This window comes from Fimbriimonadia bacterium (assembly GCA_039961735.1).
Lineage (GTDB): Bacteria > Armatimonadota > Fimbriimonadia > Fimbriimonadales > JABRVX01 > JABRVX01.
Map to the genome: position 1 here is coordinate 1 of JABRVX010000009.1, position 57671 is coordinate 57671.

Genomic DNA, 57671 nt, shown 5'->3' on the forward strand with positions numbered 1-57671 from the left:
GGGCGACGCCCAAACCGTCACGCTGAGCCCGTCGAAGCGTGACGTAGATCTGCTGCGGCGAAACCACGGTGGCTGCATCGCCGGGACGGCGATGCCACGGAGACAGCCCGCAATGTAGGTTGACAAAGTGGGCGAGTCGTGATAGGATGGTTACAGGCCCGTGCAGCGAGCGGGTCGTGCGGTGCGATCCTCCCCCGACTGCGCGGGCGAAAGGAGTGCCTCGGAGGTGTTACGTGTGACTGCTCAGGTCCTCCCCCGGCTGCGCGGGCGAAAGAGGAGGGCACACAGCATGTGCAGGTACATCGTGTCGGCCTTAGGCCTCCTCACCCTTTGCGGGGGGGCAGGGCCAAGTAGACCATGAGCACTACATTCTGAAGTCGCAGTGGCCGATGGCAGGTTTCGGCTATCTTCGAAGCGCAAACCGGGACAGATACTCGTCACCCGAAGATGCGGGGCCAATCGGCACCACGGTGTGGCAGGTGCAATTGCCCGGCAACCCGGCCATCAACACGGGCATCGTGTGTGCTCCGACGACCAACTACCTACCTCAGGGCGGTCCCGGATCGTCTCCACCCGGCAAGGTTGCCACCGTGTACTTCGGCTCCGACGACGGCTACCTGAACGCTGTCGCCATCAACGAGTACCGCTCAGCCCAACTCGAGTGGCGCTTTCCCGCCGAAGTAGAGGGAGTGCGCTCTCCGGTTCGGTCTTCGCCTACCCTCGTCAAGTTCTCCTCTGGTTCGGACGACTGGGGCATCTGTTTCGGGGCGGACAACGGACGCGTGTATTGCATCAGAGACATGGGTGACGAGCCGGCTCTCGTCTGGCGTTCTGCGCCACTCGGAGAGGAAGGCTCGAAGGTTCGGGCCGGTCCGTTGTTCCGCGGTGGGAAGGCAAAGGCAGATCCGGAGCCTGGCCAGACCGCATCCATCGTGCTCGTGGGTGCAATCTCGATCTAGAGCAGTGTTGCTCGCGGGCGGCTTGTGAGGCTACCTGTACATCGTGGAGCGCAGCGGAGCCATTGCCCAGTGTTTCCCGGTAGATGTCGGCGGCACGGTCGGACATCCCACCGACCCGTACGGCGCCCGGCCGCACGTAGCAGTTGATGCCGAAGGAATCATCTACATCGGCAACAACAATGGTGTGATGCGTGGGATTTAGGCGCCGCGCCCCGGCGGTGACTGCGAGTTCGAGCCGTAGGCTCCCCGACCTACCCCGAGCCCCAGAGAGGGGCTCGGGGTGCATGGATGGAGGATCAGCATGAGACGTTTTGTGTTAGTTCTTCTTTGTGCCACCGGATCGTTGGGTGTCGTCGGTATGTCGCGCGCTCAGGGATTGTGGTGGCAGCACGAGCGACTGCAAACCGGGATGTATGCAGTCTCCGCAGACCCCTCGGAGGTGTATATCAACTCGCGCGGCGACGTGTGTTACTACGCTGCCGCAACGGCGTACGACTACTTCGATGCATACCGCAACCGCGAGAACCTCTCTGAGTGGTTGGGTCCAGATCGTGCTGCCCGCACTCGGGGCATCAATGAGAGAGGGCAGGTGCTCTATGAAGCCATCCATCGGGCTCCCTGGGGAGGTCAGATGCTCAGCTTGTTCGTGGACCAGAAGAACTGGACCGAGAGCCTAGTTGGTCCGGGCATGTCCTACGACATCCACACGTGGCCACAGGCTGGTCAACGGCGCTTGGACGATCAAGGCGTGCCCGTGTTCAGCTTCACCGCGGAGTACCCTGGGGGGCGCCAGGTGCTGTACCACGGTGACCGCGCGATCAGTGAGGAGGTGCTCTCGGGACATACTATCATTCACGCCGCAGGTATGAACGGTGCGGGTACACTAGTGTGGTCGGGGGAGGGCGCGGAGTTCGGCGGTTACGCTCAGACATTCGTTGACACCCGCCCGATCTCCTTCGAAGTGCTGGGCCAGGGTTACGGCACGTCTGGACGCCGGATCAACGAACGAGGGGACGTGCTGTGGGGTGGTGTGAACATAGACGGATACTCCGACTTCTTCATCAACGAGGTGAACTACAGCCGCTCGCACTTCGGCAACGTGGGCTACAACATGCTCGGCCAGAAGTGAGATGCGTGTGAGGCCGTGAGCCCGTCGCACAGGTCAGGGGAAGCGCGGGCACGAACCAACGCCCACCCCCGGCGATTACTGCAGTTTGCTCTCTAGGAAGGCGGGCTCTATAGTTCCGGTGAACACGGCTTCCGCCGGGCCGGTCATGCGCATGTGGAAATCGCCGACCACCTCGACGTGCAGGTCCCCGCCGGGCAGGTGCACGGTCACATCCCGCTCCACCAACCCCAGCTTGTGTCCCACTGCCACGCACGCGCATGCTCCAGACCCACAAGCCAGAGTCGCCCCGGCGCCACGCTCCCAGGTGCGCTGAACGATCTCCCAGCGGCTGACCGTCTGCAGAAAGTGAACGTTGATGCGCTGCGGGAAGATGGGCGCGGTCTCCAGAGCCGGTCCCCACTCGTGTAGCGGCACGTGCCCAGCGTCAATTACAGGCACGACGGCGTGGGGGTTGCCCATTGACACCGCCGTCACGATGAACGTCCGACCGAGCAGATCCACGGGTTGAGCGATGAAGCTGTCCTCCGGCGGTCCCGTTACGGGGATGTCCCGCCGCCGCCACCGTGCCTGACCCATTTCCACGGTGACCGATTCCACTCGGTTGTCGGTGATGCCCAGCTCCAGTTCGAGGGTCCCAGATGCGGTCTCCACTTTTGGGCTCAGCGACCCGCACACGCCCCCCTCGAAGGCGAATTTCGCGAGGCAGCGGATGCCGTTCCCGCACATTTCCGCTTCGGAACCGTCCGGGTTCAGCATCCGCATCGCATAGTCGTTCCCCGCTTCCTTGGCTGGGCGCAGCAAGATGAGGCCGTCTCCCCCCACACCGAAGCGCCGGTCGTTCAGGAGGCGGGAGAGCGCAGGCAGCAGATCCTCAGACAGCCGTGAGTCGCGGTCGTCCACGATGACGAAATCGTTACCGATCCCGTGCATCTTGGTGAACTGCAAGGGTGTCGAGATCTGCGAGGTCACTCCTCTTCGCTGCCGATGGGCCCCTCTTCTCTGCCTTCGGACACTTCGTGTACAGGCCGATAGCCGCTGATTGGCCGAGCAGGCACGATGGAAGTCACGGCGTGCTTATACACGAGCTGAGTGGGCTTGCCAGGGCTGTCGAGCAATACGGTGAAGGCGTCGAAGCCGCGGACGAGGCCGCGCAACTGAACACCGCCGATCAGATAAACGGTAACACCAATGCCTTCCTTTCGGCATTGGTTCAAGAACATATCCTGTAGGTTTATGGCCTTTGCCATCGAACCAGTCCTCCTAGCTGTGCAACAAGGGGAGCACACGCTCCCAAACATCTGGACCGTTCCTCTCGGCACTGATCCAATTCACGTCCGGTTCCTTACGGAACCAAGTCATCTGTCTCTTTGCATATCGGCGTGTATCGCGCCGAATCATCTCCAGGGCCTCGTCCAGCGTCATCTCGCCATTCAGGTGCGAGATCAGCCAGCGATAGCCGAGCGCCCGCTTTGCGACTGCGGTTTCTGCATAACTCTTTGACAGCAGGTCGCGTGTCTCCTGCAGCCACCCTGCTTCCAGCATCGCAGCCGCACGTTCGTCAATTCGTCGGTACAGCTCGGACCGGCTCCAGCACAGGCCGACCTTCAGGCTCCTCAGTGGGATCGGCGCCTTGGTCTGCAGGCTGCTGAACGGTCTGCCACCGGCCTCGCACACTTCGAGCGCCCGTACGATTCGGAACCGGTCGTTCCGGCCGATGCGAGCCGCGGCCTCGGGGTCCACTTCGGCGAGGCGAGCGTACAACGCTTCCACACCGGACTCCAGAGCCTCCCGGTTCAGTCTCTCCCGCAGAGCCGCGTCGGAAGGGAGCCGATCCATCGCGTAGCCCTCGAGGAACGCGCGGATGTAGAACCCGGTTCCGCCGCACAGGATGGGAACTCGCCCCCGCGACCGGATGTCTTCGACGCTCTCCGCTGCGAGCCGCTGGAAGTCGACGACCGTGAAGTCCTCGTCCACGTCCACCACGTCGAGCAGATGAAACGGAACCCGCATCCGCTCCTCCCGCGTAGGCTTGGCGGTGCCGATGTCGAGACCACGGTACACCTGCATGGAATCGGCGGACACGATCTCGCCTCCGATCGCTTCGGCTAGGCGGAGGGCAGTCGCAGTCTTGCCCGATGCCGTCGGGCCGAGGATCACCACCAGGTCTGCGCGCATAATCCTATTGTAAACGAACGTACTCTAGCGAGCAACGGCAAGTATAGCACACGGGTATCAGCCGGCACTCGGCTAAGTTCGAGCGCGCTTGGGGCACAGGTACGCGAGCATGAACCACCCGAGCAGGCCGGCAACGACGCTGGCCGAGAGGATGCCTGCCTTTGCGCCCTCGATCTCTGAGCCGTTCGTGAACGCGAGGTTGGCGATAAAGAGCGCCATAGTGAATCCGATTCCCGCAAGGCAGCCTGCTCCCAAGATGTGGTACCACCGCGTGCCCTCCGGAAGAACCGCGAGCTTACAGCGCACCCCGAACCACGAGAAGAGAACGATGCCGAGCGGCTTCCCAACGACTAGGCCGAGGACGATACCCATGCTAACCGGCCCGAAGTACGCTTCCGCTAGCTTCGCCGTCAGCAGCACACCTGCATTGGCCAAAGCGAAAAGCGGCACTACGCCGAATGTGACCCAACTATGGAGCGCTCTCTCGAAGCGCTGCAAGGGCGGTTCGAACATGTAAGCGGCCTGCTGCAAGGCGTCAATGGAAGCCTGGCGGTCGGCCAGCTCGCCCTCAGACTCCGCACCAGCCGATTGCGAGCGCTGATGTTCTCGCAGCATGGAGCGAAGGCGCTCCAGTAAGCTCTCCGCTTCCATGCCGCAGCGAAGTGGAATCGTCGCGGCCACCACGATGCCGGCAACCGTTGCGTGCACTCCGGAGCTGAGGAATGCTGCCCAAACGCAGAAACCGAGTATCCAGTACGCGATGGCGTTGCGGACGCGGAAAATGTTGCACACGAGCAATCCGCAGAAGAATACTCCCGCTATACCCAGGGCGCCCCAGTTGATATCCGAGGTGTAAAACAGCGCGATGACGAGCACCGCACCGATGTCGTCTATGATTGCAAGTGCCGCGAGAAACACCTTCACAACGTCTGGGACGCGGCTTCCCAGCAGCGCCAACACCCCGAGCGCGAAAGCGATGTCCGTGGCCATCGGCACTCCCCACCCGTGTACCTCGGGCGTGCCGTAGTTGAGCGAGGCATAGATCAGGGCCGGTACCACCATGCCACCCAACGCGGCAAGTGCAGGGAGCGCAGCCTTGCGGAAAGAGGCCAACTCGCCGACCAGAAGCTCGCGCTTGATCTCCAGGCCGACCACGAAGAAGAACAGTGCCATTAGGCCGTCGTTGATCAAGTGGTGGAGGTTCGTCCGGGTGACCCAGTCGCCTATGCCGACCACGATAGGCGTGTGCCAGAGGGCTTCGTACACATGGTGTCCGCCAAGGTTGACCCATAGCATAGCTATAACCATCGAGGCCATGAGTGCGATGCCGCCGGATGCCTCGATGTGGAAGAACTCCTGGAAGCGAAGGATCAGCGCCTCCACCGGCACGCGCACGCGGGGTAGCTTGGGGCGGGCCGGTCTTCTGCTCGCCTGTCGGCCGGAATTGCCGCTACCTTTCATCGGTTTCCTTCTCCATGCGCTCGGGGGCGGAGACCCCCATAAGCTCGAGGGAGTTCCTCAACGTCACGCGAACCGCCTGGCATAGCGTAAGTCGTGCACGGCTCCGTTCGGGGTTCGCCGGGTCCACCACTCTGCAGCGATCGTAGAACAGGTGGAAGAGCCGCGCCAGATCTTGGCTGTAAGTGGTGAGGCGATGGGGCGCTGTCTCGACGACCACGCGCTCCACCTCGTCCGGGAGCTCCAGAAGCTTCAGCTCCAGCACCACTTCCGCCGGGTCAGTCAATAGTCCCGGTGTGCACTCGCCTGCCTGGAGATCCTCCAGCTCCGCCTTCCGCAAAATACTGCAGATGCGTGCATGCGCGTATTGCACGTAGTACACGGGGTTCTCGTCCGACCGCTTCTTGGCGAGTTCCAAGTCGAAGTCCAGCGCCGTGTCATGCGAGCGCATCAGAAAGAAGAAGCGTGCTACGTCTACCCCCACTTCGTCCAGGACCTCTCGCAGGGTGATCATCTCGCCTGCACGCGTGGACATTCTCACCTGATCTTTGCCTCGCCATAAGCGGACGAGCTGGTAGATGAGAAGCTGTAGCTTGTCGGGGTCGTAGCCCATTGCGGCTACGACCGCCTTCATCCGTGGCACGTACCCGTGGTGGTCCGCGCCCCACACATCAATCATCAGGTCGTAGCCACGGTCGTACTTGTTCTTGTGGTAAGCGGCATCCGCCGCGATGTAAGTTGGCTCCCCCGTGCTCCGAACGAGCGGTCGGTCCTTGTCGTCCCCGAAGTCGGTGGAGCGAAACCACACCGCGCCCTCACGGTCGTAGGCGTAGCCGTGTTCGCGAAGCTGTGCGACCGCGGCCTCGACCAAACCATCGTCGTGCAGCTTCTGCTCACTAACGAAGTGGTCGAAGTGGAGCCGAAAGGCTTCGATGTCCTTCGCCTGGTCGTCTCGCATCTCTTGCTCGGCGAGGCGCTTGAAGAGCAACTTGTCCTGGGCGTGGTCGCCCTCCGCCAGACTATCCCCGTACTTCTCGCGGATTGCCTTGGCCAGCTCGACAAGGTACTCACCCTTGTAGCCGTCGTCCGGTAGGGACACGTCGTAGCCGAGCAACTGCAGGTAGCGCGCACGGACGCTCTCGCCGAAGAGTTGCATCTGCAATGAGGCGGCGGAGTCGTTCAGATAAAACTCTGTCTCCACTTCCCAGCCGGCTTTGCGCAAGCAGCGTGCGAGAACATCGCCAATCACACCATTCCTTCCGTGCCCCAGCGTGAGGGGCCCGTTCGGGTTGGCACTCACGTACTCGACCAGTGCCCGCTTGCCTCGTCCGATGTCGGTCTCGCCGAATCGCTCGTCCATCGCCAAGACCCGAGGCAGATGGCCGGCGATCCAATCCGGGTCTAGACGCAAGTTGATGAAGCCGGGGGCAGCAACCTTGGCAAGAGACACGCCAGGATGAGAGATGTGGGAGGCGATGGTTTGCGCAACCTCGATAGGAGGCTTGTGCAGGCCGCGAGCGAGCAACATCCCAATATTCGAGCTGTAGTCTCCATGCTCGGGGTTCTTCGGTCTCTCGATGCTGATCGGAGGGGTGTCGCACTCAGGCAGGGCACCTTCACGTACGGCGTGTTCGAGTGCCGCTTGGATTGTCTGTGCTAACTCGCCTCGGATCACGTTGTGCCCCGCCTTCCTTAGCCGTCGAGCTTCGCCAGCTCCGCCTTCAGCGTGTTGATGGCCGCGATCTCCTCCGGGTCCGTTTCACCGAGAGCTGCAAGGTACAGGCTCACGAAGTCACCGAGGTAACAGAGGGAGAGCATCCGGGTCACCAGGTCTCTGGCGTCCACCATAATCCCGTGCACAGGCATCGGCTCGATCAGGTTTCGTGTGACCTCCCAGCGCTTGTGCATCCTTTCCGACTCAGTGCCGTCGAAGAGCAGTACCACGGAGAACCTGTCGGACTGCGACTGCGCCCGGGTCCAGCCCACGATCTCGTTGTGATTCATCTCGGGGAGCACGTGGGCGAACGCGTGCATCTTCGAGTTCTCGTTGATCTGGCACTTCCAGCGAGAGGCCACCACCCCTCGATAGCCGCCGAGCCCGTACAGGATGGGGATTCGCCCATCCAACTCGGAAGCGAGCCACTTCGCGCCGTTGTCCGAAAGAGGGGTTGCGGGTCCGTAGGCGTCACGGATACGCTCGAGGTCGGACACCAGGTACTCCACGTTTACCGCCGAGACGATGCCAACTTCCGCTGCTGCGAGAAGCAGCGGAAGAAACAGGTAGCCCAGAGCCGTGCGCGGCGGCTGTCCGCCGGGGATGGCAATCGCCTGGACCTGCTCGCGCTCGGCCAGTTCACCGAGCTTGCCGCCGCTCGTGATGCACAGCTGCTGGCATCCCCTCTGCCTAGCCTGCTCGAAGCAGCTCAAGGTCTCCTCGGTGTTGCCGGAGTAGCTGCAGAACACGGCCCACGTCTCCTCGCCTGCGAATGCAGGTAGCTCGTATTCTCGGCAAACCACCACAGGCACCGATCCCTGCTCTTCCGCCACAGAGCGCAGCAGGTCGCCACCCGCAGCCGACCCTCCCATACCACATACGACTACGTTTCGGATAGGATTCTGGGGCGCTCGAAATCCGGACGAACGGTAGATGCTGATCGCCTCCTCACATTGTTGCGGGAAGGCTAGGGCGAGTCCCATCATGCCCTTCGGGTCATGCTCGGCGAGCCGAAGTGGATTGTCGAGAATTGCGACAGGTTCCATTCTCTGAAGTTCCTCCGTGGTGTCAGACAAAACGGCGTGGTCAGCGCCACGCCGTAGGGTCGCGTTGGGCGGCCCGGCTTGGGACCGCCCGATATCTACTGGGCGACGTACGGCAGCAGCGCGCACTCCCGGGCGCGGCGAATGGCGGTTGCGAGCATTCTCTGATGTCTGGCGCACGTCCCAGTCTGGCGCCTTGGCATGATCTTCCCACGCTCCGTAAGGAAGCGACGAAGCTTGGGCACTTCCTTGTGGTCAATCACCCGGGCCTTCTCAATGCAGAAGGCACAGATCTTCCGCCGTCGCTTGAATCGGCGTTGGCGATCGCGGGGCCCCGCCCCAAGACTTTCCGCATCGCGCGGCTTCGGACCGCTGCGGTATGTGCCCGGTTGACGAGGGGCCTCTTCTTTTCCAGTCCCCTCGCCCGGAGTTACAGTCTCAGCAGGAACGGGGGTCGACTCCTCCACGGTTTCGGTAATCGGTTCTTCACTCATATCCGTATCTCTACTCCGTTTCGAATGGGTCGCCGTTCCCGCTGTCCACAGGCTCCGGCATGTCGGCGCTAACCGCATCTAAATAGTCGCGGGACTCGCTGTCGCGTGGGCGGTCTAGCCCCTTCACGCGCTCCGCAACGACTTCGAAATCGTATCGCTTATGGCCCTCTTGGTCCTCCCAGGTCCGAGTCTGCAGCCTGCCGTCCACGCCGACCAGCCGACCCTTCGTCAGGTAGTTCGAGACGAACTCTGCGGTCTGGCCCCAGCACACGATGTTGATGAAATCGGCCTGCTGCTCCTGGCTGAAGGCTCGATCCACGGCGATTCGGAACGATGCCACCTGCTTACCCGTGTTGGTGGTCCTCAACTCGGGATCCTTGGTGAGCCTGCCGACGAGCACTATCCTATTGATCACCGTTGACCTCCACCTTCGCCTTCTTTACTCGGGGAGCGTCGCGCTCTGGGTCCCGGGAGTACACGCGGACTCGCAAGATGTGCTCCGTGATGGACATTTGGCGGGTGAGTTCCTTGGGCAATGCCGGAGGGGCCTTTATGTGCATTAGGCAATACACACCCTCACGGCGGCCGGAGATCTCGTACGCCAAGCGGCGCTTTTCCCAAACTCCGGATTTCTCCACTTCGCCGCCGTTGTCGGCGACGACCTTGTCGAATCGGGCGATAAGGGCCTCTACTTCCGGCTCCGAGACTTCAGGAGCCACGATGTAGAGCACTTCGTATTGACGTAACTCCAACTGGCTATAGCCTCCCTACGGACGATGTTGCTCGGCCCGCGAACGGGCAGAGAGGCCGACCGCCTGAGGCGGCCGTGCGATCCAGCATCATACCCGACATGCTGACTCGGGCATCGGGTGTCGTTGGGCCCCGCGAGTCACTCGGCGCTAACTAGGTTCGGGCGAGGCCAACGCAGCCCGTACCGGGTATTGTCCGTAGTCACAGTACAGGGTGAGGCGCCCAGCGCGCCGCGAGATCGCTACAAGGGAGGGCATCATGCTGTCGGAGCGCAAGCAAGAGATGACGCGAGGCCGCAAATTCGGTATCGTCCTGCTGCTCGTACTCGTCCTGATTGTCGCCTTCGGTGGGGCGGCCACGACGGCCTATTTGAACTGGCTGTGGTTCCTGGAGGACGCGCGGCAGCCTCAGGTGTTCGCGGTGCGGTTCAACACCCGGCTCCTCCTTTTCGCGATTGGCTTCGTGGTGTCGCTCCTGTTCCTTGGATTGAACGTGGCAGGGGCGCTTCGCTCGTTCTCCATTGTTCATCCGGGCGTGGATCACCCCGCGAGGGAGTTCTATACAGCCCTGATGCGCGCGGGCCGTGGTGGCATCCTTCGGGTGGCGTGGATTCTGGTCGCGTTGCTCGCCGTGCTGTTCGGCCTAGGCCTCCGAGGGCAGTGGGAGAGCCTGCTGCTATTCATGAATGCCTCGCCCTTCGGCAAGACCGATCCGATCTTCAGGACCGACATCTCATTCTATGTCTTCCGGCTACCGTTGCTAGAGAGCCTCGCAGGCTCGGCCTTCTTCTTGTCGCTGCTGACCCTGATCGCGGTAGCCGGCATCTATCTGGCTGGACGAGCCATCGCTGGTTTCGGTCGGGCGTACCTATCTATCCCAAGGGCGACCCCCCAACTGAACCTGCTGGCCGCTGTTACCTTGGCCTTGCTCGGTTGGCAGGTTTGGCTTGCACGGTTCAGCTTCCTGTACGTAGGGGGCAACCTGTTCACCGGGCCTGGCGCAGCCGACGTGTCTGCGAGGCTGCCGGTGTTGGCAGTGATTGCCTACCTGTGTTGGGCTCTCGCCGCGGTGTTTGCGTTCGGTGCGTGGAGCCTCCGCCGTTTCCATCTGCACGGCTACGGGTTGGGAGCGCTGGTGCTCATGTGGATCGTGGGCTACCTCGTGTATCCCGGCATCCTTCAGACGACTGTGGTGAGCCCCAACGAGCTCGAGAAGGAGTCCCCCTTCATCAAGCATGCGATTGACTACACACGATTCGCCTACATGCTAGATCGCATCCGCGTGGTCAACTGGCAGCCGCGTGCCGAGCCTACCGCCGAGGATCTACGAGCGGCAGCCGGCACGTTGGAGAACATGCGGCTGTGGGACTATCGTGTCATCAATGACACTTACGACGGGCTGCAGGTCATCAAACAGTACTACCGCTTCCGAGAGGTTGACCTCGACCGTTACAGGATCGACGGCAAGCAGCGTATGGTCAACATTGGAGCACGAGAGCTGGACACGGACGGCCTCGGACCCGGTGCGAAGACGTGGCAGAACCTGCGCTTCCAATATACACACGGAATGGGTGTGGTCCTCAACCCAGTCAATGCCGCTGACCCGGAAGGGCGCCCGAACTTCATCGTAGCCGACTTGCCACCTAAGTATCCTCCGGACCTTCCGGTGAAGGAGTCGAGGCTATACTATACCGAGGGCCCCGGCGACCCGGTTTTCGTGCACAGCCAGATCGCAGAGATCTCCGCGGAGACGGAGGCCCAGCCGGATGGCCAGAGTCTGGCTCCGTCGTTCCCTGGCAATCGCGGGATCGCGGTCGGCAGCTTTTTCCGAAGGCTGTTAGTGTCAGCGGCTCTATCGGAGTTCAACGTCATAACGACAGAGGCATTCACGCCTCGCTCCAAGGTGCTGCTGCGTCGCAACATCATGGAGCGTGCCTATGCGGTCTATCCGTTCCTCTCCTTCGACGACGATCCGTATCCGGTGTTAGCAGATGGGCGAGTCTACTGGATGATGGACGGATATACGACTACGAATCGGTATCCGTATTCCGCACATTCCGGTGGATCGGATTACGCCCCGAACTACATTCGTAACAGCGTGAAGGTGGTGATTGATGCCGCGACTGGGGCGATGACCGCCTACAACTTCGACGAGCAGGACCCCATCTTGAAGACCTACCTCAGCATCTATCCCGGATTGGTGAAGCCGAGATCCGCTATGCCTCAAAGCCTGCAAGCTCACATCCGGTACCCCGAGGACCTGTTCATGGCACAGTGCAATCAGCTGCAGCTCTACCACATCGAAGACCCAAAGGTGTGGTACCAGAAGGAGGATCGCTGGTCCTTACCCAAGGAGTCCACGGAAGAGGGCGGGGATCGTCCGATGGAGGCCTACTACTGCCAGCTTCGGGTGCCGGATGACGACAAGGACAGCTTCATCCTCATGTTGCCATTCACACCTCTCGGAAGGCCGAACCTCTCGGCGTGGTTGGCGGCACACTGTGACCCCGATCGCTTCGGTGAGCTCGTCCTGTACCGCTTCCCGCGCACCAGCAGCCTAGTAGGTCCGAAGCAGGCGAGCAATATCTTCTATCAGAACGAGGAGATATCACAGTGGGCCACGTTGGTCGGCCAACGCGGCTCGCGTGTGCGTCGGGGCAACCTGCTAGTGGTTCCTGTCGGTAGCAGCATCATCTATGTGGAGCCGCTGTACCTTCAAGCTGCCGGCGACCGCCCCATCCCCGAGTTGAAGAAGGTGGCGCTGGCCACCCAGCGCCGGGCCGTGGTGGGCGACACCTACGCCGAGGCGCTGGCGCGCCTGTTCGGCGACCAGGCGCCTCCCGTCGAGGGGACACCGGCGCCGAAGCCCGGCGCCAAACCCCAGGTAGCCGCCGAGGTGCCTAAGGAGACCCCACAGCAGGTGCTTGCTCGGGCCTTGGCGGCTCGGGCCGAGGCCAAACAAGCACTCGCCAAGCAGGACTGGGCGGCTTACGGTGCGGCCCAGCAGAAGCTGGACGAGGCGCTTCAGGCCCTTCAGCGCGAGTTCGCCGGCGAAGGCGGTCCCTAGAGCGTCAGCCCTCCGGGACCCCTGGGAATGCCTCCGCCGCTCGCGGCGGAGGCATGGCGCTTCCTCTGTCACCTGTTGAAGTCTCTCACCGGCTCCGATAATAGCCCTAGGCTTTCCCGACCTATTCGGGTTCTTTTCGGGCATTGAATGCCGATCTGGCGGAGGATATCTGCATGAGGCAAAGGCATCCGCGTGGGGAACAAGCGGTGCCGATCAGCGTGGCAAGCCGCATCACCGGGGTGGAAGTGCATACGCTGCGGTATTGGGAGAAGGAGTTCCCGCAGTACCTTCGTCCCATACGCACTGCAGGCGGTCAACGGCGTTATCGACCGGAGGACATCAGCAGCATCTTTCAGATACGGAAGTTGCTCAAAGACGAGATGTTTAGCATCGCAGGCGCCCGAAGGGTGCTTCGCATGGAGGCGGACCGCTCCTACAGCTAGCCCGGCGGCAGCCGAGGCCCGCAGTATCCGAGCGGTCAATTTCGGAAGGTGCAGGGGAGAGGAACGGATCCGAACCTGGGCCGGGGCGCGAGCCTCGGCCCGCATTCTCTTGGGAGACATGGCATGGGCAGCAGGCGAAGCGCAAGGCAGCTACCGAACACCCTTTGGGAGGGTCCCTTCTTCGAGCAGCACAGTCTGGGATTGTGCAACCGTGAAACCCTCCTGGCGTTGTTGCGCAGGAACCCGACTTGGCAGGTCGGAATCTTGCCGGATCGTGTAGGCGAGTTCGGGCGCGAGAGAGAAGGGGACCTGGCCGAGCGGCTCTACGTGGTACCCGACCCTCCCGAAGTAACCGTCCGCTTCCAGTTCCCACCGGACTTTCGCACGCCCCCTTATGGGCACCTGGTCATCTTGCAGCCTTGGGAGTATTGGGCGGCGCCTCGAGAGTGGGTGAGGGTGGCCAACGAGGTGGCAGCGCAGTTCTGGGTGCCTACCAGCTATGTGCGAGACGGCTTTGTAGCTTCGGGCATGAACCCCGAGCGCGTGTTCGTCACCCCCCATGGCATCGATCCCGCAACGATGCGCCCCGATGGTCCGAAGATGGATATACCGACGGACAAGGGCTTCCGCTTTCTTTTCGTGGGTGGAACGATCCCACGTAAGGGTGCCGATGTGCTGTTGGAGGCATACCTCGCCGAGTTCGAATCGGACGAAGACGTGTGTCTGGTGATCAAGGAGTTCGGCGCCCAATCCTTCTATCGTGGCCAAGGCCTGGGAGAGCGTATCCGAGCCGCTGCTGCCGTTCCTAACTGCCCGAGCATCGTGTACCTCACGGCCAACCTCAGCGAGGAGCAGGTGCCAGCTCTGTACCGCGCGTGCGATGCTTTGGTCCACCCGTTCCGCGGTGAAGGGTACGGGCTCCCCATTGCCGAGTCTATGGCTTGTGGGCTGCCGGTGATCGTCACCCGTCACGGCGCGCCGCTGGACTACGTGAACGATGAGATCGCGTATCTCGTGGATGCTACCGAGGCGCCCGGTCCCGCGCAGGGGCTTGCATCGTTCGACCTAGCGATCCCACCGATGTGGGCCGAGCCGAGCGTGGATCACCTACGCCGACAGATGCGCGAGGTGTTCGAACATCGTGAGGCTGCCCGAGAGGCGGGGCGCCGCGCATCGGAGCACATGCACCGACACCACACATGGGACCATGCTGCTGCCGTCATCGAGCAGAGACTTCGCGAACTTCAGCCGCTGAGTGTGAAACCGATCGCCAGGGCGACCTTTGTCGCCGGGCTGGCACTCGACCTCGAAGTGAGAGGTAAGGTCGGGGTGGACCTGGCAGTGGTAGAGCGTGCACTGCGAGACGAGCCGAATCAGCCTACACTCATAGCTGCACGAGCCAAGGCATTGCTCAACGTCGGCAACTGGGAAGAGGCCGTCAGTTCGTTGGAACAGGCACGAAGACAGTTCCCCGACTCGCTCGATGTGCTAGGGCAGCTTGCTTGGGCCTATGCCTACAGCCAGCGTGAGGACCTGGCATACGAAGTCGTGCAGCATGCTATGAAGCTCGATGGCACCGACTACCGCCTGTCGGCAGCCCTAGTGGCCTTGTATGGGTACTACACCAACTTATCTACCTGTCAGTGGATCTCGACGAAGCAGCGCAAAGACGCAAAGGCACGTGCCGCCATCCTCGAGGCACACTTGGTGTCGACCGGCTGGTCGCCGGAGTCCATGCAGCCCCTCGGCACTGGGTTGTCGCTTTGTATGATCGTGAAGAACGAGGAAACGAACCTACCACGCTGCCTCGACAGCGTTCGAGGCGTGGTAGACGAGATCGTCATCGCCGATACGGGCAGCGCCGACCGAACGGTGGAAATCGCCGAGGCGTACGGCGCCAAGGTGGTTCACTTCCCATGGTGTGACGACTTCTCTGCTGCTCGCAACGAGTCGCTGCGGCACGCTACCAAAGAGTGGGTCCTCTGGCTGGACGCCGACGAAACACTGGAGGCCAGCAGCATCCCCACCTTACGAGAGGGCCTGGTTAGACCGCAGTTCGGCGGGTACATGATGCAGATCCTCAACTTCATGTCGGAAGGTGAGGGCGCCGACGTGTTTACCCATCGTCCGTGTCGTCTGTTCCGGCGTCTGCCAGGTGTACGCTTCGAGGGGCGCATTCACGAGCAGGTGATGCAAAGCATCACCGAGAGCGGGTTACCTGTCGCGAATCTTGCAGGTGCGCGAATTCTGCACTATGGCTACTCGCCGACAGCGATGCAAGAGCGTAGGAAGATGGATCGCACGCTCTCCCTCATCCAAGCGGAGTTAGAAAAAGACCCCGAGAACGTTTTCCATCAGTTCAACCTAGCAAACACCTACTACGTAGCCGGGCGCTACGAAGATGCCGCACGGGTACTGGCGGGTTGTGCCGATCGCATACACGAGCGGCAGGACTTCTGTCCGACAGCATATCACCTATGGGCATCGGCGATGGTCAACCTGAACCGTCCCGAAGAGGCCATGGCAGCGTGCCAGTCGGCGGATGCACGGGGAATCGTTAGTCCAGCCATCGAGTTCAGCCGTGCCACGGCACTGTATCAGTTGGGCCGGCATACCGAAGCGCTCGAGGCGGTGGAACGCACGCGCAAGATGCCTTGGAAGGACGAGACTACCGGCGACTACACGGTGACCACGTTCAAGCTGCGATTCGTCGAAGGTCAGTGCCGGCTCGCTCTAGGTGATGCCGAGGCTGCGATTACGTGCTTCGAAGACTCCCTGCGTCAGTCCCCCGATTACCCGCTCGGTCATTACTTCCTCGCTCTAGCACTGGCGAAGGTGGGCCGTCCTCGCGAGGCGGTGGAACACGCCTTGATACCCGTCGACGACGAGAAGGTAGGCAACAGTGCCCTGCTGCTCGCGAGCGACCTACTCCACAACCTGTCAGACTACCGTCTCGCTGCGCAGGTGGCAGGCCGACTAAGCAAGCGGGCCCCCGAGAACGAGAGCCTCTGGGCACGATGGCTGTACTTTGCCGAGAAGGCCGACGACTGGCAGGAGATCAACGCGGCCTACGCCGCTAGGGCCGAGCACGGGGAGTTGAGTGCGGATATGTATATCAACTGGGGCCGGGCATGTGCCAGTCTTCAAGATTGGGACCGCGCCCTCTCTCACATGAAGGATGCAATAGACCTGGAGCCCGGCAATGCCAACGCGATGTTCAATGCCGGAGATCTGCTGTACAAGCTGGGAGCGTACAACGAGGCGGCCGATGCATACCAAGCTGCACTACGGCTCGACCCCAGGAACGCCGATGGCTGGTTCGTTCTCGGTAACGCTCTGTTTCAACTGCGAGTGTTCGAAGCGGCGAAGGTGGCGTTCCAGCAGGCCCTCCAGATTCGACCCGAGCACGAGGAGGCCAAGCACAACTTGGAGCTCGTGGACGAGGTGATCCGAGTCACCGCAGCCTAATGGGGGCAGGGAGCGGCCGGCAAGTGGCGAACCGAGGGGCATATGCTCCGTGTGTGCCTGTACATTTTTGCCTTCGCCTGCGCCTGCGTCACCCTGGGCCAGCAACCTCAGGTGTCCGTCAATCTGGACCTGTGGCCGATGGCCCGCGCCGACCGCGACGGGAAGTTCCGTTTCCACTGGTACGACGACGTCGGACACCATTCGGTGGTATCGGTCACGATGCTCACAGAAGTAGGGTTTCGGGCGTTCGTCTCCCAGCGCCTCGAGCTGATCTCCGGCGATGCAGACAACGAGTACTTGAACGAGTTCTACATTGAAGATACCGGCTACTGGCGGGTCGGGAAGCAACAGCTACCATTCGGACTCGAGTCACTGGAGAGGGAACTGGTCACTGCTGCACGCGCCGACACGCGGTTCGCCCTCGGCGGATGGCCGCTCAAGATTGCGTGGTGTGGCGGCAACGTAGGTTTGCCAACGGGGTACGTGGCGCGTGTGGGGCGAGCCTTTGGTCTTAGCATCGCGTCCGGGAGGCACTTTGGCGTTTCGGGACTGGCGTTTCAGGAGGTCCGTCGCCCCGAGGACAGTCCCGGCCGGGGTCGGGGGTACCGGGAGATGTATGGTGCCGACTTCACACAACGACTTGGCAGCCTGCGCTTCGAGTGTGAGTGGGTGCGCACGCGGCGCGGACACTCGGAAGAGGATGTGGACAACGATTTCGGGCTCGCCCGTCTGGTATACGTTCTGAACGGCGAACGATCGCTTGCGCTCACGCTAGTGCGTGATTTCGATGCGGGCTTGGACTACTACCGGCTACGCCACTCGCTATTGGTTCATGAGCGACTAGAGACGTATCAGCAAGTGCGGTGGCGCAAAGGAAGTGTCAACGAGGCGTCCATCGGATTGAGGGTTCGCTTCTGAGATGACTGAGCAGCGCAGTGCTCTCACGCGTCGAGGTCAAAATGGGCGAAGACTGCCCACGTGGTTCATTGTGGCACTGCCTGCTGCATCATCTGTGGTAGGGGCTGTCGTTGGACTTACTTGGTGGTTGCCGGTGGTAGCAGGTTGCCTCGCCGCATTGATGGCGGCTTACGAGCTCCGACCCCCTCGTGAGCTACGCCAAACGGACGACATTCCGACGGGGCTGGACTGCGAGGCCGAGTTCGCCTGCCGAGAGCTGCTACAGCAGTGTGATCGCCTAGCGCAGAACCCTGCGATCCGCGATAGCTCGGATGCACCTTTCTACTCGGAGCACATCACACGTCTTCGCAGCCTCGTGCTAGAGCTAGCCCGAGACAGGGCGGCTTTGAAGAAACTCATGCTCGGCCTCGACGAGCCCGCACTCCGGCTCAGCACGGAGCGACTAAGCACCTTGGCCGAGGCCAGCAGCGACCCAGAAGTGGCCGAGCTGTATCGTTCCGCACACCGTGTTAGGGACCAGCAGTTGGCCTTGCTCGAGAACCTGAAGGAGATAAGAGCGGCGGGAGATGCACACTGGGAACATCTCTCAGCGGTCATAGGTGAGCTGGCGACTTCCACCGCCCTGCGCGGCATGCGTGGTCGCATTCAGGCCCAGGAACAAGCTCTCCAGAGGCTAAGGAGCGACGTAGCGGAATACCGCGCTGTCCTAGACGAGCTGCGTGTTAGTCTCGGCGAAGAAGAGCGCAGTTAGGTACACAGAGTTGTGGTACGTGAACCCACTCAGGAGCTAAGTGCGACGGCGTTGGTCAGGGCTCGGCAAGCAGGCGAATGCCGTTGAGCGTGAGCATCGGATCCACATGGTGGATCGAGCGGCATGCACCTACGATGGTGTCCGCGACGCCTCCCGTGGCTACCACCACAGGGTTACCCCCGAGCTCGGAGCAGATGCGTTCCACCAAACCATCGATGGCTGCGGCGAATCCTAGCACGATGCCCGAGCGGAGGCTCTCTTCCGTGTTACGCCCAATCGCCGCCCGAGGCACGGTCAGCGATATCTTGCTGAGGCGAGCCGCCCTGTGGAAGAGCGCGCTGGTAGATATTTCCACACCGGGCATGATGGCCCCCCCCAGGTACTCACCCTTGGCCGAAATCGCATCGAACGTGGTTGCAGTTCCCATATCCACTACAATCGCCGGAACGCCGTACTGCTCGATGGCCGCGACCGCGTTGGCGATTCGGTCGGCACCTACCATCTCCGGAGGCTCGTTGAGAATGGGCAGGTTCTTGGCGGTTAGGTGGGTGATGAAGAGTGGCTCGATCTCTAACCACCTACGCGCATACATGAGAAAGCGTTCAGTCAGCGCCGGCACGACACTGCACACTGCCATGCGGTCCACACCTTCTGCGGAGCACGCCCTCTGGGTCATTGTGGTAAGGAACGCACCGATCTCGTCCTCGGTCCATGCAGGGTTCGTGTGCTGACGCCATGTTGCTCGCCAGTCACGCCCGTCGTGCAGACCATAGAAGATGTGCGTGTTTCCTACATCAATCGCCAAGAGCATCGGTCAACTCCACTCTCGAGTAGATGTCTCCCCCCGCTTCGTCGTGCAGCAGCTCTAGAACGCGCTCGGCCACGCGGTCGCGATGCTCCCGGTCGTGGTGCTCGCACATCACGCGCAGCATCGGTTGAGTGCCGGAAGCTCGAACCAAGAGCCTGCCATCGTTCCCCAGCGTTCGCTCCGCCTCGGCGATGCCACGCTCCACTGCGGGTGTGCGCCATGCGGACCGGTCGCGAACCCGAACGTTGATCAGCACTTGCGGCCATGGCTCGTACAAGTCGGCCAGCTCAGCTAGTCCCTTTCCCGTCTGAGCAATCACCTGCAGTACCTCGAGCGCGGTAACAATCCCGTCCCCCGTCGGCGCCTTCTCACGAAACACGATGTGTCCGGACTGTTCGCCACCCGCAAGCGCTCCCGTGGCGTCCATGCGCTCTACCACGTATCGGTCCCCGACTGGGGCGCGGTCGAGTGTGATGCCGTGTTCTGCCAGAAGCCTTTCCATTCCCATGTTGCTCATGACGGTTCCCACGACAATCGGAGGGTCGAGTGTGCCGAGACGCTTGCGGTGCAGCGCCCATAGAGCAAGAATGTGGTCTCCGTTCACCAGGCGTCCATTCTCGTCGGCAAAGACCGCTCGGTCGGCGTCGCCATCGAAAGCCAACCCAACCCGTGCCTTAGCCTCGAGCGTCGCCCGAAGCAGGTGCTCCGGCTTGGTTGCCCCGCCTTCGGCATTGATGTTCAGCCCGTCGGGCTGCACGCCGGTCTCGATTACCTCGGCACCGGCGGCCTCCAGGGCGGGGCGAGCCCACTCGGTCGCGGCTCCGTGAGCGCAATCCGCCAGAACGCGTAGCCCATCGAGGCGTATGGGAAACGCCGTCCGGATCCATTCGATGTGCTGTTCCAGCAGGCCGCTCAGATGCGAGATGGTGCCCACCTTCCGAGGGTCCGCCCGGCGGGCGCGATCGGAGTGCAGTAAGTCCTCGATCTCCACCTCGAACGCGTCCGGTAGTTTCCGTCCATCGGACCCGATCAGCTTGATGCCGTTGTCCTCGGCCGGATTGTGCGATGCCGAAACCATCGCCCCCATCGTGTATCCGTTCTCCCGGACGAACCGAGCCAGTGTCCCCGTCGGGATCACCCCGGCTAGGAACACCTTACTACCACTTGAGCAACACCCGGCAGCAAACGCGGATTCCAGCATCGTGGAGCTAAGCCTGGGATCTCTTCCGAGCAGTATGCGTGGGTGACCTTCACGTCGAGCTGCGAAAGCTGCCGCGGCACGCCCCAAGGCCAGAGCGAGTTCGGGTGATAAGTCTCGATTGGCGACCCCTCGCACCCCGTCGGTGCCGAACAGGGTCTTACTCATTCGCGCCTTCGTCGAACGGAGCCTTGGTCACGCGCACGCGACTCGCACGGATCACTCTCCCGTTAAGCACGTAGCCGCGACGAAGTTCCTCCAACACGATGTCCGGAGGATGCTCGGCCGAGACGGCGACTGCTACTGCTTCGTGCATGCTAGGATCGAATGGCTTGCCGACCGCTTCGATGGGTGTGACGCCAATTTGCTGAAGGGCGGCTTCGAACTGCTTCTGGATCAGTCGGATGCCGTCCACAACGGCCTTGACACTAGACGCCTGATCGGCGGAGGCGATGGCGAGTTCCAAGTTGTCCATCGCAGGCAAGAACGCCGACACAGCCTGTTCCAGAGCGTACGCGCGAATCCCCTGAGACTCCTGTTCCACGCGCTTGCGGAGGTTGCGGTAGTCGGCCAAAGCCCGAAGCGCCTGCTCCTTGGCTTCATTCCGTTCCTTGGTGAGTTGCTCGATGGTCTGCTGCAGCGCTGCAAGATCGGGAGCCGCAGTCTCGGCCTGCGGGGCATCAGGTGTGGTCATGGGTGCAGCGGCTCGTTTGGGTTTGGTTGTCATCACCCGGATTCTACCCTAGGCTTCAATGGCGAAGTCCTCGAATGCTGGTAGGTAGTTGCGCCACAGTTCGTTCTGTTGCGCTCTAAGGTAGTTTGCCAAGCTGATATACGGCGTGTAGCGCGGTCGGCGTGGCTGCCTCACCAGCTTCATGTTCGTTAGAGGCAGTAACTTGTCGCCTTTCTTCAGGTTGCAGCGGCGGCAGCACGCAACCAAGTTCTCCCACGTGTGGGTCCCGCCCATGCGCCTGGGGATGACATGGTCAATCGTAAGATCGCGGCTCGGGCGACCGCAGTACTGACAGGTGTGGTTGTCACGAGCCAGCACAGTCTGTCTACACAGCTTGAGCTGTGGTAGTGGCCGCCGCACGTGGTAACGCATTCGCAGAACGGACGGGACCGTTACTGGTCCCGCGACAGTGTGCAGCTGCCTATCCGCATGGTGCGCAACCTCGGCCTTGCCCAACATCACGAGCGTCAGCGCACGAATGGTCGTGCACACATTCAGCGGTTCATAGTCGTTGTTCAGCAGCAGAACTTCCCCAGCCGCCATGGACCGTTCAACCTCGCTCCAAAAGAACGACGCCCGCCGTGGAATCACATGCGGGCGCGCCTATCCATGTACGGAGAACTCCGCTCCGTCGTTGGCTAAGCGCGCGCGTGGCGAACCAACTGCCAGTCCGCCACCGGGTTGCATGCATCACACGTAGTTGCGCCATATTCAGCGAGATTGTACCAACAGCAGTGCCGGCTGTCAAGGGACTTCGCTAAGGTCTGGCTCCGCATCGGGCACAATGGGTGGGTGCGCAGTCAAGACCGGTATCTAGCCGTAGTGTTGAGCGGTGCCGTGGGAGAAGCGAGCCAGGAGCTGGATTGGATGACGCCTCTGCAGGCAGCGCCCACGCCGCATTTGGACGTCCTCGCGGCCGAGTCCGAGGTCGGGTGTGCGGAACTACCCGAGGGTGCAATCCCCTCCCGTCCGGAGACATCCGTTGCCGCCCTTCTAGGCGTAGAGCCGACCTCCATCCCGCACGGACCGCTCCTAGCCGCAGCAACCGGAGTGAGTCCGGATGACCGGGACGTCTGCTTCCGATGCGAGTTCGTCGCAACGGACGGCGACACGCTGCTCGGGCCGACGGGACCCCTGCCCGCACAGCACGAGCGCGAGTTGATCAGCCTGGTGCAAGAGAAGCTGAGTACGCGACGGCTACACGTGATCCCTAACGGCTGTGGCCCGCACCTCCTGATATGGACGGACGGGCCCCGCGACCTGGAGTGTTTGACACCCGAGACGGCTAGGGGACTGGCGCTTCGCCAGGCGCGGCCACGTGGCCACGGCGAGGACGTGCTCCGCTGTTTCCTCGACGATTGCCTCAACCTGCTTCACGACCACCCTTTGAACCGAGCGCGAGCCGACGAAGGCATGCTGCCGGCGAACCTTCTGTGGCCCTACGAGAACGGTGTCGTGCCGAGCTTGCGGCCCTTCGTGTTCGAATGGGGATTGCCTGGCGGTTTGGTCTCTACTGCTCCGGAGGTACGAGGCCTCGGCTACTTACTCAGGATGAAAGTGGCAAATTCGTTCGGTGCGGAAACCGAGTACGACGGCACGCTTGCGGCAAGTCTAGAGCTGCTGAGTTCACACGGCTTTGCTCTCCTGCACATTGCGACCTGTACCGCTGCTAGGATGCGGGGCGATGAGACCGAAGTGGCATACACCCTGCGGGACCTGGATGCTCGGTTGATCGCCCCTCTGCATGAGGCCCAGTCTGCCAACGGGTTCCGCCTCATGGTGGTGGGCGCCACAGCGATAGGCTCACAGAGGCATATGATCTACCTGCTCTCCCCTGGAGAGACCGTTGGTCCACACCGTCCATTCGACGAGCGTATGGCTTTGGATGGTGAATTCCCTCCGGTCGCAGCCAGGGACCTGATGCGCAAGCTACTGCACCCCTCCTAAGTCTGGCGCAGCCAACAGCGAAGCGGGCCGCCGGAGACGGCCCGCCGCCAATCCGCGAGAAGATTTTGGCTTAGCGGCCGAATGGCGACGCGGGAATGCCGAAGCCGAAGCCGGGCGCTGGGCCACCAGCGTTGTTCCGATACACCGAGACCGAGTTGCCGGTGGATACGAGCAGGAGCGGTGATGGGGCACCCTGCGGCTGCGCTATCGTCACAGGGGTCGAGATCGGCCCACCTACGAAGATCGGATAGTTGGCCCGCGTGTTCAGATTCGAGTCCAGCGAATAGAGGAACCCCTGCTCGTTGCCGATGTAGATGTTCCCTGCGGAGTCGATCACCGGGTGCGTTCGGAGCTGGCCGATGTCGGTTCGTGAGGCGATGATGGACATGGTCGTCGTGTCGACCGCATGAATGCCGCTCTCCCCGTCGCCTAGGGTGACTACGTATGCACGGTTGTTCGTCGAGTTGTATGCGGGCCCGCCCACGATGGAGCCGTTGGCGAACGTCAGCCGGGTGGGGTTCCCAACTCCCGTGTTGGACAGCCGGTAGAGAATGTTGCCTTTTCGTCCCGTCTGTGGGTTGATGGAACTCGCCCACAGCAGGTCACCGTTGGCAAGCACCACTACCGGCCCGTCGAAGGACTCGTCGAATCCGCGCTGCCAGGCCACAGAACCCATCATTAGATTCACGGAGGTAACAACGCCGTAGTGGCCCACCATGTACATCGTGTTGCCGTTCGTAGCGAGTGCCGCGCTTGCAGGTGAGAACATCGTCGTTCCTGTGGCGAGGCTGGAGATACCGGCGTCTGCCCACGGCTTGGGCACCTGAAGTGAGAAAACGTAATCTTCCGGGTTCCGCCACTCGCAGTTCACGTAGCGCCAGTAGATGGTGCCGCTGATGGTTGTCCACAGGAATCCGGTTACCGTTACCGGCGTGTCCGTATCCTTGAGAGGCACCGTCTGCGTGGTGTTGGCCGTCGGTGCCTGTGACCGCCAGGCGCCTCCCACCACGTAGAGAACGATCGAGCCGAAGCCGAACGGGTCAGGGAAGTACAGGTAGTTACGTCCGTATCCTGACCAGGCCGATGCGATCCACTCCGGGGAAGCGCAGTTACCACTATTCACCTCGTCATCGCACCACCGGAACGGGTCGAGGCCCTCGGTGTCATGAATGTTGAATATCATCTTGCACTGCGTTGCGGCCGAGGTGTTGCCCGGAGTCGTATTCATCACGTTGTAGGCCTGCCCCATGGTGGGATCGTAGGCTCTCAGCTGGGGGCCCTGGGGAGTCCAGAAGTAGCTGCCGTCCCAAGTGGCCTCTTCGGTGGCGCCTAGGCCCACCCAACGCACCAGTAGACTGGGATTGGATGGGCCTGCCAAGCTGACCTTGTGCCGATTCTGAGCATCCACGCCCCACTTAGGCCACCCCGAGTTCAGCAACTGACCCTTTGCTGCCGAACCAATCCCAAGTGTCGCTACGACGAACGCCGCCAGAAGGAAACGCATAAGTTCGACCTCCTCTGCGCCCCGGCCTGCCCGCTCACGGGCAACCGGTCTGAGCGCACAGCATGACGGTATGATACCGGACGAACACCCAGCCTCGCCGCGTGCGCGCCGTTCCCTATAGATTAACTCTCGAACAGCCGTCCGGTTACTCCGATTTTTCGTCTGGGTCGTACACTGTGTACATGTCCCAGTCGGGGCACTGAGCGAGCCGCAACGCGCATATCTGACCCAAGTGGTAGGCGTCGTGTGTAACGACCCACTCGGTCAGCACCTTCCATCCCGGCCAGGTCGCGAACGACACCTTCATCAGCGCATCGAGGTCAACGCCACGGAGCCGCTCCGCCACCTTGGCAAGGGCCTGCTCCCGGAGTTCGCCCCACTCGCGCAGGAGGTGAACGAGTCCTTCACCGCTCGGCCGCCAGGCTCCGAAGTCGTGTTTGCGGCCCTCGAGCTCTGCCGACAGCGCGAGGCAGTTGTCGGCTAGATGAACGAGCGTGTCTCGGACGGACATTATGCCCTCGCCGAATCGGAAGTCCGCCTGCTCCTCGGTCAGCCCGGTCACTGCCCGTTCGATCTGACGACTCACCATTCGCGCCTGTCGTATGATTAGAGATAGCGCTCCGGCCTGTTCACTTCCCATCGTCGCCCCCTCGCTCCTCACCATCTCGCAATGAGCCTCTGCTCACGTAGATCACGTCGCCCGGTTGCAGCTTCTGCACGTCTGGCTCCGCTGATAGCAGTTGCCTCACCGTGTACTCGTATCGAACAGGCGCTCCGCTTGGCATCCACCGTTCGATCCGAATCCGATCGGAGTCCCCCGTCGCCAGCCAGTGTGCTCGGCGCAACGCCTCGAGCGCGATCAACCCCGGTTCGAACTCCACGGGCCTCATCACGGAACCGGAGCGTATCCACACAGAGGATCTCGCCTGCCGCAATATCACGATACGATCACCGTCTCGCAGTTCATAGTTCTGCGCCGGGTCTCCGAGTCTGGTGAGGCGCGTGAGGTCTATCGGAATAAGGTCTGTGGAGTTCTTGCGCTGAAGCGTCACGCGCGAGGTGTCCGCGCTCTGCAGCATCCCACCTGCAGCATCCAGTGCGTGCAACAGACTCGCTCCGGCGGGCAGCACGTGCTCCCCGGGCACCTGGACCTCGCCGATCACCACCACCCGAATCTCACTGACACCAAGCAGCAATGCGACAGCCGTAAGCAACGGACTCATGTTGGAAGCGTACCCCGCCGGGGCTACTTCGTCAATAAGTCTCGAAGCTGGCGACGCCTTGCGAGTTGGCGCAGCTTCTTCAGTGCCTGCATCTCGATCTGTCGGACGCGCTCTCGAGATAGCTGCAACTCTCGCCCGATCTCCTGGAGGACGTGCGCTTCGCCTTCGGCTTCCAGGCCGAGCCGCCGACGCATTACTTCAATTTCTCGGTCGCTCAACTCCGCCATGATCTCGGTCAACTCCCGAAGCAGTTCCGCAGAGAGCATCGCCTGCTCGGGATTCGCCGTGATCGCATCGTGAAGCAGCGTGCCCAGCGTCGTCGTGTCGTCCTCACCGATGGACATGTCGAGTGACAGCGGTTCCTGTGCCGACTGCATCAGGTGAATGACCTTCTTCATGCTGATCCCGAGCGCTTCGGCGATCTGCGAGGGAGTGGGATCAATCCCCCGCTCGCGCCGGAACCGTGCTCGCTCGCGCTCGATACGGCGTAGGGTCTCAGAGACGTGAGCGGGCAGCCGGATGGCCTTCGCTTTGTTATCTATCGCTCGCCCGATCGACTGCCGGATCCAGTGAGTTGCATAGGTGCTGAAGCGGTATCCCTTCGAGGGATCGAAGCGGGCGACCGCGTTCATCAAGCCGATTGCGCCTTCCTGCACGAGGTCCTCGAATGGAATGGCACGGTTTCGGTAGTGTTTGGCGATGTTCACTACCAACCGCATGTTGGCTTCGACCAGCTTTCGGCGGGCCTCCTCGCAGCCAGCCACCGCCTCACGCGTAAGGTGTGCTTCTTCCTCTGCGCTAAGGACTTCGGTTTGGGTCAGGCGGTTCAGATACGACGGGATATGCTCATCGTCCGAGCCACCTCTGGAGTGAACCCAGTCCGCCCAGTGTTGTTCTGGCATGGCCGAACCTCATCCCCTTTGCTGCGGTATCGCGAAAACTCGAATCCCTTCGAGCATGCAAATCCTTCAACGAGACAACCAAATCCGAGGCTTCGGCACTCGTACCGAATCCTCCTTCTCGAAATCGTCATTCCAGCCGAGAGGCTCGCCACGCGCCGCTCGCCTCTCGGGCCGCAACCTAGCGGCGGCACGATTGGGGCCAATCGCCCGTGTCTCCCCCGCGGCGTGGCAAAGCAGTATACAGCGACTGGCACCCGTTCCCAACCTGACAAAGGTACTCGTCTATTCACTGGAAACCACGATTCCCGGTAACGGAAAACAGTAGTCCTCCTGGTACACTTTCCGAGTGCCCATCGGGCTCATTATCCAGAATAGACGCCCGGGGTTCGCAGGAGGTTTAGCGGTGATTAGTGTTTTGTTCGGAGCGTTGCTTACGCTCTCTGCGTCGGCGGTGGGGGACGCAAAGGCCGAGCAGATGCTCACCGAGTATGGCCAGAAGCTCTCCTCGCTCAACTCGTTGCAGGTTCAAATCGAAGCTTTTCGGGGTGGGGAGAATCACGGTAAGGCATCTCTGACCCTGGCTCGGCCCTCCTATGCGCGGATAGAGCGGGCGGGTCGCATCAAGGTTCTCGACGCAAAGAATTGCTCGGAGTTCTTCGCCTCCAAGAACCAGTACTACACGCGGTCTTTGCGCAGCGGCGAGCTCGCCGAGAGCCTTAGCGATGATCTTTTCCTCGCGTGGAGTCCCTTCTTCGAAGAAGAGAGCAAGACGCTTGCCAGGATGAAGAAGTCCGCGACCTATGTCGGGTCGGAGACCATCGAAGGCTCCAAGTACGATTGTGTGAAGGTCGTCCTGGATCAGACAGCAGGTAAGACGATGAAGCTGTACATTGACCCTTCGGACGGCTTGGCCAAACACGCCGAGATCGCGATTGGCTCCGCCAAGGAGAAGGCTCCGTTGTTGATCCTGAGCGATAACTTCGACACCGAGCCCCTCATTGACCTGAAGGCCGTGTTCGCCATGCCGAAGGGAGCCCAGATGGTCGCCGAGGCCGATCTGGTCGGCGCGCGCTGGTATTACGACTTCGACGAGGCCCTTGCCGTTGCGAAGTCCTCCAACCGGCTGATGATGGTGGACTTCTACACGGATTGGTGCGGGTGGTGCAAGAAGCTCGACTCGGACGTGTTTTCCACGCAGAAGTTCATGGAAGCGGCCCGCACCTTCGTGCTGGTGAAGATCAACGCAGAGAAGGGAAAGGGCGTGTCCCTCGCTCAGAAGTACAACGTGAATAGCTTCCCGCGAATTGTCTTCGTGGATAAGAATGGCGAAGTCGTTCATGAAGTGTCTGGATACATGCCCCTCGATCCGTTCCTCGCCGAGATGCGGAAAGCTCAGGGTGGCTAGCTAGAACAGCCTAGCATGCCCTCGCCGCTCGCGGTGCAGGCATGCGGTTTCGAGGCGCGGCCCCTCTCTCCTTCTTCTGTGGGCGGGCGCCGGGTTCCCCGACGCCCGCTACCGTCACGCCGAGCTCGTTCCCATAGCCTCCACCACTCCTGCACCGGAGGTAGAGATGTAAGAGTTCGCACCTTCAGCGCTGAGCGAATGCGGACTGACCTATGCGGCATGGCACCTTGCGCCCCGTATCCGTCCGTTATGCCGAACCTGTCGAAGTATACGGTTGCATCCCGCATGCCACCGACTTCTGCCCCGACGCTCGCGGCCCCCGAACGCATGTTCAGCATGACGTGCCCACAGTCTGTCAGCACCGGAACCGGCCAGCCTTGATGCGGTACAGCACTAACGACCCCTAGTTGCCAGGTGAAAGTGTTTTCTCGATCTTCGCCCAAGTGTCGCGGAGGGTGGCCGTGCGGTTGAAGACGAGACGCTCGGGCGTGGAGTCCCGATCCACACAGAAGTAGCCCGTGCGTTCGAACTGGTAGCGAGACCCGACGGGAGATCCCACTACGCTGGGCTCTATTCGGCACGTGGTGACTGTCAGCGAGTCGGGGTTGAGGTTGTCCAAGTAGGTTTGCCCCTCCTCTACGTCGTCGGGGTCCGGCTTCCGGAATAGGTGATCGTATAGCCGCACCTCTGCTTCGACGGCGTGCTCCACCGACACCCAATGAAGCGTCGCTTTCACCTTCCGTCCATCCGGCGCATCTCCGCCGCGCGTTGACGGGTCATAGGTACAGTGAAGCTCCACCACGGTACCGTCCGCATCTTTCACCACATCCACACAAGTTATCAGGTATGCGTTTCGCAACCGTACCTCGCGGCCTGGTGCCAGGCGATGGAACTTGGGTGGTGGGTCTTCGCGAAAGTCGTCTTGTTCGATGTACAGTACGCGACCAAACGGCACTTTCCGCGTGCCGGCAGAAGGGTCCTCCGGGTTGTTCACCACGTCCAGCTCTTCTGTCTGACCTTCGGGATAGTTCGTCAGTACCACCTTCAGCGGCTTCATCACAGCCATAACGCGCGGCGCATGCTTATTCAAGTCCTCCCGAATGCAGTCCTCCAGCACCGCTACGTCCACGACGCTGTCAGTCTTGGCCACCCCGATACGGCGGCAGAACTCACGAATCGCTTCGGGGGTGTAACCTCGGCGACGCAGGCCCGCCAAGGTGGGCAACCGAGGGTCATCGTAACCACTCACATACCCGCCGTTCACAAGCTGGATGAAGCGACGCTTGCTCATCACCGTGTAGCTCAGGTTCAGACGCGCGAACTCGATTTGCCGCGGGTGATAGATCCCGAGCTGGTCCAAGAACCAGTCGTACAGCGGGCGGTGAATCTCATACTCCAAGGAGCACAGGGAGTGCGTGATGCCCTCGATGGAGTCCTCCAGCCCGTGCGCCCAGTCGTACATCGGGTAGATGCACCACTTGTTGCCTTGCCGGTGGTGCTCGGCGTGCAGGATGCGGTACATCACGGGGTCGCGCATTAGCAGGTTGGGATGGGACATGTCAATCTTGGCGCGTAGTGTCTTGGCGCCGTCCGGGAACTCGCCAGCCTTCATGCGCTGGAACAGGTCCAGATTCTCTTCCACACTCCGGTTGCGATACGGGCTCTCGGTGCCGGGTGTCGTGAGGGTTCCGCGAGTCGCGCTCAACTCCTCGGCCGAGAGGTCACACACGTAGGCCAGCCCCTTTTTGATCAATTCTTGGGCCCAAACATACATTTGATCGAAGTAATCCGAGGCAAAGAAAAGCCTGTCGCCCCAGTCCGCACCGAGCCATCTGACGTCCTCGATAATGGCGTCCACGAACTCCTGCTCCTCCTTCACAGGGTTCGTGTCGTCGAAGCGCAGGTTGAACAGCCCGCCGAATTCCTGGGCGATTCCGTAGTCAATCCAGATGGCTTTGGCGTGACCGATGTGCAGGTAAGCGTTGGGTTCGGGGGGGAAGCGTGTGTGCACGCGGTCGAATCGCCCCTCTTTCAGGTCCTGCCGAATGGCCTCTCGTATGAAGTCCGTTCCTGCGCCGCTTCGTGTTTCTCGGTTACCCTCTTGCATGTGCCTCCGCGCTCACTGGGCTGCAATCAGCTCTGAGGGCGCCTAACGACGGGGCTCTTAGGTCGTTTATAGGCCGCACTCCTTGCCTTCCCTATGATACTCGGTACTCAGGCTCGTGGATGGGGCCTCCCATAACCGGTCTTTCCGATGGAATGCGTCTCCCGAAGGACCGGTGCGTGCAGTCTCCTGGCTGACAAAAGCGACCGAGTGATTGTCCCCTAAGGCAATCAGCGGCGCTTGACAGAAGAGTTTCGGGTTTGCAGCACAGAGATCATTCCGGCGAATTGGACGAAGACGCGGCCGGTGCGCGCGTCGGGGAGGACGGTGAGCGGAAGGTCGTCATACTCGAGCACGGAGACGACACTGCCCGTATCCGCATCCAGCACGAAGAGCCGATAGTCGAAGAGGTGGGTTACGTACAACCGCCGGCGTAGCGGGTCGAGGGTGATGCGTGTCGGTCGGCTGCCGACTCGAACCGACCAGACGGTTTTCAAACTCCGGCCGTCCAGTGCTAGCACGGTGTCCGAGTGATCCTGCATCGGGACGTATACGTGCGACGACGCGGGGTCCGCAAGCACGTTTGCCGGGAACTCGTGCCACGACCGCTTGCCATCGCCGAAGCTGCGGCGAGCGAGCACGCGTCCAGATCCCACCGCAACCACGGTGAGACGGTGCCGGCGCGGATGCGCAAGATACAGCCAGTCGCCCTTGCACTCGGGACGCCCACCCACCAACGCGACAATACGCGACTCTGTGGAGTTCGCCGACCCGAAGACCTCGACCGCTTCCTGCAACGTCCCGGTCAGCACTACCGACCGGAAGATCCGCGATCCTGTCGAGTCGGTGACGGCGGGCCACCGCTCAGGGACCTCGTGCAGGTGCGTGGCCCTCACCAAGCCGCCCTTCTCGGGCAGCGGCACGAGCGCGGTGATGCCGGGCTCCGAGGCGACCAACGCCTTTCTCGCTGCGCTGTATGCTAGGTCCGAGCAGGGAAGTCCAGGCCCGTCCACGCACCATGTGGTCTTCGGCATCAGCGTCACCGTGTCGAAGGCCACAATCGTGTGCCGATCCTCGAGGGTGACGAGCAGTCTTCCATCGGCGGGGTCGAGGGCGATCGCGGACGCATGGCCAATCAGTGGCACGAGACCGAAGGGGCGAAGTTCGTCACCGGAGAGCACCTCGACGAGGGTGTGAGGCCTCGTAGCGAATCGTAGGGGAGGAACGGGCGGTGCCTGCTCGGTTCCTACCATCTCAACGCCGCGTTCGATCGGGACAGCAACCCGCGGGCGCTGGCTCACCGACAGAACTATGATACACACTAGTCCAAGCAGGCCCCCTAGGAGCAAGAACGCAAGTAGACGAACTGTGTTCTTTACCATCCCAACACCACGAACGCCGCCCAGTCGTATGGTGGCGCCCCGTCTGCGATGAGGTGACAGACTGCCTTCTGAGCGGCGTCCGAAGCATATAGGCTCTTGGCGTAGTACCGATAGAAATAAGCTAGGTACGATTCCGTAGCAGCATCGCGATCTGCCCACCGCGACCCGATGCAAGCGTGGGCGCCTGCCGCCATCACCGCGCCGGTTAAACCCAGCAAGCCGCGTCCGCGCACCGAGGATGTCCTCCCAGTGTCGCATGCGGCCAAGAACACTAACCTTGCACTACACTTAGCGCTGGCAATCTCCCAGCCCCGAAGAATGCCCGAGTCTCCCTCTCCGCGCGCGAGCGAAATGTACGAGGCGGGAGGGTAGTCGTCGGCGTATGTCCCGTGTGCGGCAACGTGTAATACGTTCGCTTGGGAGAGCGCACGCATCATGGCGTCCTTGGTTGCTGCAGTACCCTCCGCTACAACAACTCGGCCTCCCAGCGCCTGGCGCACAATCTCTGCATCGTGGATCGCAATGGATGACTCGCGCGGGCTCAGCTCGTAACGTGACTCGTCGTTCGCCACGCCATTCGCGACGACCCTTACATCCCGCAGCGCACCTCGGCGTAGTTTGCTCGAACGGGCAGTCCACTCCACAGCCGCATGCACCGAGTTAGCATAAGAGACGACATAGCGTTGGATCAGGTAGTGGGTCTGCGAGCCTTGGCGCTGCCACAACATCTCGAACGGCAGTGACCACAAAACGCCATCGGGAACGATGACGAGCCTTTTCGTTCCGTGCAGTTCGGGTTCAATAGGTGCGATGAGGGTGTCATACAGGGCGCCGAAGAGACGGGGCGTCGGATCGGACTTCCACGCGTGCTCAGGGGAGAGTCTGTAGTTGCGTATGAGGCCTGCGAGAGCCCGCAGTTGATCTTTCGGGACCGTCAGTCGCTTCGCCTTCAGGCCTGCAGCCGTGATGATGAAGGCGATGCTCTCGTTCTCTCCCAAGCAGTAACTCACGATTGCACACTCTCGTTGCCTCGCCACCTCTCGTGCAGCGTTCGTGATCCAGTCTGGTCTCACGTCGCCAGTGCGCTCCTGCTGGCCAGCGAGTCGCAAGAGCTCGTTGTCCAAGAGCTGCAGTTCGGCGGTGGCTCGTGCTCGGGCGCTGGGATCCCGAAGCCCATTCTCGTGCAGGGCACGTCTCGCACTGGCAATGGCTGTGCGTATGTCAGATACCCGCTTTTCCATCTGCCCGCCACCGGCTAGGCCGAGACCTGCGTCAGACCGGTCGGCCAACGCTGCTAGTGCCTTCATCTCCTCCGATAAGGCGAGCGCCAGCTGGGCGTGGCCCTGGCGCACGTGTGTAGCAACAAGCAGGCTGTATCCATACCAGGGCGACTTCGGGCCGTCCTCGTACGCCAGAGCCGGATCGAGCACACCTCCCGCCCAGTCGCGCACAACCTGCACTGCCGCCATGAGCTCGTTCGTTCCCTGGACATCTTTGCCTACCCTGAGCAGCGCCTGCCCCAGCCCTGAATGGGCCTGCCACAGGAGCACAGGCAATGGCACACGCTCCTGTGCTGTCACAACGGCCTTTCGAAAGAGGGCGATAGCTCCATGGTTGTCCTTTCTCGCCAGGCTTGCTCTGCCCATCAGCAGCAACCGCTCCACACGCTGCTTTGGTGGCAAATCGAGCGGCAGCTCTCCCAACAGCAATAGGCCCTCGGAAGCCCTGCCAGTCTCGATCAGGTACGCGGCGTATGCCAGCCGAACGCGGTCCCGGGCATACGGGTCGTTCACACGCAGCGCAAGCTCGTACCATCGCTCCGCGAGGTCCGGCCTTCCTGCCTTAGGTGCCCATTCGGCCATTTCGGCCAAGATCATGTACCTGCGATCTCCCAGATTGGACCGAAGTGCTATGCGACGAGCGTTCTGGCCCTCTCGGATTGCTTCCTCGAATCGTCCGAAGGCAGCAAGAATTCGCGCCCTGCCCGCGCTTGCCATCAGTGCTGAGTCGTTTGCTTTTTTGCACTGCCAATACTGCTCGGCAGCGGCCAGGCATTGAGATGCAATCTGCTCTGCGCGAGCGAATGACCACCAAGCTTCGAGCAGTTGTCCCGACTCCGCCTGCAGTTGTCCTAGCTCTGCCAGAACCTCTGCATAGTCTCGGCTCGGCACCCCGTGTCGCTCGAACAGGTTTCTGGCGGCCTCGAGCAGCACGCCTGCATCCATGAACCTACCCTCGTCACCAGTCAGGTTGGCCCGCTGCGCCTGTATGCGGGCCAATAGGCCGAGGTCTCCGAGTCTGCGCGCTATCGGCTCGGCCCTGTCGAGCGTCTCTCTAGCATCCGGACGCCTAACGGCGTATCTGTACTGCCTGGCAAGGTCCACCAGATCCCTGGCTAGCACGTCGTCTGATACCCCACGGCGAAGATCCAGCTCGACGATTCGCTCACCCCACTCGTAGGCGTTTCCAGCATCTCGTGCATGCTCGGCCAAGAGTCGTAGGACTTCATCTACGCCTTTCAAATCACCGCGGACAGAACGGGCGCGCAATGCCTCGAGAAGATAGGGTACGGGCTCGCCCGACTCGTGTGCGATTAGTGAGCGTGCATGAGCTACTAGACGGTCGGTGGACACGCTTGCCACGGGTCGCAGCTCCGGCGCAGTCGTACTCGTGGCTATCATGAGCACACTGAGCACGAACAGTCCCCTGCGGAACATCCTACGCCCCTCAGCGCTGCCGCTCTAGCCCAGAGCGGATTCGCCATGCCTGGTACACGTCGCGTCCTCGAGTCGTCTGTCCCATGGACTCTACCGCGTCAGCGTAGTAGCGATCTGCTGCTCCATACATGCCGTAGATCTCGTAGAGTGCCCCGAGGAGTAGTGAATCCCCTCGGCAAAGCTCCGACAGGCGCCGGACCGTTTTGGCGAGCGGTTCTGGTGCGGTGCTGAAGAGCCGATCTTCAGATCGCAATCCCGGGTCGTTCTGCAAGTACGATACGATGGTGTACGTGCGCCCATGGACCAACTGCTCAGACAAGTGCATAGCACTACCCGAAGGAACCTTCCACCGTCCCACTGCGCTCCCGGATTCCTTATCGAAGACCTCGACCATCGTGGTCGAGTCCCCCGGTGTTCGCACCAAAATATCGAGATCTCGACTAGGCAGGACATCCATAGGTAAGGGATATATGATCCGCACAGGAGGCTCCAGAGATTTCGCGCCACGATACTGGTTGCCTTGTATCGTCACTGCAACGCCTGTGGTTCGCGTGAGATTCCTGCACAGCTCGCGCATCACTTCTCGCTTCTCTGCAGGAAGCTCACGCAGCAACGCTGGTGGCAGCGCAACGGTTACTACGCCGTCTCGATTGACCGGATGACTTGTGCCAAAGAGCCACCACGCGCCGATCACAACCAGCGCAACTGCGAAAGTGACGGCGGCATCTCGCCACGAGCGACTGAGCGTCCTAACCACCCCCCGGCGAGGGTAGTTCGTGACAGTGGCGGCGGGCTGGCTGCACAGCATACGGTCTTCTTGCAATCGCGCGAGCCGCGCTTGACACATGGGGCACTGCTCGATGTGTGATTGAACTAGCTGCCTACGCGCGCCGCCGAGCCCTCCATCAGCGTACTCGGACAGAGTGACGGAGGCGATGTGTTCGGACGCTGCGATGTGAGCAAATAGCGCAGCAGGTGCTGCCTTAGAGAGCACAGCCTGACAGACCGTGCACGATTCCACATGGGTACGAACGGCATCGGCATCGGATTCGGCAAGCGCTCCTGCGAGCCAGCGAGTTAGTTCGCCCGAGCTGGGACAGCCGTCACTCATTCGAAGCCTCCTGCAATCCACTTCCGCTCGTGCCTGTGGCGGTACCCAGGATGGCTCGTGAGATCCTTCGTTGAGCCGATCGTCGGAGGTTCGAAGTGCATATCTGTGCGTCACGTTGAGCGAGGTGTGGCCGGCCAATGAGTGCAGCAATCTGTGTGTCTGGTACAGGTAACCGGCGTAGAGCATCCTCTCCATTTGGCGGGAAGGCGATCGCAAAGAGGGCATGGAGTCGGGACACCAATTGGGGCCGAGCAGCGCGCATAAGGCACCGCGCCGTTTCGCCTTCCAGATGAAGAACGAACACAGCAAGACGATCGTCGTCGAGCAGCTCGCATGCTGCGGCGATCTCCTCAACTACTTGGAGGGCCTCTACCTCATGTGCGATGTCACTAGAGTCAGCGGGATCGGCCCTACTGGCTAGTAGGTGGTCGAGAGGTACATGCCGCACCTCTCGGAGGCGTCGCAACTCGAATATAAGAGACACAGCGTGTGTGACCGGAACTGGGGTCCCGAGGTACGTTAGCAGTGCCTTCAGCAAAGTTGTAGTGTCGAGATGAGAGCTCAGCCCCTGACGCAGCCGGACCGCTCGGCCGAGCCTGATCGTCTGGAGGGAGTCCAGGTAGGCGTTAGTGGGAACGATGCACGTACCTTGCCACTTACTCAGGCCAACGAGATCTGCGCCGTCGCAGTACCAGAGTGCCAGTCCCCGCTCCCCGCGACGGCCGCGTGCGATGTCCACGATCTCGTCCTTCACACTGGTCCACACGGGGCCGTTCTTGCGCAGTACTTGACGGTATTGGTTCGCTATCAGCTTGTTCAGGAACGCAGCCTGGTGCCTAATCCGGTGGCTAGTTCCGATCAGAGCGGGTGCTGCGCGAACGAGGACCTCACCAGCGAGGTCTTCCAGATCGTCTGAGGACAGCATCCTGGCATGAGCATGTGCGGCCACCCGCGCTACCACGGCCTGACGAAGTGCCTGCCATGCGCTGTCCCCGTCAAGCTCGAAGCGCTGGGCCGGACCTAGCGAGCCAATTCGCGCTCGGATCCAAGCCGGTCCCACCGGTTTCACTCCAATCGAGGAGCAGACCCCGCACATGCAGTATGCCGCTGCTTGCATCCTAGCTGACCTCGCACCTCCTCTGAGATGATTAGACTCGGCGCGAACGTCGATCTTAACCGGCTAGGCTATCCGGCAGCGATTGACTCACCCCACTCCTGTGCAAGTGAGGCCGCACGGCGGATGCTCCCAAGCATAATAGCCGAGGATTCGGAGTCTGTCAACCTCGGTCCTGCGTAAGCCACCGTGCTGGAAGCAGACCATCGCGACCAGAACGTTCTGCTGTCCCGGCATCGGCGAGTGGCGCGATGCTGTAGGCTGGCAAGCTAGTTCGAGAGCCGATAGACTCGTACCGGGTGTAGCACCACGGGTCCCATCAGGCCTGATGGGATGAGTGGCGTATCGGCACGGTTGTGGCGCCATGTGGTGAAGGTCTTGCGACGTGGCTCAGGACGAGGAGTTCCCTTCACCAGCCACTCCGGCCACGAGCTGAAGGTAACGCCCTGCCAACCGATGTCGTCCGGAAGTTGCTCATCCCCGATGAGTCGGTTCACCCATAGATTGGTCACCCGCACCTCGAGCTCGTTGCTGCCCGCCTTCACAGCATCGGTCACGTCGAGACGGAACGGTGGCCACCACAGCACTCCGAGGTTCTTTCCGTTCACCAGAACCTCGGCGATCTCGCGCACGGTTCCTAGGTCGAGCACCAGTCGCTTGCCCTCGCCCAGCAGAGCCGAATCCACATCGAACTGCCGGTGATAGGTGGCGGTGCCGGAGAAGTACTTGATTCCGACCTCTTGGTGATCGGTCCACGAGATCAGATCGCCGAAAGTCGCGCTTTCGGGTGCGTCCCACCCAGCCGGGAATCGGACCTCCCAAGGACCGGGCAGCTCGAGGGAACGCGACACCTCTGCTTCGATGGCCTGGCTGGCACCAGAGTCGTGTATCACGCGATACAATCCGGTCTGCCATGCGTGCAAGTAGAACGCACCGTCATGTTCCTTCAACTCCCAGCTCACACTAGGCACCGCGCGCGCTCTGCCAATGCGGAGGGTCTCGCCCTCTGGGATAGTGACTGTGCGCTCCTTCCCCCCGTCAGAGTAGATCACACGTAACTGCTTCACGATGTTGACGGCGGGGTCGCCACCCATGCTCTCGTTCGTAGCTTCCACCTCTCCGAACGTTGCAATCGCCTCAGCAACCAAGTCTGTCACATCTCGGCTTCTCCACATGTCACCGATTACGCCGTACTCGGCCCTGATGACCTTCACTGCGCTCTCCACCGGGGCCTCTGAAACGCCCGCTTCCACCGTGACCACCGGATCCGCCGTCGGAGCCTCGCTCCGGAACACCACGAACACGGACCCCGCGGGACCGAGTCTCAATGGCAACTCCACGCCGCCGGGAACCCGCTTGAACATCGCCGCCTTCTCTACCACACCCGACTCGGGATGCCACAGCTCAGGCTGACGCCCTTCGATGCGGAAGAAGCACTTCGTCTCCACTACTTGCCGCCCGAACCATGTTACGAAGTATGCGTCGGCATCCCCGATCCGACGATGGATCGCGTTGACGCCACCCCTCTCGCTGTGGAAGTCGGGTGGGAGCTTCAGGTCTCTCAGTGCGTCGGCAACGGTCGCGCGTATGGAGCTTCCTATGTCCAGGCCCGCGGAGAGCGGGTCATTCAGGCCAGCCGTCTGGCTTGGAGGTGCACCCACGACGGTTGCGCCTGCTGCAGCAAGCTCCCGAATCTTCGCCGCGAACTGCGATGACATCCGCCCCGAGGCCGGGAGCGCCAGCAAGCGATAGCTCATCCCTCCCGGCAGCACGAGCCGGCCGTCCTTCACCGTGGCACCCATGAGGACACGCGCGGTGCAATAGTCGAAGCCGTACCCTTCCGGCACCTGAGCCACACCGTGCATCTCTTCTCGATACGCCTGCGGCTCGTCCTCGCCCGTGCAGACACACACGTCCGCCACGAACTCGCCTGATTGCAGCAGATACTGGCACCTAGAGAGATAGTCATGCCACGATGGTGCAAGATGCCACCACGTCTGCGTACGATCCACATGAGAACCCCATGGCCCCATCGTCATGCCCGGCAGCACGCCGCTCGGCCACGGCTGATGAGTGAACCGATGATAGATGATCCGGTTGATGCCATTGATGTAGCCGCGGTCGGCGAACGGCTTCCACTGATATGGGTGGTTGGACCAGCCGGCTCGGTCAGGGGTGGCGGTGAGCGCCTCCGCTCCGACCACCTTCCGCCCTAGCACGTGGGTGATAGATGACGACAGCTTTACACTCGAGTTGATAGTCCCTTCTCCGACCCAGTACTCTCCCATAATCAGTCCCGCAGGCTCGGCATAGGTGAACGCGTTGAAGGGGCCGTTGCCGTAGGGCTCGACTGCCAACTGCATGCCGTGCTGCTTCAGCCGTTCGGCAAAACGCCCCGCGTAGTGCTCCGACCACATCTCGGCGATGGTGCGGCGGAAGTCGAATAGGAAGCGCTGAGTCGTGTCTGTGTCGTCGATCCCCACGCCGCACAGGGCAGGGAGGTAGGGAAGCAATTCGTAGCCGCGGCGCTTGCGGAACTCCTCTGGCATACTCTGTGTCCAGTTCTGCCTACCCGTCTCATAGCTGTCGATCAGCACCGTGGTGAAGGAGTCGCCGGCAAGCGGACCAGCATCTTGGATGAGGGGGAGCAGACTGCCGTCGAAGTAACGGTCGAACGACTCGCGGGACAGCTTGTCCACTTCGAGCCCTCGCCCGCTGTCACTTGAGGCGACGTTCTGTGCTCCTGTTAGTGTCCAACCGACTCGGAGTATGGTCCAGCGACCTTCAGGAATAGACCACGTCAGACGCCCACCGGTAACATGCGTGCTCACATCGGTGAGGCGCGTCCGATCCACCACTGGCCACTTCAGCTCATCGAACGGCTTGCCGTCGTTGTCACCCATGCTTGTCAGATATGCGTGGTGCGCATCTGGCTGTGCTGGCACATCTACCTCCGGTAGCGCGAACACCGCGATGTCGTGGTACTCGTCGTGCACCGTCGGTGGTTGTGGGAGTGTGGTATCGTACTGCGAGGGCCCTTGGACTACCACCGTGGACCACACCACCTTCTTCATCGCATCCTCGGGTTTCACCCACGGACCGCCGCTGGATGACCATCCGGCGCAGTTGTGTACGGTAATCTCCAGGCCGAGCCGCTTGGCTTCGCGCATCGCGTGTACCATCAGTGCTCGCCACTCGGGGGTGTTGTACACGATGGGGCCCTTCGGCATGGTCACGTAGTTGCCGTTGCTGTCGTGGCCGCCGAAGCTGCCTGCGTTAAAAATGTGTGCCCCGCCGAGGCCTGCCTGCTTCATGGCCTCTAGGTCGGTGGTTATGCCCTCTTTCGTGACGTTGCCGTCTATCCAGTGCCACCACGTGTGGGGGCGCGACCACGCAGGTGGCGAGGCAAACTGGTCCCGTAGCTGGTCGCCGGTGTGCTCGCTTATAGGCGAGACAGACTGGTCTTGGATCTGGCCGCCGCCGAGCGCTTCGGCGAAGGTGATAAGAATCGGAGTGATCATGACGAGACTCCCTAGTGCGTGCATTGGCGTCGCCTCAATCGCGGTGCTGTACTCCTGATTCTGGGCCTCCCGCGCACCCCCTGCCAGCGGCTTGTACTGCAAAATGGGCGCCGGCCGCTCCTGAGCTGAGGGGCACGGGAGTGGATGAAAACCAGTCATCTTCGAAAGACGCTCCCCTAACTCCACTTCGTGCACCATCGCGGTCTCCCAAACGCCTCGCGAGATGTGACCGGGCTGCAAGCTTCGGGGGTCACTCCCGTCCGGGTGCACCGTCGCCTTATCCCACACGCCTTATCGGGATGACGCGGGTTCGTGCTCCAGCCTATCCCGCCAAAAGGTGTTGTGGTGTAACCTATGTCTCCGCACCGATTCGTCACCGACGTACCGGGAATGGACTAGTGAAAACGTGGTACAATGTCACTTCCGGGCGGCAAACATGACCTTCGCTGTCGAAGTGACCCTCTAAGCACCACGCCCCAGACCAGCTAGAGGAATCGGTACGCCGACAATCCACGTGGACGGAGCGTAAGGCTAATTGGTAGACGAGCAGTACCCCTTGCCTAGCCAGGCTGAGTTAGAGACAGCGCGGTCGGCCTTCTATGAGAACGAGTTGAGGGACCTGTTCTACCGTGCGGCGAACTACCTGGTGAGCCAGGCGTTCGATGGTGATTCCCCTCTGACCGTTGGCGAGGCTATCGGTGTCCTACTCCAGACCTGGAACCAAGCGTACTACCGGTACCACAAGCCAAGTAAGAGGCACCTGGACGACCTCGAGGCGCTCATCGCCAAGTACCAGGTCCGGCTCCTCCGGTGGCGCAACACCTCCATCTGCGGACTCACCGACGAGTCTGGAGTACCGGAGGTCTTCGAGGACTTCGAGCGGTTGCTGGGTCCTGTCGGTGCGTCCAAGGCCCTCCACCTACTGTGCCCGAAGCTCTTCCCGCTGTGGGATCGAGCAATCACCAAGGCGTACCGCGTCTGGCTGGGCCCTACGGGCACCAACGGGAAGTGCTACGCGGACTTCATGGCAGTATGCCGCAACCAAGTCACGAACCTGTACCCAACCGGCAGCGCACCCGACGACATCCTGAAACAGCTTGACGAATACAACTACTGCCGCTTCGATACTTACCGGCCTGGAGAAAAATCCGCCGAAGAGAGGAAATCCGCGCTTGACATGTTGGCAGACTTTGCTATATTCTGCTCATCAGTTGCATGGACGTTACCGTAGAAGGCAAAATGAATGACCAAGTGGATGACAGTCGAGCAGGCGGCGGAATACCTCCAGATGGGCAAATCCACCGTCTATAAGCTGGTGCGTGAGTCCCGCATCCCTGCCCATAAAGCCGGGCGGGAATGGCGCTTCGACGCCGCCGAACTGGACGAATGGCTCAAGGCCGGGAAGCTGGCATTGCCGGCGGAGAAGGAAGCGTGAAATGCAACGGAAAATGCTTGAAATGGCGCGGAGGAGGCTTGACAAGCCTCATGGAAGGCGTGATTCGCGACGAAGAACGTTTTCTCCATGGAAGAAGAAGCCTTCGCTATGACAGAGTAAACGTGATTTGAGGCGAAGCAAGCGGGACCCATGACCGGTCAAGCGTGCGACGAAGCGAAGAAAACGAGTGGAAAGACGGAGTAAGTCAGATAACGACAAGGAGATAGAACCATGGCGAGATTTCCGAAAAGCGAAGCCGAGATTCTGGCGCTCGGCCAATCAATGGCGACCGGTTTGGCGGCGAATGCGGCGGTTTATCCGGCACCGCCCGTTAGCGTAGCCAACCTCGGCGCGGCGTTGAGCGCCTATGTCACGGCCAAGAACGCGGCCACGGCTGCCCAGGCGGCGGCGGAACAGGCGACGGCCCAAGGACGAGGCGTTGCAGACCCTCACCGACGCGATGAAGGCCGACATCCGCTACGCCGAGAACACTGTCAACTACGACGACGACAAGTTGAAACTCATCGGCTGGGCGGGACGTGCCGCCAAGACCTCGCTCGAAGCGCCCGGGCAAGCGCGCACTCTCGAAGCGCCCCGCGAAGGCGAAGGCTGGGTCTTCCTCGATTGGAAGGAGCCGGTGGACGGCGGCGCGGTTGCGGCCTATAAGATTCAACGCCGTCTGCGCCCCGATGGGCCTTGGTCGGATGTCGGCCTGGCCGTCGAGAGCGAAATCACGCTCACAAACCAGGAACGCGGCAAGGAATGGGAATACCGCGTCATTGCCGTCAACAAGTCCGGAGAAGGCCAACCCAGCAATACCGTCATGGCGGTGCTGTAAGTTCTTTTAGAAAAGGCAGAGCATGACAAAGAGCAGGCAAGAGGTAAAAAAACGAATTTAAGCAGGTTCTCCGCAAGCTTGCCCAAACCCTGAGTGGCCACGTTGCCACCGAAGATCAGCAATGGACGGTGAAGGGATTCATTGACGTCTTTCGCAACGTATATACAATCTCTGCGGATACTAAAATCGTCTCGAAGATTCTTGAGATTCACCTGTTCCCGGTCCTGCTGAAGTTTGCGCAGGAGCATGGTTATCGGATCGTATTGGCCGACCATCAAAACTATTATCCAGACCTGTCCTTTGTCTCAGCCAAAGACGATTCGCTGAAATTCGCTGTTGATTTCAAGACAACCTATCGCCTGCTGAACAAACCCGGATTCTGTAACGGCTTCACACTAGGTTCGCATGGCAGTTACTTCATTGAGCGCGACAAGAAGAAGAATATCCAATTCCCCTACAGTCAATACTCTGGTCATTTTTGCCTTGGGATTATCTACACTCGGACTGACTCTGGGGATATAGACGAGACGCGGGTTTACAAAGACGACCAACTACAAAGCATCGTTTCAGTTATTAGGGACATCGAGTTCTTCGCCTGTGAGAAGTGGGAGATTGCCAGTGATTCCCAAGGCAGCGGAAACACGGCCAACATAGGAAGCATTGTTCGTATCGAGGATATTCTTTCGGGGAATGGCGTCTTCAAGAATCTAGGGGAAGAATGGTTCGATGAGTATTGGATGAATTATGGGAAGATTACGATCAAGTCGAAAACGGGGAAGCAGAAGAAACTTACAAAGCTAACGGAGTTTCTTGAGTTCAAAGGGAAAGACCCTGGTCTTGCCAATCCCTGCGTTCGGACAAATCGCAATAATGGGGGGAATCAAGATGGCTAAAATTCTTGTCCCCCCAATCAAGTGCCAAGGTATCAAGACTAAGATTGTCCCTCTCATTCTTGTTAATGTTTCGGTTCCCAAAGACGGACTGTGGATAGAGCCATTCATGGGCTCTGGCGTTGTTGGTATGAATGCGCGCCCGCCAAGGGCGCTGTTCGCTGACATCAATCCGCATATCATCGCGTTTTATAGCGCACTCAAGAGCGGAGAAATAACTCCTGATTCGGCGAGGGCCTTCTTGGAGCATGAAGGTCAGATTCTGAAAGAAAAGGGTGAAGAGCATTACTATTCTGTGCGCGAGCGATTCAATGAAAATGGGGCACCCCTTGACTTCTTGTTTCTGTCGCGAAGCTGCTTCAACGGAATGATTCGCTTCAACAAGAAAGGCGGCTTCAATGTGCCATTTTGTAGAAAGCCGGAAAGATTCTCACGCGCCTATGTGACAAAGATTGTAAATCAAATTGCCCGCTTCTCTGAGTTGCTTCATTTCCATGAATGGGATTTCAAACATCAGGACTTCGAGGAAACAATTTCGAGTGCTTCCGCGTCCGATTTCATCTACTGTGATCCGCCCTACCTTGGAAGGCATGTTGACTATTTCAATTCTTGGAATGCTTCAGACGAAGAGCGTCTTTGCCGTTGCTTGTCCAAGACAAAGGCGAGATTCATTCTTTCCACGTAGCATAGCAACAAGTATCGAAAAAACGAATACATAGACTCTCTCTGGTCGCGTTTTCATGTGGTTACGAAAGAGCACTTCTATCACGTGGGGGCTAAAGAGGATAACCGGAATTCCATGCTGGAAGCCCTTGTAATGAACTTTTCCCCTGACTGCGAAGCAATCGTAGAAGACGTTACTCCACAGCCTTCCCTATTCGATTACATTGCTGAATCAGTGTAGGCTGAGTCTCGCCCCGACCAGTTAGCCGGATTCGAAGGTGTAGGGCTCCTGCTCCCGCGTGTCGACGACGACGGTGACCCGATTCACGTCAGAACGGAGCCAGGGCGTTGCGCGCCGCCGAGTCGTATTCGTCTCCGCCGTCTTCGAGCACGATGCGCCGGTTGATGTAGACGTTCTCGTTCTGGCCGCGCGTGCGCTTGGTGATCTCGAGCTTGACGTTGATGAGCTTTTCCAGGTTGGCCGGAAGCTCGGAGAGCTTGTCCAGGTTCAACCCGCAGGTGTGCAGGTCCGTCTTGAGCCACTTGATGTTCTCGCGGGTGGCCATGACGTTGTTGCGCCACAGGAGCCTGCCCCGGAACTTCGGGGCGAGGATTCGCAGCGTCCACTTGAGCATGGGGTTTCCCGAGGTCTGGGCCCGGGTCAGCTCCACCCGCTCGACGTTCACCTGGTATTTGCCGTCCGGGATGGTCTCGAACTCGCGTTCCTCGACCTCGGCATGCGCGAAATCGTCGTCGAACTGCGCGAGGTCGATGTCCTCGTGGCCGCGAGGCTCGTCGAAATGTCCACCGCAACCTTGGCAGGTGGCTTGTATAGAACGGTAGCACCGTGTATACTGTTGCGTAAGCAATACGCCGCTGTCGGGGCGCGTGAGTGACTTTGGTACACCCGCTGGGACTCGAACCCAGGACCCGCTGATTAAGAGTCAGCTGCTCTACCAACTGAGCTACGGGTGCACCGGAGAGCCGAGGCGGTGCCTCGGGGACCGTCATTATGGCGCGGGAGCCTCGTCTCCGTCAAGGTTGGGGAGCCTCGTCGCTTGCAGCACACATGCAGAATGCCATCACCTCGTTTCCGTCAAGGTTGGGGAGCCTCGGGTGCTCCGTGCCAGGCCTTGGGCCAGCGCGCGACCAGCAGCCGGCGATTGGCCGCGGGCTGAAGGCACACTGTCCGTGCGCGCGTCGTGCCACCGGAGTCCCCGCCCGACCTGTCGTAGTAATGGCGGGACTCGACGGGAGCACTGGCAGACGCCGAGATTAGAGCGTCGGATTCTTTGGACGCTGACCTGGCGTGGAGCGCAGGGTGAACACGGGCAGAATGCAGGCCGTTCGACAACGCTACTGCAGTCCGTTCTCCACTTGCCCCTCTCCACTCACTTGGTTCGGCAGTGTGAGCGGCTCGCAGGGTTGTAAGGCCATCCCTCCTCATTCGATGGCAAGGTCCGATAGCTTCGCATCGGGCAGGCGGTTGCACGGCAGGCCAGCGCGGGGAGGCTACGCCACGCACTCGCCCGCTGTACGGCCTCGTGGGGGATGATCAGCCTTTCATGATCGCGAGCGAGGCAGTCGGCCCTCATGGGGTGCGACGACTGCCGGTGACATGGTATGCCTCTCGGCCCTCCATGCAGGCAGCCAGGAGGCTGGCTACCGTTCACGGGGCCGTCCCGGCCATGTAGAGCTGTGACGGGCAGGATCCCGTAATAGTGTGCCCAAAGTAATCGCATGATTGGACGGCTGAAACGCGTTTCCCTTCGAGAGGTGTGGAAGAACGAGGCAGCGGACTTCACCACCTGGCTGCAGCACAACCTCGACGTACTCAACGAAGTCCTGCCGTTCTCGCTGGAAAGCGCCGAGCGGGAGCAGGCCGCTGGGAACTTCGCTGCGGACTTGGTGGCACAGGACGTAAGTGGCAGCACTGCCATCATCGAGAATCAGCTCGAGAAGAGCGATCACGATCACCTGGGCAAGATTATCACCTATCTCGCCTCGTTTGGTGCAAGAGCTGCGGTGTGGCTGGTTTCTGAGGCCAGGCCCGAACATGCTACCGCAGTTGCATGGCTCAACCAGACAAGCCTCGCCGACTTCTATCTCATCAAGGTAGAGGCGGTGCGCATTGGCGATTCGCAGCCAGCTCCGCTTTGTACCGTCGTAGTTGGGCCCAGCGCCGAGAGCAGGGAGATCGGGCGCGCAAAAAAGGAGTTGTCCGAAGGCGCGGCACTGCGGCAGGCGTTTTGGGAGCAACTACTCGAGCTCTCCTGCAAGCGAACCGCGCTATTCTCCAAAGTGCGCCCCGGTACGGCCGGCTGGGTTGAAACAGGTGCAGGATTCTCCGGCGTGACCTTCGCATACGTAGTCTTTCGAAAACAGGGTGCGCGGGTCGAGGTGTACATTGACCGAGGCAGCTCGGATATGGAGAACCTAGCTCTCTTCCGAAAGCTCCAGCAGAATAGAGCCATGATCGAGGAGGAGTTTGGCAGCCCCATTGAGTGGCAGGAGCTTTCAGGCAAGAGGGCCTGCCGCATTTGCTACCGCTTCGGAACGGGTGGGTGGGCCGATCCGGACACCTGGCCCGTGCTGCAACGGCAGATGGTAGATACCATGGTGCGCTTCGAGAAGGCGTTCAGGCCACACATAGATGCCATGAAGCTGGATCCCTAGTACCCGGCCACCAGGTCTACCGGGTTGACGAAGTCGGTGCGGCCGGCCGATGCCCGGCAAATGTTCTCGATCACCTCGTCCCAGCGAGCTAGATCGTCCAGCGGCGAGGCGGCTCGGTGGAGGGAGAGCACCACGTTGGGCAGCTCGTGGAAAGGGAAGTGGTAGGGGTATCGGCGACCGTTTGCATGTGGATCCGGTCGGTACTCGTACCATACGTCGATCGCCGCTCCCGCAATCACCCCGTCGCGCAGTGCGACGAAGAGAGGTTCCTCTTGCACCACCTCGCCACGTCCCACGTTTACCAACAGGCCCGTGGGTCCGAGCAGCTCCAGTTCGCGTCCACCTATCATCTCCTTCGTCTCGTCGGTCAGTGGCACGGCGATCACTAGCACATCGCACTCGCGGAGGAAGTCATGCAGGCTGTCAGGTCCAAACAGCCGATCGATACTGGAAACCTCTCCACTATCTCGTCGCATTGCCACGAAGCGCACGTCGAAGCCCGATAGCATGGAATGCACGTTTCGGTTGATAGCGCCGTAACCTAACAGCCCAATCGTGCGACCACGCAACGGGATGCTCGCGGCCTCGGTGTCGCCCGTGCGCCATCGGCCTCGTGCCATCCACTCATGGTGTGGGATCACGCGGTTGGTTAGTGCTAACAGCAGCGCCACGGCGTGCTGGGCGGCAAAGTAGGAGTTTCCGTGGCCGTTCACGAGAGCGACGGGCCGCTCGAGCGCTCGAAACATCTCGATGAGATGCTGCACGCCCGCACCGGGATTGACGAATAGCCTAAGCCGATTCGCAGCACGCAGCAATTCGGGGGTGGGACGCCATCCAACCATAACGTCGGCGTCGGGTGCCAGTCGCCGGAGTTCCTCCGCCTCCGCCATCTCGGGGAACAACAGGCGAACCGGGTACCCGCGGAGGCCAGCCGATAAGTACTCGCGCAGCCGCTGGGGCACGTCCCAAAGGAATAGGACGGTGGTGACGTCGCCACCGCCCGCACTAACATCCGCCAATGCGCCTATGCTCAGTCCACTATGCCCAGGATGTCGTCCTGCCGCAGTATCATGTATTCCTCGCCGCGCACCTTGATCTCGGTGCCGCTATACTTGGCATATAGCACACGATCGTCCGGTTTCACTTCCATGGGCGCCAGCGAGCCATTTTCCAATCGCTTGCCTGGTCCCACGGCCATTACCTTACCGTGCAGCGGACGTTCCCTGGCGGTTTCCGGCAACAGAATGCCGCCCTTCGTCCGCTCCTCCTTGTCGGGCAGTACGATAACGCGGTCATGCAAAGGCTTTAGCATGGTTTCCGTCACCCTCCGATGCGTTCGAGATGGTTGGCACTCGGTCCCCCCGAGTGCCAACATTATACCTCCTGGCAGGTTCCACGGCTGCATGCTTATGGGCTGCGCGAGCCTGCTCATGCTTTACCCCAGAGGCCTTGCGCAAGCAACGCGAGAGCGCGAGCAGGCTCGGGCAGCCCTCGCGGCCGCCGAGGTAACCGCAGAGCAGACGACCCGGGCTACGTGTGATAGAATGAGGGCAACAGGCGGGCTGTACAGCCTACTTTCTGCCCCATCAGGGCCGCACCCTGAATAGGTCGCGGCCCTTGCCTTTGCAGGAGGAGAGTTGCGTGCGTAGCAGTCTACGACTCGATCAGCACCAGGTTGCCGTCGGAGCGGCGGTAGATGAGGCTTGCCGAGGACGTTGTCGCATCTCGGAAGAAGAGGAAATCCTGACCCAGAAGGTCGAGTTGGAACGCGGCCTCCTCCGGCGTCATCGGCTTCTGATTTAGCGAGCGGCGCTCGGCGATGCGTGGGATCGGGTCTTCCTCCATCGCCTGCTCAGGGGAAGAAGCGAACTCAGCGAATCCCTCCGGCATCTGCTTGTTGCCCTTTGAGCGGTGATAGCGGATGATGCGCCCTCGGAAGCGCTTTAGCTGTGTCTCCAACTTTTCCACGGCGCGATCAATCGCAGCGTGCAGGTCCGTGTCTGTGTCGCCCCCCCGCACGAAGTATCCGTCTGCATCCACGGTGAACTCGACCGAGTGCTGCCCCCGCAGCTCGTCGTACACGAACTCGACAGCGCCCACTTTGTGAAAGAACTTCTCGATTTTTCTCAGCTTTCGTCCTGCATATTCCCTTGCATGATTGGGAACGGGTTTACCAACGGACCGAAGCAACATCTCCATCGTTCATTCCTCCCTGTTTGCACGGATCGTGGCGACAGCGTACGCCGCAATGCCCAGTCCAGCACCCAACGCACCCAGCCCTTCGTTGGTGGTGGCCTTCACATTCACGGCCGAGGGGTCCACCCGCAGCGTTTCTGCTAGCCTCTCGCACATCTCGCCAATCCAGTTTGCCAAGCGAGGGGCCTCCGCCACTACCGTGCAGTCAATATTCTCGGTAACCCAGCCTTCGCCTGTTAGCCGTTCTCGCACGTCGGCTAGCAGGGACTGCGAGTCGACGCCCCGGAACCGCTCGTCGGTGTTCGGGTATAGCCGTCCGATGTCCGGCATCCCCGCTGCGCCCAAGAGTGCGTCGCAGACGGCGTGGGTCAGGACGTCGGCATCGCTGTGACCATCCAGGCCCATCTCGAACGGGAGGTGCACGCCACCCAGGACCAGTGGCTTGCCTTCCACCAGCCGATGCACGTCGTAGCCGAAACCCATTCTCACCCGTGCCGTCGTCCCCTCCATGCAGGCCCTCAGGGCCGCAAGGTCTGCCGGAACAGTGAGTTTTAGGTTTTCCGGGTCCCCTTCGACCACCGCCACGCTTCCACCCACCGATTCGATTGCCGAAGCCTCGTCCGTGAACACCCCATTCGCCCCCTCCAGTGCGGAGCGAAGCAAGGCCACGCGTGCAACTTGCGGCGTTTGCACCCGAACCAGCGAACTCCGGTCGGGTGTGTCCACCACCCGTCCATTATGCACCCGTTTCACGGTGTCCGACAACGGTACGGCGGGGACTACGGCGTCCGCATCGCATGGTGCCAGCAGGCGGTCCAAAAGCTCCCGCCTAAGGTTCGGTCGGGCGGCATCGTGAACGGCCACCCACTCGACCGAAGCAGGCAGTGCGCGCAGTCCGTTCAAGCATGAGCTCTGGCGGTCGGCTCCGCCCGCGACCACTTGCGATCTCAGCGGAATGGAGGCGGCGATAGTCGAGAACCGCTCAACTAGTTTTCCAGGCGCGACGATGACCATGTTTTCAATCGCGGGATGTTCGGCCAGCGCAAGCGCACCATGAAGCCAAAGCGGGCGCCCTCGAATGGTGGTCCACAGTTTGTCGCCCGTTCCGCTAAATCGAACGCCGCTGCCGCCTGCCAGAAGAACCGCGTACATCGTAGCCGTCTCCGTTCTGTTCGCGGTCGGGCGCCGCAAAGATCATCTTGCCGGCGACCGTCTGGATGACCGAGGTGACGCACACCGGCACGGTGTGCCCGAGTAGGTCGGCCCCGCCTTCTACCACCACCATCGTGCCGTCGTCCAGGTAGCCGACGCCCTGGCCGAGTTCCTTTCCCTCGCGCTGGATCGTGACCGTCATCGTCTCTCCTGGCAGCACGTTGGGTTTCATGGCCAGCGCCAGGTCGTTCACGTTCAGCACCTTCACGCCTTCCAACTCGGCCACCTTGCTCAGGTTGAAGTCGTTCGTCACCACGTCGCAGTTCATCGCTTTGGCAAGCCGAACGAGTCGGGCATCGACCTCGTCGCCCGCAGGTGGAGCGAGGCGATCCTGCGTGCGCACTTCGACGTTCTGTTCCTTCTGCATGGCGTTCAGGATGTCGAGCCCTCTGCGCCCGCGAGCACGGCGTAAGGGATCTGAGGAGTCTGCGATGGCCTGCAACTCGTCCAGCACGAAGCCCGGGACGTAGATCTGGCCGGACAGAAAGCCGGTCTTGACGATCTCGCCGATCCGTCCATCTATGATCACGTTGGTGTCCAGAATGTGTATGTTGCGGCGCCGTGATGCCGGCTTGCTCGACCAGGGAAGCCCTTCCTTCACGCTGTTCACGCCCGCGACAACTAGAAAGACGGACACGAGCGTCACCAGCATGGCGAGGAACGGGCCGACGACGTTGATCCTGAGTAGGAGTGGGTAGAAAGCCAAGGAGATGAGAATGCCAATGGAAATCCCTATGATGGCGTTGACCTTCTCCTCGGTCTCCATCTCCTCCATCTGCCGCCCGAGGTAGCTCAGGAAGATGGAGATTTCGGCGCCGAGGATTGCACCCGCCAAGGTTCCCACCATCGTCAGGCCGGAATGCACGGTCCAGGTGCGATAGCTTTCCATCTCTTCGGCCGGCACATTGAGCGAGCGCGCGATCGTCATCAGAACGTCCGTGCCGTACGTCCATGCGAGGATGCCGCCTGCGATCATACAGGTGACAACGAGAAACATGCGTATCACGCGCAGTACGTCTATGCTTCCCTCTCCTCTAATACGATGGTCGCGAGAGACGCATTGTTAGACTGTTCTACGTCTCAGATGTCTCCTAGAAAGCACTCACAGCTCCTCAGATATCCTGAGTCGATTCTCGGCGCGCTCCAGTGCAGCGCGATACTCCCTCGCCTTCGGATCCCCAGCGGGAAGCTGTGCCAGTCGTTCGCGAGCCTCGGTTAGGGCCACGCGTGCCCGATCGGGGTCAATCTCCGAGGCAATCTCTGCGGTGTCGGCCAGAACGATGGTGCGAGTGCCGTCCACCTGCATAAACCCTCCGCCAACGGCCATCCGGACCGCCACGCCATCTGCCCGTGTGTACGTCAAGCGACCGATCTTGAGTTCCGTCATCAGTGGGATGTGCCCAGCCATTACGCCGAGGTAGCCGTCCCGGCCTGGTGCAATCAGCGACACACACGGCTCATCTGCCACCGTGCGTTCCGGAGTTACTATCGAGAGACGAAAGGTGGTTGCCATTACTTCGCCGCCCGGAGCTTCTCCGCTTTCTCGTGCACGTCCTCAATGCCGCCGCACATGTAGAACGCCTGCTCGGGAACATCGTCGTGATGTCCTTCGACGATCTCCTTGAAGGCTCGCACGGTATCACCGACGTTCACGTAACGCCCCGTGTTGCCCGTGAACTGCTCGGCAACGAAGAACGGCTGCGACATGAAACGCTCGATCTTGCGGGCACGAGCCACGAGCATCTTGTCCTCGTCCGAAAGCTCGTCAATGCCGAGGATGGCGATGATGTCCTGCAGGTCGCGATACCGCTGCAGCACTTGCTGAACGGCGCGCGCGACCTGATAGTGCTCCTCACCCACGATGCGTGGGTCCAGGTTCTTCGAGGTAGATGCCAAAGGATCGATCGCCGGGTAGATGCCCTTCTCCGATATCTTTCGCTCCAGATACACGTATGCGTCCAGGTGAGCAAAGGTCGTTGCGGGTGCCGGGTCCGTGGGGTCGTCCGCCGGAACATAGATGGCCTGAACGGAGGTGATCGAGCCCTTCAGCGTGGACGTGATGCGCTCTTGCAGGGCACCCATCTCGGTCGCCAGCGTAGGCTGATAGCCGACGGCGCTGGGCATTCGCCCGAGCAACGCGGAAACCTCGGAGCCCGCCTGCACGAAGCGGAAGATGTTGTCTATGAACACCAGCACGTCCTGACCTTCGACGTCTCGGAAGTACTCGGCCATTGTGATGGCAGTGAGGCCGACGCGGAGGCGAGCACCCGGCGGCTCATTCATCTGGCCGAACACCATGGCTGTCTTGTCGATGACACGCGCTTCCTTGCCCTCGACATCCTTGAAGGTCGCGTGCTTCATTTCCAACCACAGGTCGTTGCCCTCGCGCGTACGCTCTCCGACACCCGCGAACACCGAGACGCCGCTGTGTTCCGTGGCGATATTGCGAATTAACTCCTGGATTAGAACCGTCTTCCCCAGACCCGCGCCGCCGAACAGGCCGATCTTGCCTCCTTTGTTGAACGGGGTGAGCAGGTCAACAACCTTCAGCCCCGTCTCCAGGATCTCAGTCTTGACGTTCTGGTCTTCGAACTTGGGGGCGGGCCGGTGGATAGGGTAGTAGTCCACTGCCTGGACAGCCCCACCGTCGTCCACAGGCTTCCCCACGAGATTGAAGACGCGTCCGAGAGTCTGCGGGCCGACGGGCACCTTGATAGGCCCGCCCGTATCGCGAGCGTCCATCCCTCGCACTAGCCCGTCCGTGCTGGACATCGCGACGGTACGGACGATGTCGTCTCCTAAGTGCTGCGCAACTTCGCAGATGAGGGGATTGTCGGCATCGCCAATCTCGACGGCGCTCAGAATCTCGGGAAGCTGATCAGCAGGAAACCGGCAGTCTACGACGGGGCCCATCACTTGGACCACCTGCCCGACACTCGCCATGTAGCGGATCCTCCTTGAGGCCGCTGGTGGCCGGATATCCCACCACACCACGGCCGTTTCGATGATTCGATGAAGTGATCCGAAGTCTACCTTGACCTGTACGACCGGTTCTAGGTGTCCAGGAGCTGCGGGGTGCCCATGGCCTCGCGCGGCTTGTAGTCCTTCGGCATCGGAACGTGGAACTCTCTACCGAACGTCTCCCAGTTCTCGATAATCTGCTTGCCTTTGTCGTCCCGAAAGCCCGGATACCAGACGAGGCCAGTCTTCAGATCCTTGTCGAGGTCACCATAGAGACGGATCATTCCCTTACCGGTGTAGGAGCCTCTCATGCGGTTGCCCATCCAGTTCACTGCGCGAAACTTGCCCCGTACCACCACCCGTCCGGACCCGTGAAAGCAGACCCGGCTACCATCGTCGTACTCACGCCGCAAGCCCTCAACGCGAATGGACTTGTTGGCCCCATCTAGTCCGCTCACGAAAACCGTGGCGACGCCGCCGAAGGAGTCGATCACGATCGTCCCCTCGCCTTCGGCCCGAAAGCTGCCGGGTCCCGTGTCGAGCATCAGCGTGCTAAGAACCGGCCCCTCACCGCGTGTGTTGGGTGAAGATGCTCTGTCTTGGGCGGTGGCGAGCACAACCAAAGACACCCCGAGAACCGCAAGTCGTATCTGCCATCTCATGTCGAGACGGATTCTACCTGCAGCGAGTGGCGTGGGCGAGGGAGCCTTGTTGGCTGCCTAGCGGAACCGCCAGATCAGGTTCGCTCCTTTATCCATCGCGAGGATCGAAGCTGCGCTGTACTGCTTCGCATGCCCGTCGGCAAAGATGATAGTCGTCTTGCCCTCGTCCTTGCCAGTACGACCGTGGCGGCAGTAGACCGGTTTCAACTCGCTCGGCAGTCGGTCGTTCAACTCGATGACGAGGTCGCGGTCGGATACCAGCGGCAGTCCCAGCCCCCATTCCGTCGGATGGTCGTTGCCGTTATACGGGTCGAAGACATAGGCGCGATACTTTTGCTGACGTGGGCCGTGCGGAGTGTCGGCGAAGAGCGGAATCCTGGCCGGCTCCTTCAAGACTGGCAGTCGGACGATGCTGATGAAGCCCTCGCAGCCACGATGGCCTTGCTCGGCCGGATCGCAACCCGTCGGATCGTAGGCGGTTGCGGAGTTGTAGCCAATCGGCTGCCAAGAGCGCGAGTCCCAATCGGCGGCATACGCAGCGCGCTCGGCCGCGGGGCAGAGGAACACCGACTTGTCCTTCACGTACGGCTGCACCAAAGGAGGCCAGACTCTCTTAGGATCGGTGGTCGGGGCTCCATAGTTGGAAGATGGTGGTAGGGCAGCGTTTTGTGAGTCGGCGTACATGTCCACCGAAAGCGCGAGCTGTTTCATCTGCGACAGACAGGCAGTCGTCTTGGCCTGCTCTCTGGCTTTGGCGAACACAGGGAACAGGATCGCCGCCAGAACGGCAATTATCGCAATCACGACCAGTAACTCGATCAGCGTGAATCCCCGCGGAACCTTCATCTCGTTTCGTCGAACCTCCATCGCACTCACTTTAAAGCAAGTTGCGAGCCAGCCAATCTCATAAACAGAATTTATCCCACGATAGTTGCATCAGGCTCTTTTGGTTTTCCGCCCGCACGTAGGCCGTCCGTTCCCAGACCGCGCTTGACTTTTCAGACAATCTTTGCTAGTATTTGCGCCAGTGTCTATCAATATGCGCTAAGAAGCACACCCAGATACTCCAAGGAAGGAGGAGTGCCGATGGCGTATTGGGACCCTTTGCCGGAGTTCAGCAGGGAAGAACTGCTCCGGATCACGAAGTCGCGTGAGTTCTACGACATCCTGGAGGACCTTGTTCGAAGGGAGTTGGCTCGTGAAGGGCGCCGCGAGCTTTCACTGGAAGGGGAGCTTGCGCGCGTCGTGGCGGTCGCGGTGCGTACTTGCGTAGAGTTGCTCCTGCCGCTCACCGATGATACCGGTCCAAGCGCGGGTCGCCTACCCTACGACATCATGTCCGCTCCGCCGCCCTTCTCGGACTTTCCGAAGGACCCCGACGACATGAACTGAAAAGCTTGCACCGATTTTGGGGCGCAAACCGACAGAAGTGCTGGCAAATCGGCGGAGTCTGGTGTAGAATACTGATAGACTCCGGCGCTGCGGGGCTGGGTCTAACTTTGTGTGTCCTAGGTAGGCGGCAACGTTCCCATCTTCTGGATGAGCTTGAATTACACTACGTGCCGGAAAGGTAGGAGCGTATGCAGGTTCGCCCAATCGTTGCCTTGCTTCCTCTCGCTTTAGCAGCCACGGCTGCTGCGGACGAAGTCACCTTCCTCTCGGCCAAGATCGCCGAGACCCCAGGCTTCATCGGAAGCGCCGTCTTCGGTGAGGACGGATCGCTCTTGTACTCCGTTCAGAACCCGATTACCAACACTCAGGACGTCGTTTACAACGGGGTCAACATTTCGGCTGACCTCCTGGGAGCCGACCGCTTCGCATTGGCAGCCGGCATCTACGACGGTCTGCCTGCATGGTGGGGATATGGCCAGCTCACCGGCGGCGACAACAGGTCTCGCGTGTTCCTAAACACCACCGACGTCAGTGGAACTTGGGTTCCCGACCTGGAATGGGCCAGGGCAGCCGCAGCGTCGCCGGCTGGCATCGCATGGTACTGTAAGAGGTCAGGTTCCACGAACCTGGACACCTACAGGAATGCCCAGTTGCTGAGCGGATTCCTAGGAGCCACTAGGAACACCCTGCCCACTGATATAAACGACCTCGGACAAGTGGTCTGGCACGGCTTCGGATCTTCGACTGGCGGCAACCGCGACGTCTATGTAGACTCGACGAACTTCACAGCAAGCATACTCACGGGCACTCGACTTGCCACCTCTGTCGCGATCAATAACCGCGGTACCATTATCTGGTTCGGGCGCGGTGACAACACCTCCAAGAAAGAGCACGCGTTCGTGAACGCCACCGACATCAGTGCTCCCCTCGTCGGTGCCAACACCGTCGCGCGTTCGGTTCTACTCAACGAGAACGACCAAGTCGCTTGGGTTGCCTACCTGACGAACGGTGAAGGCATCTCCGACGTGTGGTTGGGAGATCGGAACGTCAGCGCAGCCATTCTCGGACTCGACCGAGAGGCTTGGCCGCTCGCCCTCAACGACGCCGGTGACTTGCTGTGGTTCGGCTCCGGCAGAAACCTGGACGCGGTGCAGGACATCTTCGTCAACGACTTCAACCTGTCGAGATCGGTCCTCGGTCCGAACCGCCCTGCAAGTAGTGGCGTCACGATGAACAATCGCGGATGGGTACTCTGGCAGACGCCCAACGCGCTGCAGCGGGTAGATACCACTGTCTCCATGCCGTGCAATCGGCCAGTGAGCGGCACCGTGGCGCTCAGCCAATACGTCGGGAATCTGGCGAACGTCCAACTCACCTTCCACGTTCGAGAAGCCAACCAGGGTTGGGACATGGGCGCGGTCAATGCCTATCCCAACGCCAGTGGCCAGTTCTCGGTGATGCTGCCCGATGGTGTGTTCGACGTGACTGTCTCGGCCCCGACTTTCCTCCAGAAGCGAATCGCCAGTCTGGACACGTCGGGCTCCGGCGTCGAGGGGCTGTACGTCTCCCTGCTCGGCGGCGACGCGGATGGCGATAACGACGTGGACTTCTCCGATATCGCCAAGGTCATGTACTTCTTCGGCAAGCAGACTAGCGACCTCAACGGCGATGGCGTTATGGACTTGCACGACATGAACCTCGTGCTCACGAACCTCGGACTTCACGGCGACTAGCCTGATCACACGGCTGCAAGGGCGCAGGGAGGCTGGACCGATGGTCCAGCCTCCCACGTCTTTGTGGCCCAATGTGCCGCCGTTGGGCCATAATCTTGCGGCGCAGGACTTGGCGCGGTGTGCACGGAAAGTGGAGGTTGCATGGCGGACTTGATCGGAGCTTGGCGAGTGGCACTGCCAAAAGTGAAGACGGCGGTCACGGGAAGGACCTTGTGGCAGGCTCTGGACATGGTGGTGCCGGTCACCATGGAAGGCGACTTGGTGGTGCTGGGTGTCCCCGCGCAGCAATCAAACCTCGTCGGCCATCTCCGGTCCACCCCCAGCAAGCGCGCCATAGAACGAAACCTCTCCGACGTCCTTAAGCAGGAAGTCCAGGTCGAGATCATCGGCGGCGATTCCATTGCCGACTGGGAGCTCATCAAGACCAAAGCCGAGCACGTCAAGGACCTGCAGGAGAAGGAGTATCAGCGCTCCACTGAATCGAAGGCTCGCCAACAGGCCTGGGAGTCGAGCTACGAGCAGCTATCACGCCTCAACGCAGCAGTGCCGAACAAGGCCTTGCCTCAGAACCGAGCCCGCTTGCTGGTCGATGGACTGAATGTGATCGTGGCCGCCGTACGAGAGCAGGGAGATCTGGACGATCTGGGCGAGCGAAACATGGCCAGACTTATCGAACGACTCGCCGGCTACACAGATGTCCCCGCGCCCGTCGTTGCCTACATGGTGCTGGAGCGACTGGACGCTACTCCGTAGCGCGTGCGGATCGCTGGATCTGCTGCTACTCTGGCCACTGGGAATGGTGGACGTTGCGAGTGTGCATCCGGCCATCCCTTCTGACCCTCTGTTTCGGGTATTGTGGTGCCCTGGCTGCGGTCGTTACCGATGCGGGGGCGCCGGGGGGAACGGCCAGCCAGAGTAGTTATCGGTAATCCTTCGCCACATACCGGTCTCAGCCGGACTAGACGCCGCGAGGCGT

General features: G+C 60.9%; 51 protein-coding genes, 1 tRNA gene and 1 pseudogene. 20 read left to right on the forward strand and 33 right to left on the reverse strand.

The annotated features are described in order from the left end of the window. Positions 1-389: 389 nt before the first annotated feature. The 3 genes from HRF45_03330 to HRF45_03340 all read left to right on the forward strand — a co-directional run bounded on the left by HRF45_03330 (position 390) and on the right by HRF45_03340 (position 2088). The gene (locus HRF45_03330) at positions 390-959 is read left to right on the forward strand and encodes a hypothetical protein (protein ID MEP0765559.1); all 570 of its coding nucleotides are present in this window, start codon (positions 390-392) and stop codon (positions 957-959) included. A gap of 43 nt (positions 960-1002) precedes the next feature. Next, on the forward strand, positions 1003-1161 hold the full coding sequence (locus tag HRF45_03335) for a hypothetical protein (protein ID MEP0765560.1): 159 nt from the start codon (positions 1003-1005) through the stop codon (positions 1159-1161). A 99-nt stretch (positions 1162-1260) separates the two neighbouring features. Then, positions 1261-2088, forward strand: a complete 828-nt coding sequence (locus HRF45_03340; protein ID MEP0765561.1) for a hypothetical protein — start codon at positions 1261-1263, stop codon at positions 2086-2088. A gap of 75 nt (positions 2089-2163) precedes the next feature. On the opposite strand, the gene HRF45_03345 is transcribed toward HRF45_03340, so the two are convergent. The 9 genes from HRF45_03345 to rpsF all read right to left on the reverse strand — a co-directional run bounded on the left by HRF45_03345 (position 2164) and on the right by rpsF (position 9724). Further along, entirely contained in the window at positions 2164-3033 is an 870-nt protein-coding gene (locus HRF45_03345) for a diaminopimelate epimerase (GenBank protein ID MEP0765562.1), read from the reverse strand. Positions 3034-3053: 20 nt separating this feature from the next. Next, on the reverse strand, positions 3054-3335 hold the full coding sequence (hfq, locus tag HRF45_03350) for an RNA chaperone Hfq (protein MEP0765563.1): 282 nt from the start codon (positions 3333-3335) through the stop codon (positions 3054-3056). Between the two features lie 13 nt (positions 3336-3348). Then, positions 3349-4263: a tRNA (adenosine(37)-N6)-dimethylallyltransferase MiaA gene (gene miaA / locus HRF45_03355; GenBank protein MEP0765564.1), complete on the reverse strand. Its 915-nt coding sequence runs from the start codon at positions 4261-4263 to the stop codon at positions 3349-3351. A gap of 72 nt (positions 4264-4335) precedes the next feature. Beyond that, on the reverse strand, positions 4336-5724 hold the full coding sequence (nhaA, locus tag HRF45_03360; protein ID MEP0765565.1) for a Na+/H+ antiporter NhaA: 1389 nt from the start codon (positions 5722-5724) through the stop codon (positions 4336-4338). Beyond that, complete coding sequence (locus HRF45_03365) at positions 5714-7396, reverse strand: arginine--tRNA ligase (GenBank protein MEP0765566.1); 1683 nt, start codon at positions 7394-7396, stop codon at positions 5714-5716. Before HRF45_03365 ends, nhaA begins: the two co-directional genes overlap by 11 nt. Before the next feature lie 17 nt (positions 7397-7413). Then, complete coding sequence (locus tag HRF45_03370) at positions 7414-8481, reverse strand: bifunctional phosphoglucose/phosphomannose isomerase (GenBank protein ID MEP0765567.1); 1068 nt, start codon at positions 8479-8481, stop codon at positions 7414-7416. A gap of 95 nt (positions 8482-8576) precedes the next feature. Beyond that, positions 8577-8972 (reverse strand): 30S ribosomal protein S18, encoded by a 396-nt coding sequence (locus HRF45_03375; protein MEP0765568.1) that lies wholly within the window; start codon positions 8970-8972, stop codon positions 8577-8579. 10 nt (positions 8973-8982) lie between these two features. Next, positions 8983-9384 (reverse strand): single-stranded DNA-binding protein, encoded by a 402-nt coding sequence (locus tag HRF45_03380; GenBank protein MEP0765569.1) that lies wholly within the window; start codon positions 9382-9384, stop codon positions 8983-8985. After that, a complete protein-coding gene (gene rpsF / locus HRF45_03385) occupies positions 9377-9724 on the reverse strand; it encodes a 30S ribosomal protein S6 (protein MEP0765570.1) in 348 nt (115 codons plus the stop codon). The genes HRF45_03380 and rpsF overlap by 8 nt, the downstream gene beginning before the upstream one ends. A gap of 256 nt (positions 9725-9980) precedes the next feature. Here rpsF and HRF45_03390 point away from each other — a divergent pair, with 256 nt between their 5' ends. The 5 genes from HRF45_03390 to HRF45_03410 all read left to right on the forward strand — a co-directional run bounded on the left by HRF45_03390 (position 9981) and on the right by HRF45_03410 (position 18368). Further along, complete coding sequence (locus tag HRF45_03390; protein MEP0765571.1) at positions 9981-12788, forward strand: UPF0182 family protein; 2808 nt, start codon at positions 9981-9983, stop codon at positions 12786-12788. Positions 12789-12961: 173 nt separating this feature from the next. Then, a complete protein-coding gene (locus HRF45_03395; GenBank protein ID MEP0765572.1) occupies positions 12962-13231 on the forward strand; it encodes a MerR family transcriptional regulator in 270 nt (89 codons plus the stop codon). A gap of 123 nt (positions 13232-13354) precedes the next feature. After that, positions 13355-16699 (forward strand): tetratricopeptide repeat protein, encoded by a 3345-nt coding sequence (locus tag HRF45_03400; protein ID MEP0765573.1) that lies wholly within the window; start codon positions 13355-13357, stop codon positions 16697-16699. A gap of 42 nt (positions 16700-16741) precedes the next feature. Then, the gene (locus HRF45_03405) at positions 16742-17617 is read left to right on the forward strand and encodes a hypothetical protein (GenBank protein ID MEP0765574.1); all 876 of its coding nucleotides are present in this window, start codon (positions 16742-16744) and stop codon (positions 17615-17617) included. Positions 17618-17750: 133 nt separating this feature from the next. Next, positions 17751-18368, forward strand: coding sequence for a hypothetical protein (locus HRF45_03410; GenBank protein MEP0765575.1), 618 nt, complete (start codon positions 17751-17753; stop codon positions 18366-18368). A gap of 55 nt (positions 18369-18423) precedes the next feature. Here the strand turns inward: HRF45_03410 and HRF45_03415 are convergent, their stop codons facing one another. The 4 genes from HRF45_03415 to HRF45_03430 are packed head-to-tail and all read right to left on the reverse strand — an operon-like array spanning position 18424 to position 21650. After that, positions 18424-19179 (reverse strand): type III pantothenate kinase, encoded by a 756-nt coding sequence (locus tag HRF45_03415; GenBank protein ID MEP0765576.1) that lies wholly within the window; start codon positions 19177-19179, stop codon positions 18424-18426. Next, entirely contained in the window at positions 19163-20542 is a 1380-nt protein-coding gene (gene glmM / locus HRF45_03420) for a phosphoglucosamine mutase (protein ID MEP0765577.1), read from the reverse strand. The genes HRF45_03415 and glmM overlap by 17 nt, the downstream gene beginning before the upstream one ends. Beyond that, on the reverse strand, positions 20535-21101 hold the full coding sequence (locus HRF45_03425) for a nucleotide exchange factor GrpE (GenBank protein MEP0765578.1): 567 nt from the start codon (positions 21099-21101) through the stop codon (positions 20535-20537). The genes glmM and HRF45_03425 overlap by 8 nt, the downstream gene beginning before the upstream one ends. A 15-nt stretch (positions 21102-21116) precedes the next feature. Next, positions 21117-21650 (reverse strand): HNH endonuclease, encoded by a 534-nt coding sequence (locus HRF45_03430; GenBank protein MEP0765579.1) that lies wholly within the window; start codon positions 21648-21650, stop codon positions 21117-21119. A gap of 324 nt (positions 21651-21974) precedes the next feature. On the opposite strand from HRF45_03430, the gene HRF45_03435 reads away from it, so the two are divergent. Continuing rightward, positions 21975-23054 carry a hypothetical protein gene (locus HRF45_03435; protein ID MEP0765580.1) on the forward strand — a complete coding sequence of 360 codons (1080 nt, stop codon included), beginning with the start codon at positions 21975-21977 and terminating at the stop codon, positions 23052-23054. A 70-nt stretch (positions 23055-23124) separates the two neighbouring features. Here the strand turns inward: HRF45_03435 and HRF45_03440 are convergent, their stop codons facing one another. From HRF45_03440 to HRF45_03455, 4 genes are all read right to left on the reverse strand, one after another. Further along, complete coding sequence (locus HRF45_03440; GenBank protein ID MEP0765581.1) at positions 23125-24558, reverse strand: hypothetical protein; 1434 nt, start codon at positions 24556-24558, stop codon at positions 23125-23127. 145 nt (positions 24559-24703) lie between these two features. Continuing rightward, positions 24704-25198, reverse strand: a complete 495-nt coding sequence (locus HRF45_03445; protein ID MEP0765582.1) for a DinB family protein — start codon at positions 25196-25198, stop codon at positions 24704-24706. Next, complete coding sequence (locus HRF45_03450; GenBank protein MEP0765583.1) at positions 25188-25781, reverse strand: hypothetical protein; 594 nt, start codon at positions 25779-25781, stop codon at positions 25188-25190. Before HRF45_03450 ends, HRF45_03445 begins: the two co-directional genes overlap by 11 nt. A gap of 23 nt (positions 25782-25804) precedes the next feature. Further along, the gene (locus tag HRF45_03455) at positions 25805-26683 is read right to left on the reverse strand and encodes an RNA polymerase sigma factor RpoD/SigA (protein ID MEP0765584.1); all 879 of its coding nucleotides are present in this window, start codon (positions 26681-26683) and stop codon (positions 25805-25807) included. A 403-nt stretch (positions 26684-27086) separates the two neighbouring features. Between HRF45_03455 and HRF45_03460 the strand changes: the two genes are divergently transcribed. Then, positions 27087-28088: a thioredoxin family protein gene (locus tag HRF45_03460; protein ID MEP0765585.1), complete on the forward strand. Its 1002-nt coding sequence runs from the start codon at positions 27087-27089 to the stop codon at positions 28086-28088. A 403-nt stretch (positions 28089-28491) separates the two neighbouring features. Here the strand turns inward: HRF45_03460 and HRF45_03465 are convergent, their stop codons facing one another. From HRF45_03465 to HRF45_03480, 4 genes are all read right to left on the reverse strand, one after another. Further along, on the reverse strand, positions 28492-30195 hold the full coding sequence (locus HRF45_03465; GenBank protein ID MEP0765586.1) for a glutamine--tRNA ligase/YqeY domain fusion protein: 1704 nt from the start codon (positions 30193-30195) through the stop codon (positions 28492-28494). Between the two features lie 227 nt (positions 30196-30422). Further along, complete coding sequence (locus tag HRF45_03470) at positions 30423-31445, reverse strand: hypothetical protein (protein ID MEP0765587.1); 1023 nt, start codon at positions 31443-31445, stop codon at positions 30423-30425. 122 nt (positions 31446-31567) lie between these two features. Beyond that, the gene (locus HRF45_03475) at positions 31568-34291 is read right to left on the reverse strand and encodes a CHAT domain-containing protein (GenBank protein MEP0765588.1); all 2724 of its coding nucleotides are present in this window, start codon (positions 34289-34291) and stop codon (positions 31568-31570) included. Positions 34292-34301: 10 nt separating this feature from the next. Continuing rightward, positions 34302-35402 carry a hypothetical protein gene (locus HRF45_03480; protein ID MEP0765589.1) on the reverse strand — a complete coding sequence of 367 codons (1101 nt, stop codon included), beginning with the start codon at positions 35400-35402 and terminating at the stop codon, positions 34302-34304. Positions 35403-35955: 553 nt separating this feature from the next. Here HRF45_03480 and HRF45_03485 point away from each other — a divergent pair. After that, complete coding sequence (locus tag HRF45_03485) at positions 35956-36318, forward strand: hypothetical protein (GenBank protein MEP0765590.1); 363 nt, start codon at positions 35956-35958, stop codon at positions 36316-36318. 467 nt (positions 36319-36785) lie between these two features. Here the strand turns inward: HRF45_03485 and HRF45_03490 are convergent, their stop codons facing one another. Beyond that, positions 36786-40037, reverse strand: coding sequence for a hypothetical protein (locus HRF45_03490; GenBank protein ID MEP0765591.1), 3252 nt, complete (start codon positions 40035-40037; stop codon positions 36786-36788). A gap of 535 nt (positions 40038-40572) precedes the next feature. On the opposite strand from HRF45_03490, the gene HRF45_03495 reads away from it, so the two are divergent. The 5 genes and pseudogenes from HRF45_03495 to HRF45_03515 all read left to right on the forward strand — a co-directional run bounded on the left by HRF45_03495 (position 40573) and on the right by HRF45_03515 (position 44104). Next, positions 40573-41268, forward strand: coding sequence for a hypothetical protein (locus HRF45_03495; GenBank protein MEP0765592.1), 696 nt, complete (start codon positions 40573-40575; stop codon positions 41266-41268). Positions 41269-41280: 12 nt separating this feature from the next. Further along, positions 41281-41472: a helix-turn-helix domain-containing protein gene (locus HRF45_03500; GenBank protein ID MEP0765593.1), complete on the forward strand. Its 192-nt coding sequence runs from the start codon at positions 41281-41283 to the stop codon at positions 41470-41472. Positions 41473-41911: 439 nt separating this feature from the next. Continuing rightward, positions 41912-42310 carry a fibronectin type III domain-containing protein gene (locus HRF45_03505; GenBank protein ID MEP0765594.1) on the forward strand — a complete coding sequence of 133 codons (399 nt, stop codon included), beginning with the start codon at positions 41912-41914 and terminating at the stop codon, positions 42308-42310. 89 nt (positions 42311-42399) lie between these two features. Then, a complete protein-coding gene (locus tag HRF45_03510; GenBank protein ID MEP0765595.1) occupies positions 42400-43203 on the forward strand; it encodes a restriction endonuclease in 804 nt (267 codons plus the stop codon). Further along, positions 43196-44104, forward strand: a pseudogene (locus HRF45_03515) (Dam family site-specific DNA-(adenine-N6)-methyltransferase). The gene HRF45_03510 and the pseudogene HRF45_03515 overlap by 8 nt, the downstream one beginning before the upstream one ends. 88 nt (positions 44105-44192) lie before the next feature. Here the strand turns inward: HRF45_03515 and HRF45_03520 are convergent. Both HRF45_03520 and HRF45_03525 read right to left on the reverse strand, forming a co-directional pair. Beyond that, positions 44193-44696, reverse strand: coding sequence for a DUF669 domain-containing protein (locus HRF45_03520; GenBank protein ID MEP0765596.1), 504 nt, complete (start codon positions 44694-44696; stop codon positions 44193-44195). 66 nt (positions 44697-44762) lie between these two features. Then, positions 44763-44838, reverse strand: a tRNA-Lys gene (locus HRF45_03525). Positions 44839-45603: 765 nt separating this feature from the next. Here HRF45_03525 and HRF45_03530 point away from each other — a divergent pair. Beyond that, positions 45604-46539 (forward strand): DUF4268 domain-containing protein, encoded by a 936-nt coding sequence (locus HRF45_03530; GenBank protein ID MEP0765597.1) that lies wholly within the window; start codon positions 45604-45606, stop codon positions 46537-46539. Here the strand turns inward: HRF45_03530 and HRF45_03535 are convergent. The 9 genes from HRF45_03535 to HRF45_03575 all read right to left on the reverse strand — a co-directional run bounded on the left by HRF45_03535 (position 46536) and on the right by HRF45_03575 (position 54416). Then, positions 46536-47558, reverse strand: a complete 1023-nt coding sequence (locus tag HRF45_03535; GenBank protein ID MEP0765598.1) for a hypothetical protein — start codon at positions 47556-47558, stop codon at positions 46536-46538. The two genes, HRF45_03530 and HRF45_03535, sit on opposite strands and share 4 nt — an antisense overlap. An 11-nt stretch (positions 47559-47569) precedes the next feature. Continuing rightward, positions 47570-47851, reverse strand: a complete 282-nt coding sequence (locus HRF45_03540; protein ID MEP0765599.1) for a co-chaperone GroES — start codon at positions 47849-47851, stop codon at positions 47570-47572. A 341-nt stretch (positions 47852-48192) separates the two neighbouring features. After that, positions 48193-48738: a ribosome-associated translation inhibitor RaiA gene (gene raiA, locus HRF45_03545; GenBank protein MEP0765600.1), complete on the reverse strand. Its 546-nt coding sequence runs from the start codon at positions 48736-48738 to the stop codon at positions 48193-48195. A 3-nt stretch (positions 48739-48741) separates the two neighbouring features. Next, positions 48742-49887: a 2-C-methyl-D-erythritol 4-phosphate cytidylyltransferase gene (ispD, locus tag HRF45_03550; GenBank protein ID MEP0765601.1), complete on the reverse strand. Its 1146-nt coding sequence runs from the start codon at positions 49885-49887 to the stop codon at positions 48742-48744. Then, complete coding sequence (locus HRF45_03555) at positions 49844-50944, reverse strand: TRAM domain-containing protein (GenBank protein MEP0765602.1); 1101 nt, start codon at positions 50942-50944, stop codon at positions 49844-49846. Before HRF45_03555 ends, ispD begins: the two co-directional genes overlap by 44 nt. A 105-nt stretch (positions 50945-51049) precedes the next feature. Further along, on the reverse strand, positions 51050-51460 hold the full coding sequence (locus HRF45_03560) for a F0F1 ATP synthase subunit epsilon (protein ID MEP0765603.1): 411 nt from the start codon (positions 51458-51460) through the stop codon (positions 51050-51052). Then, a complete protein-coding gene (atpD, locus tag HRF45_03565) occupies positions 51460-52890 on the reverse strand; it encodes a F0F1 ATP synthase subunit beta (GenBank protein MEP0765604.1) in 1431 nt (476 codons plus the stop codon). The genes HRF45_03560 and atpD overlap by 1 nt, the downstream gene beginning before the upstream one ends. 110 nt (positions 52891-53000) lie before the next feature. Then, positions 53001-53570: a hypothetical protein gene (locus HRF45_03570; protein ID MEP0765605.1), complete on the reverse strand. Its 570-nt coding sequence runs from the start codon at positions 53568-53570 to the stop codon at positions 53001-53003. A gap of 57 nt (positions 53571-53627) precedes the next feature. After that, positions 53628-54416, reverse strand: a complete 789-nt coding sequence (locus HRF45_03575) for a prepilin-type N-terminal cleavage/methylation domain-containing protein (GenBank protein ID MEP0765606.1) — start codon at positions 54414-54416, stop codon at positions 53628-53630. Between the two features lie 240 nt (positions 54417-54656). Between HRF45_03575 and HRF45_03580 the strand changes: the two genes are divergently transcribed. From HRF45_03580 to HRF45_03590, 3 genes are all read left to right on the forward strand, one after another. Further along, the gene (locus HRF45_03580; GenBank protein ID MEP0765607.1) at positions 54657-54962 is read left to right on the forward strand and encodes a hypothetical protein; all 306 of its coding nucleotides are present in this window, start codon (positions 54657-54659) and stop codon (positions 54960-54962) included. 188 nt (positions 54963-55150) lie between these two features. Further along, complete coding sequence (locus tag HRF45_03585) at positions 55151-56695, forward strand: hypothetical protein (GenBank protein MEP0765608.1); 1545 nt, start codon at positions 55151-55153, stop codon at positions 56693-56695. A 141-nt stretch (positions 56696-56836) separates the two neighbouring features. Further along, positions 56837-57448 carry a hypothetical protein gene (locus tag HRF45_03590; GenBank protein MEP0765609.1) on the forward strand — a complete coding sequence of 204 codons (612 nt, stop codon included), beginning with the start codon at positions 56837-56839 and terminating at the stop codon, positions 57446-57448. The last annotated feature ends 223 nt before the right edge of the window (positions 57449-57671 follow it).

Coding starts and splice junctions, on each gene's coding strand:
- HRF45_03405 (MEP0765574.1), top strand. CDS start 16,742: ATGCTCCGTGTGTGCCTGTACATTTTTGCCTTCGCCTGCGCCTGCGTC.
- HRF45_03440 (MEP0765581.1), bottom strand. CDS start 24,558: ATGCGTTTCCTTCTGGCGGCGTTCGTCGTAGCGACACTTGGGATTGGT.
- nhaA (MEP0765565.1), bottom strand. CDS start 5,724: ATGAAAGGTAGCGGCAATTCCGGCCGACAGGCGAGCAGAAGACCGGCC.
- HRF45_03475 (MEP0765588.1), bottom strand. CDS start 34,291: ATGTTCCGCAGGGGACTGTTCGTGCTCAGTGTGCTCATGATAGCCACG.
- HRF45_03430 (MEP0765579.1), bottom strand. CDS start 21,650: ATGGCGGCTGGGGAAGTTCTGCTGCTGAACAACGACTATGAACCGCTG.
- HRF45_03570 (MEP0765605.1), bottom strand. CDS start 53,570: ATGAGATGGCAGATACGACTTGCGGTTCTCGGGGTGTCTTTGGTTGTG.
- glmM (MEP0765577.1), bottom strand. CDS start 20,542: ATGAGTAAGACCCTGTTCGGCACCGACGGGGTGCGAGGGGTCGCCAAT.
- hfq (MEP0765563.1), bottom strand. CDS start 3,335: ATGGCAAAGGCCATAAACCTACAGGATATGTTCTTGAACCAATGCCGA.
- HRF45_03370 (MEP0765567.1), bottom strand. CDS start 8,481: ATGGAACCTGTCGCAATTCTCGACAATCCACTTCGGCTCGCCGAGCAT.
- HRF45_03450 (MEP0765583.1), bottom strand. CDS start 25,781: ATGAGTCCGTTGCTTACGGCTGTCGCATTGCTGCTTGGTGTCAGTGAG.
- HRF45_03435 (MEP0765580.1), top strand. CDS start 21,975: ATGACGCCTCTGCAGGCAGCGCCCACGCCGCATTTGGACGTCCTCGCG.
- atpD (MEP0765604.1), bottom strand. CDS start 52,890: ATGGCGAGTGTCGGGCAGGTGGTCCAAGTGATGGGCCCCGTCGTAGAC.
- HRF45_03455 (MEP0765584.1), bottom strand. CDS start 26,683: ATGCCAGAACAACACTGGGCGGACTGGGTTCACTCCAGAGGTGGCTCG.
- HRF45_03425 (MEP0765578.1), bottom strand. CDS start 21,101: ATGACAACCAAACCCAAACGAGCCGCTGCACCCATGACCACACCTGAT.
- HRF45_03470 (MEP0765587.1), bottom strand. CDS start 31,445: ATGGTAGGAACCGAGCAGGCACCGCCCGTTCCTCCCCTACGATTCGCT.
- HRF45_03415 (MEP0765576.1), bottom strand. CDS start 19,179: ATGCTCTTGGCGATTGATGTAGGAAACACGCACATCTTCTATGGTCTG.
- HRF45_03575 (MEP0765606.1), bottom strand. CDS start 54,416: ATGAAGGTTCCGCGGGGATTCACGCTGATCGAGTTACTGGTCGTGATT.
- HRF45_03375 (MEP0765568.1), bottom strand. CDS start 8,972: ATGAGTGAAGAACCGATTACCGAAACCGTGGAGGAGTCGACCCCCGTT.
- ispD (MEP0765601.1), bottom strand. CDS start 49,887: ATGTACGCGGTTCTTCTGGCAGGCGGCAGCGGCGTTCGATTTAGCGGA.
- HRF45_03485 (MEP0765590.1), top strand. CDS start 35,956: ATGAGAGCTCAGCCCCTGACGCAGCCGGACCGCTCGGCCGAGCCTGAT.
- HRF45_03555 (MEP0765602.1), bottom strand. CDS start 50,944: ATGTTTCTCGTTGTCACCTGTATGATCGCAGGCGGCATCCTCGCATGG.
- raiA (MEP0765600.1), bottom strand. CDS start 48,738: ATGGAGATGTTGCTTCGGTCCGTTGGTAAACCCGTTCCCAATCATGCA.
- HRF45_03480 (MEP0765589.1), bottom strand. CDS start 35,402: ATGAGTGACGGCTGTCCCAGCTCGGGCGAACTAACTCGCTGGCTCGCA.
- HRF45_03585 (MEP0765608.1), top strand. CDS start 55,151: ATGCAGGTTCGCCCAATCGTTGCCTTGCTTCCTCTCGCTTTAGCAGCC.
- HRF45_03465 (MEP0765586.1), bottom strand. CDS start 30,195: ATGCAAGAGGGTAACCGAGAAACACGAAGCGGCGCAGGAACGGACTTC.
- HRF45_03445 (MEP0765582.1), bottom strand. CDS start 25,198: ATGGGAAGTGAACAGGCCGGAGCGCTATCTCTAATCATACGACAGGCG.
- HRF45_03400 (MEP0765573.1), top strand. CDS start 13,355: ATGGGCAGCAGGCGAAGCGCAAGGCAGCTACCGAACACCCTTTGGGAG.
- HRF45_03490 (MEP0765591.1), bottom strand. CDS start 40,037: ATGATCACTCCGATTCTTATCACCTTCGCCGAAGCGCTCGGCGGCGGC.
- HRF45_03330 (MEP0765559.1), top strand. CDS start 390: ATGGCAGGTTTCGGCTATCTTCGAAGCGCAAACCGGGACAGATACTCG.
- HRF45_03340 (MEP0765561.1), top strand. CDS start 1,261: ATGAGACGTTTTGTGTTAGTTCTTCTTTGTGCCACCGGATCGTTGGGT.
- HRF45_03390 (MEP0765571.1), top strand. CDS start 9,981: ATGCTGTCGGAGCGCAAGCAAGAGATGACGCGAGGCCGCAAATTCGGT.
- HRF45_03500 (MEP0765593.1), top strand. CDS start 41,281: ATGACCAAGTGGATGACAGTCGAGCAGGCGGCGGAATACCTCCAGATG.
- HRF45_03540 (MEP0765599.1), bottom strand. CDS start 47,851: ATGCTAAAGCCTTTGCATGACCGCGTTATCGTACTGCCCGACAAGGAG.
- HRF45_03590 (MEP0765609.1), top strand. CDS start 56,837: ATGGCGGACTTGATCGGAGCTTGGCGAGTGGCACTGCCAAAAGTGAAG.
- HRF45_03580 (MEP0765607.1), top strand. CDS start 54,657: ATGGCGTATTGGGACCCTTTGCCGGAGTTCAGCAGGGAAGAACTGCTC.
- HRF45_03395 (MEP0765572.1), top strand. CDS start 12,962: ATGAGGCAAAGGCATCCGCGTGGGGAACAAGCGGTGCCGATCAGCGTG.
- HRF45_03530 (MEP0765597.1), top strand. CDS start 45,604: ATGATTGGACGGCTGAAACGCGTTTCCCTTCGAGAGGTGTGGAAGAAC.
- HRF45_03560 (MEP0765603.1), bottom strand. CDS start 51,460: ATGGCAACCACCTTTCGTCTCTCGATAGTAACTCCGGAACGCACGGTG.
- miaA (MEP0765564.1), bottom strand. CDS start 4,263: ATGCGCGCAGACCTGGTGGTGATCCTCGGCCCGACGGCATCGGGCAAG.